General features: G+C 61.3%; 50 protein-coding genes (2 of these 50 only partly in view). 29 read left to right on the forward strand and 21 right to left on the reverse strand.

The window, feature by feature from the left end:
- On the reverse strand, positions 1-73 hold the 5' portion of the coding sequence (gene dapB, locus HB633_RS23985) for a 4-hydroxy-tetrahydrodipicolinate reductase (RefSeq protein WP_213780609.1). The gene continues 725 nt to the left of window position 1, outside the view; the window shows 73 of its 798 coding nt (coding positions 1-73); it begins with the start codon at positions 71-73; the stop codon falls past the left edge of the window.
- A gap of 169 nt (positions 74-242) precedes the next feature.
- Complete coding sequence (gene bamE, locus HB633_RS23990; protein ID WP_213780610.1) at positions 243-1070, reverse strand: outer membrane protein assembly factor BamE; 828 nt, start codon at positions 1068-1070, stop codon at positions 243-245.
- A gap of 201 nt (positions 1071-1271) precedes the next feature.
- Here bamE and fur point away from each other — a divergent pair, with 201 nt between their 5' ends.
- On the forward strand, positions 1272-1700 hold the full coding sequence (gene fur / locus HB633_RS23995) for a ferric iron uptake transcriptional regulator (RefSeq protein ID WP_213780611.1): 429 nt from the start codon (positions 1272-1274) through the stop codon (positions 1698-1700).
- Positions 1701-1774: 74 nt separating this feature from the next.
- Here fur and gap read toward each other — a convergent pair whose 3' ends face one another.
- Positions 1775-2785: a type I glyceraldehyde-3-phosphate dehydrogenase gene (gene gap, locus HB633_RS24000; protein ID WP_213780612.1), complete on the reverse strand. Its 1011-nt coding sequence runs from the start codon at positions 2783-2785 to the stop codon at positions 1775-1777.
- Between the two features lie 68 nt (positions 2786-2853).
- On the reverse strand, positions 2854-4884 hold the full coding sequence (gene tkt / locus HB633_RS24005; protein ID WP_213780613.1) for a transketolase: 2031 nt from the start codon (positions 4882-4884) through the stop codon (positions 2854-2856).
- Positions 4885-5195: 311 nt separating this feature from the next.
- Between tkt and HB633_RS24010 the strand changes: the two genes are divergently transcribed.
- Complete coding sequence (locus HB633_RS24010) at positions 5196-5609, forward strand: glyoxalase/bleomycin resistance/extradiol dioxygenase family protein (protein WP_213780614.1); 414 nt, start codon at positions 5196-5198, stop codon at positions 5607-5609.
- Positions 5610-5671: 62 nt separating this feature from the next.
- The gene (locus tag HB633_RS24015; protein ID WP_213780615.1) at positions 5672-6409 is read left to right on the forward strand and encodes a 16S rRNA (uracil(1498)-N(3))-methyltransferase; all 738 of its coding nucleotides are present in this window, start codon (positions 5672-5674) and stop codon (positions 6407-6409) included.
- 81 nt (positions 6410-6490) lie between these two features.
- Here HB633_RS24015 and HB633_RS24020 read toward each other — a convergent pair whose 3' ends face one another.
- The 3 genes from HB633_RS24020 to HB633_RS24030 form a co-directional block, all read right to left on the reverse strand.
- Positions 6491-7048: a barstar family protein gene (locus HB633_RS24020; RefSeq protein WP_056356245.1), complete on the reverse strand. Its 558-nt coding sequence runs from the start codon at positions 7046-7048 to the stop codon at positions 6491-6493.
- Between the two features lie 5 nt (positions 7049-7053).
- Positions 7054-7572, reverse strand: coding sequence for a ribonuclease (locus HB633_RS24025; RefSeq protein WP_346730355.1), 519 nt, complete (start codon positions 7570-7572; stop codon positions 7054-7056).
- 496 nt (positions 7573-8068) lie between these two features.
- On the reverse strand, positions 8069-10375 hold the full coding sequence (locus tag HB633_RS24030; protein WP_056356141.1) for an NADP-dependent malic enzyme: 2307 nt from the start codon (positions 10373-10375) through the stop codon (positions 8069-8071).
- A 245-nt stretch (positions 10376-10620) separates the two neighbouring features.
- Between HB633_RS24030 and thiL the strand changes: the two genes are divergently transcribed.
- The 4 genes from thiL (at position 10621) to HB633_RS24050 (ending at position 16094) form a co-directional block, all read left to right on the forward strand.
- Positions 10621-11643, forward strand: coding sequence for a thiamine-phosphate kinase (thiL, locus tag HB633_RS24035; RefSeq protein WP_213780616.1), 1023 nt, complete (start codon positions 10621-10623; stop codon positions 11641-11643).
- Positions 11633-12169, forward strand: coding sequence for a phosphatidylglycerophosphatase A (locus HB633_RS24040; protein ID WP_255581095.1), 537 nt, complete (start codon positions 11633-11635; stop codon positions 12167-12169). Before thiL ends, HB633_RS24040 begins: the two co-directional genes overlap by 11 nt.
- Positions 12170-12226: 57 nt before the next feature.
- Positions 12227-12727, forward strand: a complete 501-nt coding sequence (locus HB633_RS24045) for a CinA family protein (protein WP_213780617.1) — start codon at positions 12227-12229, stop codon at positions 12725-12727.
- Between the two features lie 61 nt (positions 12728-12788).
- Positions 12789-16094 (forward strand): DEAD/DEAH box helicase, encoded by a 3306-nt coding sequence (locus HB633_RS24050; RefSeq protein ID WP_213780618.1) that lies wholly within the window; start codon positions 12789-12791, stop codon positions 16092-16094.
- Between the two features lie 104 nt (positions 16095-16198).
- Here HB633_RS24050 and HB633_RS24055 read toward each other — a convergent pair whose 3' ends face one another.
- The 3 genes from HB633_RS24055 to purM all read right to left on the reverse strand — a co-directional run bounded on the left by HB633_RS24055 (position 16199) and on the right by purM (position 18642).
- Complete coding sequence (locus HB633_RS24055; protein ID WP_213780619.1) at positions 16199-16699, reverse strand: GNAT family N-acetyltransferase; 501 nt, start codon at positions 16697-16699, stop codon at positions 16199-16201.
- A complete protein-coding gene (locus HB633_RS24060; RefSeq protein ID WP_213780620.1) occupies positions 16692-16976 on the reverse strand; it encodes a DUF1778 domain-containing protein in 285 nt (94 codons plus the stop codon). The genes HB633_RS24055 and HB633_RS24060 overlap by 8 nt, the downstream gene beginning before the upstream one ends.
- A 595-nt stretch (positions 16977-17571) precedes the next feature.
- A complete protein-coding gene (gene purM / locus HB633_RS24065; protein ID WP_213780621.1) occupies positions 17572-18642 on the reverse strand; it encodes a phosphoribosylformylglycinamidine cyclo-ligase in 1071 nt (356 codons plus the stop codon).
- 231 nt (positions 18643-18873) lie between these two features.
- Here purM and hda point away from each other — a divergent pair, with 231 nt between their 5' ends.
- The 6 genes from hda to panB all read left to right on the forward strand — a co-directional run bounded on the left by hda (position 18874) and on the right by panB (position 24174).
- Positions 18874-19599, forward strand: coding sequence for a DnaA regulatory inactivator Hda (hda, locus tag HB633_RS24070; RefSeq protein WP_213780622.1), 726 nt, complete (start codon positions 18874-18876; stop codon positions 19597-19599).
- 74 nt (positions 19600-19673) lie between these two features.
- Complete coding sequence (locus HB633_RS24075) at positions 19674-20360, forward strand: HAD family hydrolase (RefSeq protein WP_213780623.1); 687 nt, start codon at positions 19674-19676, stop codon at positions 20358-20360.
- Positions 20353-21945 (forward strand): polynucleotide adenylyltransferase PcnB, encoded by a 1593-nt coding sequence (pcnB, locus tag HB633_RS24080; RefSeq protein ID WP_213780624.1) that lies wholly within the window; start codon positions 20353-20355, stop codon positions 21943-21945. The genes HB633_RS24075 and pcnB overlap by 8 nt, the downstream gene beginning before the upstream one ends.
- Before the next feature lie 83 nt (positions 21946-22028).
- Positions 22029-22556: a 2-amino-4-hydroxy-6-hydroxymethyldihydropteridine diphosphokinase gene (gene folK / locus HB633_RS24085; RefSeq protein WP_213780625.1), complete on the forward strand. Its 528-nt coding sequence runs from the start codon at positions 22029-22031 to the stop codon at positions 22554-22556.
- Between the two features lie 39 nt (positions 22557-22595).
- Positions 22596-23300, forward strand: a complete 705-nt coding sequence (locus tag HB633_RS24090; protein WP_213780626.1) for a deoxynucleoside kinase — start codon at positions 22596-22598, stop codon at positions 23298-23300.
- A gap of 58 nt (positions 23301-23358) precedes the next feature.
- Positions 23359-24174, forward strand: coding sequence for a 3-methyl-2-oxobutanoate hydroxymethyltransferase (gene panB / locus HB633_RS24095; RefSeq protein WP_213780627.1), 816 nt, complete (start codon positions 23359-23361; stop codon positions 24172-24174).
- A 6-nt stretch (positions 24175-24180) separates the two neighbouring features.
- On the opposite strand, the gene pabB is transcribed toward panB, so the two are convergent.
- The 5 genes from pabB to grpE form a co-directional block, all read right to left on the reverse strand.
- Entirely contained in the window at positions 24181-25968 is a 1788-nt protein-coding gene (pabB, locus tag HB633_RS24100) for an aminodeoxychorismate synthase component I (protein ID WP_213780628.1), read from the reverse strand.
- A gap of 10 nt (positions 25969-25978) precedes the next feature.
- Positions 25979-27121 carry a molecular chaperone DnaJ gene (dnaJ, locus tag HB633_RS24105; protein ID WP_213780629.1) on the reverse strand — a complete coding sequence of 381 codons (1143 nt, stop codon included), beginning with the start codon at positions 27119-27121 and terminating at the stop codon, positions 25979-25981.
- Positions 27122-27412: 291 nt separating this feature from the next.
- Positions 27413-29368, reverse strand: a complete 1956-nt coding sequence (gene dnaK, locus HB633_RS24110; protein ID WP_213780630.1) for a molecular chaperone DnaK — start codon at positions 29366-29368, stop codon at positions 27413-27415.
- A 197-nt stretch (positions 29369-29565) separates the two neighbouring features.
- A complete protein-coding gene (locus tag HB633_RS24115) occupies positions 29566-29961 on the reverse strand; it encodes a thioredoxin family protein (RefSeq protein WP_213780631.1) in 396 nt (131 codons plus the stop codon).
- 26 nt (positions 29962-29987) lie between these two features.
- A complete protein-coding gene (grpE, locus tag HB633_RS24120) occupies positions 29988-30560 on the reverse strand; it encodes a nucleotide exchange factor GrpE (RefSeq protein WP_213780632.1) in 573 nt (190 codons plus the stop codon).
- Between the two features lie 454 nt (positions 30561-31014).
- On the opposite strand from grpE, the gene HB633_RS24125 reads away from it, so the two are divergent.
- Positions 31015-31176 carry a hypothetical protein gene (locus tag HB633_RS24125; protein WP_200945706.1) on the forward strand — a complete coding sequence of 54 codons (162 nt, stop codon included), beginning with the start codon at positions 31015-31017 and terminating at the stop codon, positions 31174-31176.
- Here the strand turns inward: HB633_RS24125 and HB633_RS24130 are convergent.
- The 3 genes from HB633_RS24130 to hrcA form a co-directional block, all read right to left on the reverse strand.
- A complete protein-coding gene (locus HB633_RS24130) occupies positions 31148-31555 on the reverse strand; it encodes an RNA-binding S4 domain-containing protein (protein WP_213780633.1) in 408 nt (135 codons plus the stop codon). The two genes, HB633_RS24125 and HB633_RS24130, sit on opposite strands and share 29 nt — an antisense overlap.
- A gap of 10 nt (positions 31556-31565) precedes the next feature.
- A complete protein-coding gene (hemH, locus tag HB633_RS24135; protein WP_213780634.1) occupies positions 31566-32633 on the reverse strand; it encodes a ferrochelatase in 1068 nt (355 codons plus the stop codon).
- A gap of 166 nt (positions 32634-32799) precedes the next feature.
- Positions 32800-33816, reverse strand: a complete 1017-nt coding sequence (gene hrcA, locus HB633_RS24140) for a heat-inducible transcriptional repressor HrcA (RefSeq protein ID WP_056356176.1) — start codon at positions 33814-33816, stop codon at positions 32800-32802.
- A 229-nt stretch (positions 33817-34045) separates the two neighbouring features.
- Between hrcA and HB633_RS24145 the strand changes: the two genes are divergently transcribed.
- The 4 genes from HB633_RS24145 to HB633_RS24160 all read left to right on the forward strand — a co-directional run bounded on the left by HB633_RS24145 (position 34046) and on the right by HB633_RS24160 (position 37415).
- Positions 34046-34948, forward strand: coding sequence for an NAD kinase (locus HB633_RS24145; RefSeq protein WP_056356178.1), 903 nt, complete (start codon positions 34046-34048; stop codon positions 34946-34948).
- 7 nt (positions 34949-34955) lie between these two features.
- Positions 34956-36611 carry a DNA repair protein RecN gene (gene recN, locus HB633_RS24150; protein WP_213780635.1) on the forward strand — a complete coding sequence of 552 codons (1656 nt, stop codon included), beginning with the start codon at positions 34956-34958 and terminating at the stop codon, positions 36609-36611.
- Between the two features lie 139 nt (positions 36612-36750).
- Positions 36751-37008, forward strand: a complete 258-nt coding sequence (locus tag HB633_RS24155) for a type II toxin-antitoxin system prevent-host-death family antitoxin (RefSeq protein ID WP_213780636.1) — start codon at positions 36751-36753, stop codon at positions 37006-37008.
- On the forward strand, positions 37005-37415 hold the full coding sequence (locus tag HB633_RS24160; RefSeq protein WP_213780637.1) for a type II toxin-antitoxin system VapC family toxin: 411 nt from the start codon (positions 37005-37007) through the stop codon (positions 37413-37415). The genes HB633_RS24155 and HB633_RS24160 overlap by 4 nt, the downstream gene beginning before the upstream one ends.
- A gap of 5 nt (positions 37416-37420) precedes the next feature.
- Here HB633_RS24160 and glnE read toward each other — a convergent pair whose 3' ends face one another.
- Positions 37421-40240: a bifunctional [glutamate--ammonia ligase]-adenylyl-L-tyrosine phosphorylase/[glutamate--ammonia-ligase] adenylyltransferase gene (gene glnE / locus HB633_RS24165; protein WP_255581096.1), complete on the reverse strand. Its 2820-nt coding sequence runs from the start codon at positions 40238-40240 to the stop codon at positions 37421-37423.
- A 177-nt stretch (positions 40241-40417) separates the two neighbouring features.
- On the opposite strand from glnE, the gene HB633_RS24170 reads away from it, so the two are divergent.
- From HB633_RS24170 to aroG, 4 genes are all read left to right on the forward strand, one after another.
- On the forward strand, positions 40418-44650 hold the full coding sequence (locus HB633_RS24170; RefSeq protein WP_213780639.1) for an AsmA-like C-terminal region-containing protein: 4233 nt from the start codon (positions 40418-40420) through the stop codon (positions 44648-44650).
- Between the two features lie 73 nt (positions 44651-44723).
- Positions 44724-45545 carry a carbon-nitrogen hydrolase family protein gene (locus tag HB633_RS24175; RefSeq protein WP_213780640.1) on the forward strand — a complete coding sequence of 274 codons (822 nt, stop codon included), beginning with the start codon at positions 44724-44726 and terminating at the stop codon, positions 45543-45545.
- 138 nt (positions 45546-45683) lie between these two features.
- Positions 45684-47150 (forward strand): metalloprotease TldD, encoded by a 1467-nt coding sequence (gene tldD, locus HB633_RS24180; RefSeq protein WP_056356193.1) that lies wholly within the window; start codon positions 45684-45686, stop codon positions 47148-47150.
- A gap of 390 nt (positions 47151-47540) precedes the next feature.
- The gene (aroG, locus tag HB633_RS24185; protein WP_213780641.1) at positions 47541-48614 is read left to right on the forward strand and encodes a 3-deoxy-7-phosphoheptulonate synthase AroG; all 1074 of its coding nucleotides are present in this window, start codon (positions 47541-47543) and stop codon (positions 48612-48614) included.
- A gap of 41 nt (positions 48615-48655) precedes the next feature.
- Here the strand turns inward: aroG and HB633_RS24190 are convergent, their stop codons facing one another.
- Complete coding sequence (locus tag HB633_RS24190; RefSeq protein ID WP_213780642.1) at positions 48656-49207, reverse strand: cob(I)yrinic acid a,c-diamide adenosyltransferase; 552 nt, start codon at positions 49205-49207, stop codon at positions 48656-48658.
- A gap of 192 nt (positions 49208-49399) precedes the next feature.
- Here HB633_RS24190 and HB633_RS24195 point away from each other — a divergent pair, with 192 nt between their 5' ends.
- The 6 genes from HB633_RS24195 to proC all read left to right on the forward strand — a co-directional run bounded on the left by HB633_RS24195 (position 49400) and on the right by proC (position 56538).
- Entirely contained in the window at positions 49400-50815 is a 1416-nt protein-coding gene (locus HB633_RS24195) for an FAD-linked oxidase C-terminal domain-containing protein (protein ID WP_213780643.1), read from the forward strand.
- A gap of 131 nt (positions 50816-50946) precedes the next feature.
- Positions 50947-52440 (forward strand): FAD-linked oxidase C-terminal domain-containing protein, encoded by a 1494-nt coding sequence (locus HB633_RS24200; RefSeq protein WP_056356200.1) that lies wholly within the window; start codon positions 50947-50949, stop codon positions 52438-52440.
- 153 nt (positions 52441-52593) lie between these two features.
- Positions 52594-53682 (forward strand): glycolate oxidase subunit GlcE, encoded by a 1089-nt coding sequence (glcE, locus tag HB633_RS24205; protein ID WP_213780678.1) that lies wholly within the window; start codon positions 52594-52596, stop codon positions 53680-53682.
- A 17-nt stretch (positions 53683-53699) separates the two neighbouring features.
- Positions 53700-54926, forward strand: a complete 1227-nt coding sequence (gene glcF, locus HB633_RS24210; RefSeq protein ID WP_213780644.1) for a glycolate oxidase subunit GlcF — start codon at positions 53700-53702, stop codon at positions 54924-54926.
- Positions 54927-55002: 76 nt separating this feature from the next.
- Positions 55003-55707, forward strand: coding sequence for a YggS family pyridoxal phosphate-dependent enzyme (locus HB633_RS24215; RefSeq protein WP_213780645.1), 705 nt, complete (start codon positions 55003-55005; stop codon positions 55705-55707).
- An 18-nt stretch (positions 55708-55725) separates the two neighbouring features.
- Positions 55726-56538 carry a pyrroline-5-carboxylate reductase gene (proC, locus tag HB633_RS24220; protein ID WP_213780646.1) on the forward strand — a complete coding sequence of 271 codons (813 nt, stop codon included), beginning with the start codon at positions 55726-55728 and terminating at the stop codon, positions 56536-56538.
- Positions 56539-56614: 76 nt separating this feature from the next.
- Here the strand turns inward: proC and HB633_RS24225 are convergent, their stop codons facing one another.
- Positions 56615-57112 carry a MarR family transcriptional regulator gene (locus tag HB633_RS24225; protein ID WP_213780647.1) on the reverse strand — a complete coding sequence of 166 codons (498 nt, stop codon included), beginning with the start codon at positions 57110-57112 and terminating at the stop codon, positions 56615-56617.
- Positions 57113-57374: 262 nt separating this feature from the next.
- On the opposite strand from HB633_RS24225, the gene guaD reads away from it, so the two are divergent.
- Positions 57375-57671, forward strand: partial view of a guanine deaminase gene (gene guaD, locus HB633_RS24230; protein WP_213780648.1) — the 5' portion only. The gene runs 1008 nt beyond the window's last position; the window shows 297 of its 1305 coding nt (coding positions 1-297); the start codon lies at positions 57375-57377; its stop codon lies off the right edge, out of view.

Consider the following 57671-nt stretch of genomic DNA (forward strand, 5'->3'; position numbering starts at 1 on the left):
CGGGGTCGTTGAGAACGGTTTCGATCAGCATGCGGCCCATGCGGCCCGATGCACCGGCGATGGCGATTTTCATGGCGTGTCTCGCGTGTTGAGGCGGATTGGCGTTGTGATGACAGTGCTGCGAAAACGGTCAGGCAAAAGATCGAAGCGGCGCGTCTGGCCGCTTGCGTAACAGCACAAGCCAGGCAGGTACGGCGGGACGCTGAAAGACAGAAAGTCGCCCGCCGTGCTGCCTGATTGGCTTAGTTGGTTTTGGTCGATGGCACGTAGAACGTTGCCTGACCGTCCGTGTTCGCCGGCGTAGGCGACGTGCCAGCCGGTCCGACTGCTGCACTGTTCGGAATGGTCACCGTCTGCGGACGACGCTGCAACTGGATCTGCGAGTTGCCGCCAGCGCTCACGTTCGGCGGGAGGCTCGGGTTCCCTGGCACGTTCGGCATGGCCGATGAACGGGTGCGTCCGGTCGGCGCTTCCACGGCTGCAGTTGCGCGGTTGGCTGCCTGAGCAGCTTGCTGGTTGGCGTCGCCAGCGAATGCATTCGAAGCATCCGGCTGCGTGCTCGGCTCGCCGCCCGGCGCCGAAACAGCCGCTGTAGCGGGCGCGGCAGGAACGCCACTCGCACCGGCAGCACTCGCCGCGGCAGGCAACGGCGCAACGGGAAGCTTGCGGCCCTTGTCGCCATCGATTTCAGCCAGCAACTCGAGATTCGACGGCAGGTTTTCCCCGCCCGTCCAGTTCGCCACACGATCGCCGGCAAAATTCACCACGAAATCGCGTTGCTGCACAACCGAAGTCGAACCGCGCTTGAAGTAGAAAATGTAGTCCCAGCGATCCGCATGGAACATGTCGGCCAGCAGCGGCGTGCCGAGCAGGGTTTTCACCTGATCACGCGACATGCCGACCTGCATTTGCGCCGCAGCTTCTGCCGAAACGAAATTCCCCTGCACGACCGTGATCCGATACGGCGTGATGTGTTGCGCGATGCTTTGCGTAACGCTGTCATAGGTGGAACAAGCGGACAACCCGGCCAGGACGGTCATGGTGGCGGCAGCGATCAAAGTTCCGCGCATACGACGGCTCTCCCGGCAATTCAATAAAGATTTTGGAAACATTTCATCCTTCATTTCACCCTTCGCCTGGCCCATTGCCCAAACGGGCGCCGGAAGTTTCGAAGTCTTTCGGAGATCGCGCCATTTCGTTCGGATGGTGACCAGAACGGTAAAAACGCATTACTATGAGAACCTTGAATTGTACTCTAGGGATGCCTAGCCATGACCAATCCCGCCGATCTCAAAAATATCGGGCTGAAGGCAACCTTGCCCCGGCTCAAGATCCTCGAGATTTTCCAGCATAGTCCGGTGCGCCACCTGACTGCAGAAGACGTGTATCGCAACCTGTTGCACGAAGAACTCGATATCGGTCTTGCAACCGTGTATCGCGTGCTCACGCAGTTCGAGCAAGCAGGTTTGCTATCACGCAGTAATTTCGAATCCGGCAAGGCCGTGTTCGAACTCAACGAAGGCTCACACCACGACCACCTGGTGTGTCTTGACTGCGGACTGGTCGAAGAGTTCTTCGACGCCGAGATCGAAAGCCGCCAACAGGATATCGCGAAAGAACGCGGTTTCAAGCTGCACGAACACGCGCTGGCACTGTATGGCACGTGCACGAAGGAACACTGTCCGCATCGGAAAAACTGATTCACCGTAATGCCAGGAAATAAAAAACCGCCGGTTCTTGCGAACCGGCGGTTTTTTTCAATCTACTGCCTTGCTTACTTCGCGTTGGCCAATGCCACGGCCGTGTCCAGCATGCGGTTCGAGAAACCCCATTCGTTGTCGTACCAGCTCGACACCTTCACCAGACGGCCCGAGACCTTCGTGAGCGTAGCGTCGAACGTCGACGATGCCGGGTTGTGGTTGAAGTCGATCGAAACCAGCGGCGCCGTGTTGTAGCCCAGAATGCCCTTCAGCGCGCCTTCCGATGCTTCCTTCATGATCGAGTTCACCTCGTCCACCGTCGTGTCGCGTGCCGCGATGAACGACAGGTCGACGATCGACACATTGATGGTCGGAACCCGAATTGCGTAACCGTCCAGCTTGCCGTTCAGTTCCGGCAGCACCAGACCGACCGCAGAAGCCGCGCCCGTCTTCGTCGGGATCTGGCTGTGCGTGGCCGAGCGCGCGCGGCGCAGGTCCTCGTGATACACGTCCGTCAGAACCTGGTCGTTCGTGTACGCATGGATGGTCGTCATCAGGCCGTTCACCAGGCCGATCTTGTCGTTCAGCGGCTTGACGAGCGGCGCGAGGCAGTTCGTGGTGCACGATGCATTCGAGATCACCGTGTCCGACGCCTTCAGCACGTGATGATTCACGCCATAAACGATGGTCGCATCAACGTCCTTGCCGCCCGGCGCCGAGATGATCACCTTCTTCGCGCCGCCCTTGATGTGCGCGCTGGCCTTTTCTTTCGTCGTGAAAAAGCCCGTGCATTCCAGCACGACGTCCACCTTCAGCTCGCCCCACGGCAATTCGGCCGGGTTGCGGTTCGCCAGCACGCGGATGCGGTCGCCGTTGACCACAAGGTAGTCGCCGTCCACCGACACTTCGCCCGGGAACTTGCCGTGCGCCGTATCGTATTGCGTCAGGTGAGCGTTCGTCTTGGCATCGCCCAGGTCGTTGATGGCAACGATCTCGATGTCATGCTTCTTGCCGTTTTCGTACAAGGCGCGCAGCGTATTGCGGCCGATCCGGCCGTAGCCGTTGATTGCAACGCGAATCGTCATGGTCTATCTCCTGATGGCTGAAAAAAAGTTCAGTTCGCCGCTGCCGGCACGCTCGTCAAAGCGTCCGTTCAGCCCGCGAGCGCGGCTTTCGCCGTCTCCACGACATGCTCGACGGTAAAGCCGAAATACTTGAAAAGCTCGCCGGCGGGCGCGGATTCGCCAAACGAATCGATGCCCACCACGCCGCCCTCGAGACCCACATACTTGCGCCAGAAATCGGTCACGCCCGCTTCGATCGCCACGCGCACCACGCCCCTCGGCAACACACGTTCGCGATATTCCGCGTCCTGCTGATCGAACACGTTGGTACACGGCATGGACACGATCCGCGCGCCGATGCCTTCCTGGGCCAGCTTCTCGGCCGCCTTCAGCGCCAGTTCGACTTCCGAACCTGTGGCGATCAGGATGATCTTGCGTGCCGGAATGTCGTCGTTCCAGTCGCGCAGCACGTAGCCGCCCTTCGCGATATTCGCGATCTGGACGTCGTTACGTGCCGAGAACAACAGGTTTTGTCGCGTGAAGATCAACGCCGACGGTCCCTTGTAGTCAATCGCCGACGTCCACGCCACGGCGGTCTCAACGGTATCCGCCGGACGCCATACGTGTAAGTGCGGAATCAGCCGCAAGCTCGACGTTTGTTCGACCGACTGGTGCGTCGGACCGTCTTCGCCCAGACCGATGGAATCATGGGTGAACACGAAGATGGACGGCGCTTTCATCAGCGCGGCCACGCGCAGCGCGTTGCGGCTGTAGTCCGAGAACGTCAGGAACGTGCCGCCAAACGGCCGATACCCGCCGTGCAGCACGATGCCGTTAATAGCCGCGCTCATGCCGAATTCGCGCACGCCGTAATTGATGTGGTTGCCCCACTGGATCTGGTTCGAGGTCTCGCCGGCACGCACCGCCTTCGATGCCTTCCAGTTCGTCAAGTTCGAACCCGTCAGATCTGCCGAACCGCCGAGCAATTCCGGCAACGCGGCGGCAAGGCCGTCCAGCGTCTGCTGCGATGCCTTGCGGGTGGCAATGGTCTCGCCCTTCTGATTCGCCGCTTCGATGATGTCCTTCGCGTCCTGCGCCCATTTCGCCGGCAACTCGCCGTTCATGCGGCGCACGAACTCGGCCGCTTCGGCCGAATGCTTTGCGCGGTAGGCATCGAATTGCTTGTTCCATTCGGCTTCGGCACGCGCGCCCGCTTCCTTCGCGTCCCACGCTGCGTAGACTTCCTGCGGAATCACGAACGGGTCCCATGTCCAGCCCATTCCTGCGCGGGCGTCGGCGATTTCCTTCGCACCGAGCGGCGCGCCGTGCGAATCGTGGCTGCCCTGCTTGGTCGGCGCGCCTTTGCCGATGGTCGTGCGGCAGCAGATCAGCGTAGGCTTGTCCGAATTCTTGGCTTGCGCGATGGCCGCGTCCACGGCGTCGACGTTATGGCCGTCGACCGCGCGGACCACGTTCCAGCCGTACGCCTCGAAGCGCTTCGGGGTGTCGTCGTGGAACCAGTGTTCGACATGGCCGTCGATGGAAATGCCGTTGTCGTCGTACAGCGCGATCAGCTTGTTCAGCTTCAGCGTGCCGGCGAACGAACAGGCTTCGTGCGAGATGCCTTCCATCATGCAGCCGTCGCCCAGGAACACGTAGGTGTGGTGATCGACGATCTTCGCGCCGTCCTTGTTGAACTCGGCGGCGAGGAGCGCTTCAGCCAGCGCCATGCCGACAGCGTTCGCCAGACCTTGTCCGAGCGGACCGGTGGTCGTTTCCACGCCCGGCGTGATGCCGTATTCCGGATGGCCCGGCGTCTTCGAATGCAGTTGACGGAAATTCTTGAGTTCGTTGATCGGCAGGTCGTAGCCGGTCAGGTGCAGCAACGAGTACAGCAACATGGACCCATGACCATTCGACAAAACGAAACGGTCGCGATCGGCCCAGTGCGGGTTACTTGGGTTGTGCTTCAGGTGACGCGACCAGAGCGCGACGCCGATCTCCGCCATGCCCATTGGCATGCCCGGATGGCCTGAATTGGCCTGCTGCACGGCGTCCATTGCCAGCGCGCGGATTGCGTCGGCCATCAGGGTAGTCTGGCTGGAAGTCGGGGATGTCATGTCGAGTCCGGTAGGTCCTGAAAAGATCCTGGGATGATTCTGGAGACGCACCGGGCGAACGACGAAACCACGTTTTCAGCAACCGGAGCGACGAGAAACGGAGAGGATCGGAAGCCGGTTATTCTAGCAGACGACTTATAGCCTCAGGCGCGACGTACGCCCGCAACCGGGCGCGAGAAAACGGGCCGGGTCGCGTTGCTCGGGCACGCTCCCTGCATCCGGCAACCGGGCGCAAGGCAATCGGGCCGGGCTTGATCCCGGAACCGCCATGGCACAATGCACGAACCAGCGCGCTCCGAGGAGATTTTGAAATGACCGACCCCCGCCCCGCCGATGTCCCTTGGCTCACGCCGTATCTGACGGTTCGCGACGCACGCGTGAGCACGGGGTTCTATGAGCAGGCGCTAGGATTTGCAGTGCGCGACAGCGTCCACGACGACGGCGCTGTGATCCATGTCGAGATGACATATCGCGGACAGTTGATCCTGATGTTCGCACCGGAAGGCGCGTACGGGTCGCACGCAAAAACCCCGAAAAGCACGGGCCTGATGGCGCCACAATCGTTCTATTTGTACGTCGATGACGTCGATGCCGTTTATTCACGCGCCATGGCCGTCGGCGCCAAGGGGCTGATCGAACCGCAAGACCAGTATTGGGGCGACCGGTTCGCGCAATTCGAAGACCCGGATGGGTATCGATGGGCCATCGCCCGGCATTTGAACTGATCGCGGCCCTTCGTCCTCCTCTTTAGCCCGGGCGTCTCACGCACGTCCGGGCGCACCATTTGATGCCACGCTTCTTCGTCTCCGGCCCGCTCGTTGCGGGCGAAATCACGCCGCTTCCCGACGATGTCGTCCGGCACGTCCATGTCCTGCGTCTGCAAACCGGCGACGCCATAACCTTGTTCGATGGCACCGGCGGCGAGTACAACGCCCGGCTGCTCGAAATCGGCAAACGCGCGGCGACCGCGCACATCGAGGCCTTCTCCGATCATGATGCCGAACCGCCGTATCGCGTCACATTGGCGCAGGGTGTCGCGGGTGGCGACAAGATGGACTGGCTGATCGAAAAGGCCGTCGAACTGGGCGTTGCGTCCGTGATTCCTCTCACGGCCGAACGCGGCGTCGTGCGGCTTTCCGGTGAACGCGCGATGCGCCGGCAAACCCATTGGCAAGCGTTGGCGCGCGCGGCGTGCGAGCAATGCGGGCGCAATCGGGTACCCGAAATTGCGCCCGCGCAGGATCTCGAAAAATGGCTGGATAGTCTGCCGCCCGCTCGGGACGGCGAGTTGCGCTTGTTGTTGTCGCCGAGGGCGGAGCTCGGTTTTGCGTCCCTTCCGGCGACGCCGCCATCCGCGCCGGTGACGTTTGCTATCGGCCCGGAAGCGGGGTTTTCTCCGGCGGAAGAAACTTCCATCGCCGATGCCGGATTTGTCACGCTCGGCCTCGGACCTCGTGTGCTGCGCACGGAAACGGCCGGCATTGCCGTTCTGGCGGCGCTTGCTGCGCGATGGGGCGGATGGTGATTCGGAATGCAAAAAGCCGGTCAGCGCCTGTATTCAACAGACGCCAACCGGCTTCCTTTTGAAGCGATAAACCCGCGTTGCTCAGGCGAACGAGTAGAACACCCTGAACGCCACGCGCCGTTCCGCCCAGAATTCCGCAGCTTCACGAAACACGTCCAGAAGGGTTTCGCGCCCTTCCTTATCGAATTTCTGTGCCACCGGCAGCGCTTCCAGAACGATCACGAATCCCGGCTGCGAACCGGCCTTGTGCACCAGGTCGGTCAGGCTGTCGTACAGCGCGTCGTAATTCTTGCCAAAGTGCTTGGGAAACAAAAACGACGTCGCGATGGTTTCGAGCACTTCCTGCTTGCTCTGCGCCTGACCACAGTATGCGTACAGGAAATGCTGGCCAAGTTTGCTCGCTTCGTCGGCGAGATCCTGAACGCGAAAAGCGCGAATCGACTGCACGATATTCGATCGTACCGTCTTGAAAAGACTCATAGACCCCTCGTTCAATGATGACAGCGCCGTGCTCGGTTCGTCGTCGGGTCTGGTTTCGTCTGTCGTGCGGAGTCGCAAAACGCGCTGGAACATGTTGCCATCGCCGGCGAAAAGATCACCCGCGACACCGTTGTCGTGCGCGTAGATGTTGTCGCTCATGCCGTTCATCCCGAAGTTAATCCCGCAATGCGTTTAAAACTCACGTAATGGTCGTCGGTGTAAAAGCAGTTGTCGATCTGCCGACGGGGCCCGCCACATACGATCCGGCGTGCGCCGCGATCACGGGCGCGCGGCGTAGGAACGGTGTACTCATGGTAATAGCCGCGCGGATGCGGCGGCAACATACGCTCGCGATTGCCAAACACAACGCCGTCTTTCTCGAACGGGAACGGTCCGCCGGCTTCGATCCGCCGTAACGTCACAACGGCCTGTTTCGGCAATTGCGACGCGTCGACGGTCGCTTGCGACGTTTCCAGACCCGCTGATGCGGCATCGCGCCTGGTATCTGCGCGCGGATCGCTTTGCGGCCTGTTCTTGTCTTGCAGCGCGAGCGGCGACTGGGCCTGCGACGCTGCTGCGGTATTGTTGCCGCCCGGGCTCTGCGAGTCCGGCGCGCTCTTGCCGCAGCCGCTCAGCGCAACCAAAAGCGCCGTCAGGAAACCACAAACCCATGCGCGCTTCACCAAACCCATCCCGCTTGAAACCCCAAAAATTGACGACCATGAAAGACGTAAGGGTATCGCTAATGACAGCCGGAATCAATGTTGGTTCGGGCGATGCCCGTTTTTTAATCAACTTGCATGACCGGATAAACCGCTTTCCTTCAGTGGTGCAGCGGTCTGCGGCATATGCACAAAATTTAGGGCGCGATCAAAATTAGGATTTGACTGAGGTATTTTTATCGCGCATGGGATAATAATTGGCTCAAGCGTGGCTTGGGGAGTGGAGCTAGCGTCGCCTCTCTGGTGAAGCTCTCACGGTCGGAGGATCGGAACCACCGCTGTTTGGAGGAGAAAGCAAATCCCCTTGCATGCCTCAAGCGTGCCGGATCGTCCGGCACGCTTTTTTTGTTTGCGGAGGCCATCTCTTTTCCGGCTTCATGCTCGCCAATAAAAAAAGGGATCGCGATATTTCCGCAATCCCTTTTTCACCAACGCAGCCCGCGGGCTCCCGCTACTCTTACCGCGCAACCGCTGTCGTATCCGCCACCAACAACGCCGTCATGTTGACGATGCGCCGAACCGTTGCGGACGCCGTCAGCACGTGAACCGGCTGAGCCGCACCCAAAAGGATCGGGCCGATGGCAATGTTGTTGCCGGCCGCCGTCTTCAGCAGGTTGTACGAGATGTTGGCGGCATCGATGTTCGGCAGCACGAGCAGGTTCGCGTCGCCTTCCAGGGTCGATTCCGGCAGCACTTCGGCGCGCAAACGCGAATCCAGCGCCACGTCGCCGTGCATTTCACCGTCCACGTCGAGCTCCGGCGCGCGTTCTTTCAGCAATGCCAACGTTTCGCGCATCTTGATGGCGGACGGCGCGTTGCTCGTACCGAAATTGGAATGCGAAAGCAGCGCGATCTTCGGCACGATTCCGAAGCGGCGCACTTCCTCCGCCGCCATGATCGTGATTTCGCAAAGCTGTTCGGGCGTCGGGTCGACGTTCACGTGGGTATCGACAATGAAAATCTGGCGGCCCGGCAACACGAGCGCATTCATCGCGGCGTAGACGCTGCAGCCCGCCTTCTTGCCGATCACCTGATCAACAAAGTGCAAATGGCGATGCGTCGTGCTGATCGTGCCGCAGATCATGCCGTCGGCCTCGCCCTTCTTCACCAGCATGGAGCCGATCAGCGTGGTGCGGCGGCGCATTTCCAGCTTCGCCATCTGCGCGCTGATGCCCTTCCTCGCCATCATGGTGTGATACGTCTGCCAGAAATCGCGATAACGCGAGTCGTGGTCGGTATCGACGACAGTGAAATCCACGCCCGGCGTCAGACGCAAACCGTATTTCGCGATGCGCTGCGTGATCACCGCCGGACGCCCGATCAGGATGGGCTTGGCAATCTTCTCGTCCACCGCGATCTGCACCGCGCGCAACACGCGCTCTTCCTCGCCCTCGGCAAACACGATGCGCTTCTTGTCCGGCTCGACGCTGCGCGCGAGCTGGAACACGGGCTTCATGGTCGTGCCGCTGTGATACACGAACTGCTGCAGATGCTGCTCATAAGCATCCATGTCTTCGATAGGACGCGTCGCCACGCCCGAATCCATGGCCGCCTTGGCAACCGCCGGCGCGATCTTCACGATCAGGCGCGGATCGAAAGGCTTCGGAATCAGGTACTCGGGACCGAACGACAAATCCTGAATGCCATAAGCGGTCGCGACAATATCGCTTTGTTCCTGACGCGCCAATTCCGCGATTGCGTTCACGGCGGCGATTTCCATCTCGCGCGTGATCGTGCTCGCACCCGCATCCAGCGCACCGCGGAAGATGAACGGGAAACACAGCACGTTGTTGACCTGGTTCGGATAGTCCGTGCGGCCGGTTGCCAGGACCGCGTCCGGGCGCACTTCCAGCGCGAGTTCCGGCAGGATTTCCGGCGTGGGATTGGCGAGCGCCAGAATCAGCGGCTTCGGCGCCATGTTCTTGACCATTTCCTGCTTGAGCACGCCACCGGCCGAAAGGCCGAGGAACACGTCGGCGCCTTCGATCACATCGGCGAGCGTACGTGCCGACGTTTCGCGCGCAAAACGATCCTTGTCCGGGTCCATCAGTTCGACGCGGCCCTTGTAAACCACGCCGGCCAGATCCGTCACGAAGATGTTCTCGAGTTTCATGCCGAGTTCCACCAGCAAGTCGAGACACGCAAGCGACGCCGCGCCCGCGCCCGAGGCCACGAGCTTCACTTCATCGATCTTCTTGCCGACCACGACCAGGCCGTTGGTGATAGCCGCAGCAACCACGATGGCCGTACCGTGCTGGTCGTCGTGGAACACCGGGATCTTCATGCGCTTGCGGGCTTCGCGCTCCACGATGAAACAATCCGGCGCCTTGATGTCTTCGAGGTTGATGCCGCCGAACGTGGGTTCGAGCGCGCAGATCACATCGACGAGCTTCATGGGGTCCATCTCGTTCAACTCGATGTCGAACACGTCGATGCCCGCAAACTTCTTGAACAGCACCGCCTTGCCTTCCATAACGGGCTTCGAAGCCAGCGGCCCGATGTTGCCGAGCCCAAGCACCGCCGTGCCGTTCGTCACCACGCCAACCAGGTTGCTGCGCGCGGTGAAGCGCGCGGCGTTCAGCGGGTTCGCAACGATCTCTTCGCACGCGAACGCGACGCCCGGCGAATACGCCAGCGCAAGATCGCGCTGGTTGATCATCTGCTTGGTCGGGGCGATCGCGATTTTGCCGGGGGTCGGGAACTCGTGATAATCGAGCGCGGCTTCGCGGAGTTTGGCTTTGGCGTTATCTGCTGGCGTGGTCATGAGGCGGCGGGCTTTAGGCAAGATTAGAATAGAAGTTCGAACGCATTGTAGCGCCAATCAAAGCCCGTCCCAGAAGGTGATACCCGCAATTCCGGGCGCATGGCCCATTCGGACAAGGCTTCGAAAGGCGGCAGAAAGCACATGCCTCTCAGCGGTTCACGCCGCTAAATCCTTTTATTGAGATGAAACGCGCGCCAACGCGAGCGCATCGTCCCCAACTCTCTTTCGACATTGCCGGACCGCCGATGCTCTCAGAGTTTTCCCTGATCGAACGATATTTCTCCCAGCCCGCGACTACGCGCCGCACACCGGCAGCTCAAAACTCGGGTAGGGAAGCGGGCGCGACGCTCGGTATCGGCGACGATTGCGCGCTGCTCGCGCCCAAGCGCGGTCAGCAACTGGCGATTTCCACCGACATGCTCGTGTCCGGCCGCCATTTTTTCCCCGATGTTTCCCCGTTCGCGCTCGGCCACAAGGCGCTCGCCGTGAACCTCTCGGACCTGGCCGCGATGGGCGCGGCGCCGCGCGCGTTCACGCTTGCGCTGTCCATGCCGAAAGCCGAGGAAAGCTGGCTCCAGGCGTTCAGCGACGGCCTCTTCCAGATGGCCAACGCGCACGGATGCGAGCTGATCGGCGGCGATACCACCGGCGGTCCACACGTGACCATCAGCATCACGGTTTTCGGCGACGTCCCTGCAGCGCGCGCATTGCGCCGCGACGCCGCGCGCCCCGGCGACGACATCTGGGTTTCGGGACAACTCGGCAATGCGCGCGCCGGTCTCGGTGTCAGGCGGCAAGAATGGTCGATACGAGACGCCTCCAGCGAAGCCGTCGCGATCAAGGCGTTGGAACAGCCCGAACCGCGCGTGGCGCTGGGCATTGCGTTGCGCGGCGTGGCGCACGCGGCGCTCGATCTGTCCGATGGCCTTGCAGGCGATCTGCTGCATATATTGAAGCGTTCGGGCATGCGCGCGACCGTCAATGTGGATCTCGTGCCGCGCTCGAGCGTGATCGATGCGTTGCCCGCCTCCGCCCAGTTGCCCTGCGTCCTCGCCGGCGGCGATGACTACGAACTCTGCTTCACCGCGCCCGTCGAGTCCCGCGCGAAAATCGAACGCATGGGCACACGCCTGGGCGTTCTCGTGACGCGCATCGGTACAATCGAGGGTCTTGCGCTTCCCACTGACACGCCCGCGATCGACTGGTGCAATCACGCCGGTCCCGTTTCTTTTACGGCCTCGGGCTACGACCACTTTCATGCAGACTGACCCGATTACCGAGACTATCGACGACAAACCGCGCCCCAAGCCGTCGCGCCGGACGAGCGCGCGCTTCATGCTGTCGCATCCGCTGCATATCCTGTCACTGGGCTTTGGCAGCGGCCTGTCGCCGGTTGCGCCGGGCACCGTCGGCACCTTGTTCGCGTGGGTGTCGTTCGTTGCGTTCAATCCGTATCTGACGGTCGCCGAATGGGCCGTGCTGATTGCGGTTGGGTTCGTGGCCGGCTGCTGGTTCTGCGGCTTCACGGCGAAGAAGATGGGCATTGAAGATCCGTCACCGGTGGTGTGGGACGAGATCATCGCGTTCTGGCTCGTGTTGCTGCTTGTCACGCCGGCCACGTTCACAGGACAGTTGTGGGCGTTCCTCGTGTTCCGTTTCTTCGATATGGTGAAACCGCCGCCCATCCGCTATTTCGACCGTCATTTGAAGGGCGGCTTCGGCATCATGTTCGACGACATCGCGGCGGCGTTCTTCTCGCTGCTCGTGATCGCGCTGTGGCGCATGACCATTTGATCCTGCGCGTTACCGACTCTTCCTTATCCACACGATCAGCCCCTAGCGAGTCCCGTCATGGCCACCGATAAAGTCGTCCACCAGCTCGCCATTCGTGCCGGCAACAAACTGCGTGACGAGCGGCTGATGCTCGCGACGGCGGAATCGTGCACAGGCGGCATGGTCGCCGCCGCCATGACCGATATTTCGGGCAGCAGCGCGTGGTTCGAGCGCGGTTTCGTCACGTATTCCAATGCAGCGAAGACCGAGATGATCGGCGTGCCGGCCGACCTGATCGAGCGTCACGGCGCGGTGAGCGAACCCGTCGCCAAGGCCATGGCCGAAGGTGCTTTGAGGAACAGCCGCGCGCAAGTTTCATTGTCCATTACGGGCGTGGCAGGCCCGGGCGGCGGTACGGAAACCAAGCCGGTGGGCATGGTCTCGTTTGCGTGGAGCAACCGGCTGCATACATCGGTGGAAACGCAGATGTTCAAGGGCGATCGCGAACAGATTCGCACCCAGGCGGCCGCGCATGCGTTGCGCGGCCTGCTCGAACTATTAGAACGAAGGGAACGGTGAGCAAGCGGATGGCTGCAAGACAGACTGCGAGCGGCATAGCTATAAACGGGCGGACGCGCTGATGCCGGCGTTTTCCTATGACACGGGTCAGATCATCAAATGGCTCGGCGCACAGACCGTGGCCAAGGCGCGCGCGTACGTCGACGAAGTCAGGCATCTGCACTGGGACGACGAAGTGCTGCGCGCCGACGTAAAAGGCACTCAGCGCCAGCCGTATCGCGTCGAGATCAAGTTTCGCGATGACCGGGGCTCGATCTCCGCGCAAGGCCGATGCTCGTGCCCGGTCGGATACGGCTGCAAGCATGCCGCAGCCGTCTTGCTCGCGACCGCCAGCGATAAACCCGAAGAGCCCGAAGCCGTACGCGCCGAAGTCGCGGGCTGGCTTGAAGGGTTTCGCTCGCGGTTTGCATCGACACGCAGCACGGCGGCCAAGAAAACCAGCGAACCGAATGGCGCACTTGCGCTTGCTTATGTGCTCAGCGCGTCGCGCGTCATGCGTATGCCCGAAGTCGCGCTGCACAAGGTGCGCCTGAGTCCGGACGGTTCGCTCCAGACGCTCGACCGGCCCTGGACCAATCTCGACGCAGCGCTTGTCAAACAGCCGAAGTTCGTCAGCGACGACGACCTCACCATTCTGCGGGCGCTGATCATCGGACGCACGCGCAACGACTTCGGCGGTTTCGTGCTGCACGGCGAAGAAGGCGCGGATTTGCTGCAGCGAATGCTCGCAACCGGGCGTCTCTTCACAGCGACGCCTTCGTCGCAGGATGTGGGCGAACCGCGCCGGCCGTTGAGTCAGGGCGAGGCACGGCCGGGACGCATCGAATGGACGCCGGACCCGGATGATCGCGTGCGGCCCGTGCTGCAAACCGAGCCTGCATCGACCTTGGTCATCGCAACAGAACCCCTCTGGTTCGCCGATGCCGAAACGCGCGAAGCGGGCGTTGTCGACATGCCGCAGCCCGCGCGGCAACTCGTCGATTACCTCGCCATGCCGCCCATCTCGCTCGCCGAGGCGCCGCTTGTCGGCGCCATGCTGCGAGAGGTCGCGTCCGACCTGCCGCCGCCACCGGGACACGAAGCGCTGAACGTACAGATCATCGATACAGATCCGGTGCCCGTTCTCGTGCTCGACACGCAGCCCATCAGCGGCACGTGGCGGCCGCGCGAGGAACGCACGGGCGCGAGCGTGCTGGATTTCGCGCTTCTGAGTTTCGATTACGAAGGTTTCAGCATCGACCCCACGCGCGCGACCACGATCATGCGCTCGGAGTCCGGCGACATGGTTCAGGTGAAGCGTCGTCACGACGTGGAAACGCGTTATTCGAACCAGTTGTACGAGCTTGGCTTTCGCAAGATTCCCGCGCACCAGCGTTTTGGGCCTAAGGCCATACCGACTGGCGTGCTGGGCTTGCCGGCGTCGGCCGCCTGGGCGTTGTTCGCAAGCGATACCGTGCCCACGCTGCGCGAAGACGGCTGGCGCATTTCCATGTCGCCGGAATTCCGCTTCGATTTCATCGAGATCGACGATATCCAGGGCACCGCGCGCCATGGCACCGATGGCTGGTTCGATCTCGAACTCGGCATTGCGGTGGGTGAGCGGAGCGTGCGGCTGGAGCCGCTGCTCGCCGATCTGTTTCAGCGGGACCGGCGGTGGCTCGCGGGCGCTATCGATTCGATCCCGGATGACGAAGGTATCGAACTCAATACCGATAAAGGCGAGCGGCTGCGGCTGCGTGCGTCGCGGATCAAGCCGGTGGTGCGCGTGCTGATCGATCTCTTCGATACCCTCGGCACGCAACCCCTGCGTGTATCCGAAAAAGACGCCGGGCGGCTGGAAGCGCTGAGTGACACGGGCCGTTGGCAGTTTCACGGCGATACCTCCATTCGCGAACTCGCGCAGCGTTTGCAGGAAGGTCCCGGGCTGCGTGAAGTCGCTATCCCTCGCGGCCTGAACGCGGAGCTTCGGGTGTATCAGCGCGAAGGCCTCAACTGGATGCAGTTTTTGCGCGAGCGCAATTTGTCGGGCGTTCTCGCCGATGACATGGGCCTCGGCAAGACTGTGCAGACGCTGGCGCATATTCTCGTTGAAAAGGAATCGGGGCGGCTGGACCGTCCGGCACTCGTCGTGCTGCCGACAACGCTCGTTCACAACTGGCGAGAAGAAGCGAAGAAGTTTGCGCCCGATCTTCGCGTGCTCGACCTGCATGGTCCGCAACGCAAGGATCGCTTCGATCAGATCAGCGAACATGATCTCGTGCTGACCACGTATCCGCTCTTGTGGCGCGACCAGGCGATGTTATCGATGCACGAGTATCACTTGCTGATTCTCGACGAAGCGCAAACCGTGAAAAACGTCGCGACCAAGGCCGCGAAAGGGATTCGTGATTTGAGTTCGCGGCATCGGCTTTGCCTGACGGGAACGCCGCTGGAAAATCACTTGGGCGAGTTGTGGGCGCAGTTCGATTTTCTGCTGCCGGGTTTTCTTGGCACGCAGAAAGATTTTACGAAACGCTGGCGCACGCCGATCGAAAAGTACGAGGACCCCGTGCGTCGCGATCTGCTTGTGCGGCGGATTCGACCGTTCATGTTGCGCCGGCGGAAAGACGAAGTCGCGAAGGAATTGCCGCAGAAGACGACGATAGTGCGGACTGTATCGCTTGAGGGCTCGCAGCGTGATTTATACGAGACCGTGCGGATTGCGATGCAGGAAAAAGTGCGCATGGCAGTCGCCGATCAGGGCTTGGCGCGCAGTCATATTGTCGTGCTCGAGGCGTTGCTGAAACTGCGCCAGGTTTGCTGCGATCCGTCGCTGGTGAAGCTCACGCGGGCGAAGCGCGTGGAGGAATCGGCGAAGCTCGATTTGCTGCTCGATATGCTGCCCGAGTTGCTTGAAGAAGGACGTCGCGTGCTGCTGTTTTCGCAGTTCACGGGGATGCTCGCGATCATCGCCGCCGCGCTCGATAAAGCCGGTTTGCCGTATGTGACGCTGACGGGTGATACGCGTGATCGCGTGACGCCGGTGACGCGTTTTCAGGCGGGTGAAGTGCCGCTGTTCCTGATCAGTTTGAAGGCGGGTGGTGTTGGACTGAACCTGACCGCCGCCGATACCGTGATCCACTACGATCCGTGGTGGAACCCTGCGGCAGAGAATCAGGCGACGGACCGTGCGCATCGGCTGGGGCAATTGAAGCCGGTGTTCGTGTACAAGCTGATCGTGGCGGGGAGTATTGAAGAGCGCATCGTGGCGATGCAGGATCGTAAAGCCGCTCTTGCCGATAGTATTTTGCGTGAGGACGCGGCGGCCGGGGCTAAATTCTCGGCGGAAGATATTGAGGCGTTGCTGGCGCCTATGCCGCAGGGGTGATGTCTGGCGTATGCATCAAAACTCGAAGCGGCTGAACGCTCCGCCAGGGTTCGGCATTCAACCTATCGAGGCCTTCAGTCCTGAACAGGATTGGGCGCCTTGCATTAGATTGATCCACGCACCGTCGCCAACGGCAGGAACAGTGTCAACGGCGTATCAGGCAAAGCAATAAAACCGTGATGCGCGTAAAACGCCGCGGCCGTCTTGTCCTTCGCATCGACTACAAACGCAAACGCCGCAATCTCCGAACGCGCAGCACGCTCGAGCGCATCGGCCAACAGTGCGCCACCAAGCCCTTGCCCCTTGAACGCTTGATCGACCGCCAAACGCCCCATGCGTATCGCCGGAACAGTTGGGTAGCGCGGCAATTTCTTCGCCGTCGCACCGGGAAGCTCGGCCAGTAGCACGCTGGCAGCCGCCAGCGTGTAATAACCAGCCACGCGTTGCTCACCGTCCATTGCCACGAAACACGCGGCAACCCGGCGCCGCACGTCCTGCGAAACCTGCAACTGGAAGTACCGATTCAGCGCCTCGGAATCGCTTACAAACGTTGTGCGCTCATGCACGCCCTCAAGCGGTATAACTCGAAAGGGCGCGTTACTCATCAGGACCTAGCAGCTTGCGCCGGCGCGCGAACGCACGCTTGAGTGCGGGCGCGGGCTTCGGCGGTGCCAGCAACGCCTGCGCGAAGCACGCCTGATCAGCCAACGACAGACGCATCACGTCGGCCTGCTCGATCGCGCGCTGTGCCGCCTCCTGCACAGCTGCAACCACGAAGTCGGTCATCGTGCGCCCTTGAAGCTCGGCCGCACGCTTGAGCATCGTGTGCAAATCGGTGCTGATTCGCGCTTCGAGTCGGGCTGTGGATAGGACGGTGGGCATAATAAATTCCTCCTGTGTTCTCGTAGAATACGGCAATTTGCCGTACACTTCAAGGCTCGCGCGTCGTCCGCTTCGGCCTTAATAGGGCCAAAAGATAAATGGCATCAGGATCCGATGAAAAAACCGCGAAACAAACAAAGACGAGCACAAAGGGAGGGACAGGATATGAACAGAAGTGGCCGCCCGTGACAGGGACCGTGGAAAACAAAGGTGATAAAGCGATTATCGACGTGAAGAGTGGAGCGCCTGGGAGAGGACTTGAGTACACCGGCGATACGTATCGGGACGCACCGTTGGCGCAAAGCCATATCCGGAGAAACTTGCTGATCTGCTGCGCGACCCACGCTATCCAGTGATACGGCGGTGTTTGCGCAGGCTCTATCCGGACCCGATCACGGGGGCAGCGTTTGTCCCAATCTCAGCGCCGGACGGCGGCAGGATTTCGAACAGAACAAACGAGTTTTGCAGCGGCGCAAAGCTACCAGCAGTGGGAGTTCACTTATGCGCCGTGACCTGGTTGAAATTGCTCGACGAGGGACGTTCAAAAATCAGGCCGCGGCGCTCCGCTATCGCAGCCGCCGCCAGCAAAACAAACTCAAACCACCACAGTCTGCGCCTCACCAGCCTTCGATTCCCGAACCCGCCCGATCGACCACACCTGCTCACCGGCCGCCGACAACAACCCTGTCGCGGCTTCGGCATCGGCGGCATCGACCACAACGACCATCCCGATCCCGCAGTTAAACACCCGATGCATCTCCGCATCCGCCACGCCGCCATGCTTCTGCAGCCACGAGAATAACGGCGGCAGCGGCCACGCCCGATGATCCAGCTCAACGGTCAAACCATCGCGTAGAACACGCGGAATATTCTCAACCAGTCCACCGCCGGTGATATGCGCCATGCCCTTGACCGCCATCTGCGACATCAACGACAACAACGGCTTCACATAAATATGGGTCGGCGCCATCAGCGCATCGGCAAGCGAACGGCCATCGAAATCGGCATTCAGATCCGGTTGCGCCCGCTCGATGATCTTGCGCACCAGCGAGTAACCATTCGAATGAATCCCCGACGATGCCAACCCCAAAACGACATCGCCCGGCTTGATGGTCGAGCCATCGATAATCTTGCTCTTTTCCACCGCCCCAACCGCAAATCCGGCCAGATCGTATTCGCCATCGGGGTACATGCCCGGCATTTCAGCCGTCTCGCCGCCAATCAACGCGCAACCGGCCAGCTCGCAACCCTGCGCAATGCCCTGGACCACGGTTGCGGCCGTATCCACATCGAGCTTGCCGCAAGCGAAGTAATCGAGGAAAAACAGCGGCTCGGCGCCTTGCACGAGAATGTCGTTCACGCTCATGGCGACCAGATCCTGGCCGACGGTATCGTGTTTGTTCAGCTGAAACGCGAGGCGCAGCTTCGTGCCCACGCCGTCCGTGCCGGACACGAGCACCGGCTCCTTATAGCGTTTGGGCACTTCGAACAGCGCGCCGAATCCGCCGATCCCCCCCAACACGCCGTCGCGCATGGTTTTTTTGGCAAATGGCTTGATCCGGTCGACGAGCGCGTCGCCGGCATCGATGTCCACGCCCGCGTCGCGATAGGACAAACCTTGGGCGGGGGCGCCCGTGCGCTCTGGGGCGGATTTCGGTTGATTCATGGGGGATCGGCGAGAAGGTCGGTAAAATGAGATTTTAACCGATGCCAGCCGTCCGACCGCATTTCTCGCAGTTCGCGGCCCAGGCTTCAAAGTACCGATCCACCCCTTTTTGAGAGTCGTGCCCTTCCAGCACGTTTCTCGACCTTGCGCTCAACGCCTTTTGCACCGGTTCACGCCGGTTATCGGCCAAACTGAGCGCGCCGTTTTCAAGACACGCCCTGACGGAACCGATTGCCCGTGCAACGCCAACTGACGCTCGATCTCGGCACGCCGCCGCTCGCCACCTTCGACAATTTTTTCGCCGCCGGCAACCACGAGCTGGTGACGCGCCTGCGCGAACTCGAAGGCGCGCTCGCGGCCGGCCCGGTGGCCGACCGGACGTTCTACGTCTGGGGCGAGGCGGGCAGCGGCCGCAGCCATTTGCTGCAGGCACTGATGCACGAAGCCAACGGCCGCGCGCGGTTCCTGAGCCCGCAGGCGCCGCTCGCCGCATTCACCTTCGATCCAACCGCGAACATCTACGCCGTCGATGACTGCGAACGCCTTTCAGGCGCGCAACAAATTGCGCTCTTCAACCTGTTCAACGAGGTGCGCGCCCATCCGGCCAGCGCGCTCGTGGCAACGGGAAATGTGGCGCCGCTGGGGTTATCGGTGAGAGAAGATTTGCGTACGCGCCTCGGCTGGGGACTGGTTTTCCAGCTCACCCCCCTTTCCGACGAAAGCAAGGCCACCGCGCTGAAACACGCGGCGCGCGAACGCGGTATCGATCTGGCGGACGACGTGCCGGCATATCTCCTGACGCACTTCCGGCGTGACATGCCAAGCCTGATGAAACTGCTCGACGAACTCGACCGTTTTTCGCTTGAACAAAAGCGTGCGGTGACCCTGCCCTTGCTGCGCACAATGCTCGCCAAGAAAGAAGACGAAACGCCGCGCCCGCAAACCGAGCTTTTTTGACCCGGCAACGTAACTCCGCGTGGTCGTAAGCGGCCGCCGAACGCTTCCATCCGCTTCAAGTAAAATGCGCTCCCATGAACCTAGCCCTATTTGATCTCGATCACACCCTCATCCCGACAGACAGCGACCACGAATGGGGTCGCTTCATGACGAAGCTCGGCATTGTCGATGCCGAAAAGTTCGCCAAGCAAAACGACGCGTTCTACGCGCAGTACAAGGACGGCACGCTCGATATCCACGCGTACCTGAACGCCCAGCTCTCCCCGCTGGCGCTGCATCCGCGTGCGCAACTGGACGACTGGCACGCGCAATTCATGCGCGAGGTCATCACGCCGGCCATCCAGCCCGCCGCGCTGGAACTGGTGCGCAAACACCAGGAAGCGGGCGATCTTTGCTGCCTCGTGACCGCCACGAACGCATTCATCACGGCGCCGATCGGCCAGGCGTTCGGTATCGACGCGCTGATCGCGTGCGAGGTCGAAACGGTCGACAATATCCCGAACGGCGAGCTGACCGGCCGTCCGACGGGCACGCCGAGCTTTCGCGAAGGCAAGATCGTGCGTACCGAAATGTGGCTGGCTTCCATGGGAAAAAGCCTGAGCGACTTCGAACACAGCTACTTCTACAGCGACTCGCACAACGACATTCCTCTGCTAGAGAAAGTCACCGACCCGATCGCGACCAATCCCGACGACACCCTGCGCGCCCATGCGCAAGCCCGCGGCTGGCGCATCCTGGAAATCTTCTCCCCACGTGATTAAAAAACTCATTCGCAAGCTGTTCGGCCAGGAAAGCGCCAAAGAGGACGCTCCGGCGACCGCCCCGCTCGTTGCTGAATCCGGCGACGATGCAAAACCTGCCCGCAAGACCACGCGCAAGAAGGCGGCGCCGGTCGCGGCGCGGCGCGATCCCAACGTGCCGGTGATCCTGTCGGCGGACGTGCATGGCATCGATCCGTCGCTGATCTCGAAGAACGCGATTCGCGTGACCGAAGGGCTGCAGCAAGCCGGGCATCGGGCGTTTATCGTGGGTGGCGCGGTTCGCGACCTGTTGCTGAACGTCGCGCCAAAAGATTTTGACGTCGCAACGGACGCCACGCCCGACCAGGTTCAGAAACTGTTTCGGCGGGCGCGCATCATCGGGCGGCGGTTCCAGATCGTGCATGTGCAGTTCGGGCAGGACATCATCGAGACATCGACGTTCCGTGCGCTTGTCGATACCCCCGCCGACGCGCCGCCGTCGCCCCCTCCGCCACGTTTGCGGCGCGGCGAGATGGACACGCGCACGCACGCCGTCGATGCCAGCGGCCGCGTGCTGCGCGACAACGTCTGGGGCGAACAGCACGAAGACGCCACGCGCCGCGACTTCACCATCAACGCCATGTACTACGATCCGGCCACGCAAACCGTGCTGGATTATCACGACGGCATGGCCGACGTCCGCGCGCGTTTGCTGCGCATGATCGGCGACCCGGCGACGCGTTACAGGGAAGACCCGGTGCGCATGCTGCGCGTCGTGCGCTTTGCCGCGAAGCTCGGCTTTGAAATCGAGCCGGCAACGCGCGCGCCGATCGCGGAACTGGCCGACCTGATCAGCAATGTCCCGGCCGCGCGTCTCTTCGATGAAATGCTCAAGCTGCTGCTCTCAGGCCACGCGCTCGCATGCCTGACGCGACTGCGCGCCGAAGGTTTGCATCACGGCGTATTGCCTTTGCTCGATGTGATTTTCGAGTCGACGCACGGCGAGAAATTCATCACGCTGGCGCTCACCAATACCGATGAACGCGTGCGCGCGGGCAAGGGTGTATCGCCGGGATTTTTGTTTGCCACGCTCCTCTGGAACGACATGCAGTCGCGCTGGCAGCAATACACGCTCGCCGGTGAATTCCCGGTGCCGGCGCTGCATCGCGCGATGGACGACGTGCTCGACATGCAGACCGAGAAACTGGCTATCCACAAGCGGTTTTCATCGGATATGCGGGAGATCTGGGGCCTGCAACATCGGCTTGAAAAACGCTCCGGCCGCAGCGCGATGAAGCTGCTGGAACACCAAAGGTTTAGGGCAGGTTATGATTTCCTCCTGCTCCGGTGTGAATCGGGCGAACTGGATGCATCGGTTGGCCAGTGGTGGACGGATTTCATCGAAGGGGACGCTGCCGCGCGAGAATCATTGCTATCGCAAGGCGGGAAGGACCGGGCACCCAAGAAACGACGGCGGCGTAGCAGCAACGCCAAAAGCCGCAGGCCGGGTGACGGAATGGAGGGCGGCGCGAGCAGCGGGGACGCACCGGCTCGTGAAGAACGCGATGTGCGCGAAGAGCGCGACGTGCGGCACGGAGACGATTGACGCGGCCCGTGATCGTGCTTTGCGCGTACTAGACAGCGCATTCGCGTCGTGTTTCGCCGAACGACAGTCGTAGGATTTATGCCATGACGGTAGCTTATCTGGGCCTGGGCGCAAACCTTGGTGATGCGCGCCAGACCCTGAAAGACACAGTCGTGTGTCTTGCTCAGCAACACACGATCACCGTGCTCGCGAAATCGAGCCTCTATCGCACCGCGCCCATCGACGCCGGTGGCGACGACTACTTCAATTGTGTCGTCAAGATCGATACCACCCTGCCCGCGCGACATTTGCTGCGGCTGTGTCATTCCATTGAAGAGCACTTCGGGCGCGAGCGGCCATACCGCAACGCGCCGCGCACGCTCGACCTCGACATCCTGCTGTTCGGCGATTCGTGCATAGAAGAAGCCGACCTCGTGATTCCGCATCCACGTCTCACCGAACGCGCGTTCGCGCTCGTGCCGCTGATCGAACTCGATGGCGAAGTCATCATTGCCCAGCGCGGCCGCGCCGACGCGTTCCTGGCATCGGTTGAAGATCAACGCATCGAAAAAGTGGCGACGCATCAGTGCCCGCTTTTCGCCTCCCGCTGCACTTCCCGTCGCGAAGCCTGAACGCTTTCTGGCGCGAAGCCTCACACCCATGAAAACCCCATGAGCACGCCGCTTACCGTCACCGCGCCGCAATTGCGCCCGCCGCACAGATACATTGCGATAGAAGGGCCGATCGGCGTCGGCAAGACCACGCTCGCGCGACTGCTCGCGGAACGCTGGTCCATGCGCACGCTCTTCGAACGCCAGCACGAGAATCCGTTTCTGGAGCGGTTTTATCGCGACAACTCGCGTCATGCGCTCGCCACACAATTGCAGTTTGCGTTGCAGCGCGCGCAACAGGCGCAGGAAATTGGCGCGGCGCTCGTGGGCGGCCCGGGGCATCTCGGGCAATCGGCGGGCGCGCCGCTCATCACGGATTTCATCACCGAAAAAACCGCGCTCTTCGCGCGCCTTACGCTGCCTGACGACGAATTCCAGCTGTTTCGCGAGGTATCCACGCGCTTCAACGCGCCGGCGCCCGCGCCCGATCTCGTGGTGTATTTGCAGGCCAGTCCCGAAGTGCTGTTCGCGCGCATCCAGAAACGCGCGGTGCCCATGGAACTGCAAATCCCCGATGCCTACCTGCGCGCCCTCTGCGACGCCTACAATGATTTCTTCTATCACTACGACGCCACGCCGTTATTGACGGTGAACGCCGAGCATTTGAACCCGCTGGATTCGGACGCCGATCTGGCGCTGCTGGTCGAACGTATCGAAACCATGCGTGGGCGCAAGGAATTCTTTGTCAAGGGCACGTCACTCTAAGTCCGTCCGGGCGGCGCGCCAGCGTGCCGTCTCTTATCTTGTCGATGTGGAAATTGCCATGGCGTATTTGCAGGAAACCAGCCGCACCGCGATCACCGTCCCGAAGCTCCGGACAATGCGCGAAGCCGGCGAAAAGATCACGATGCTCACGTGTTACGACGCGAGTTTTTCCGCGCTGCTCGATCGCGCGGGCGTTGACGTGATGCTGATCGGCGATTCGCTCGGCAACGTGCTGCAGGGGCATGGCACGACTTTGCCCGTGACCCTCGATGACATCGCGTATCACACGGCGGCTGTCGCGCGCGGGAACAAGAACGCGCTGGTCGTGGCGGACATGCCGTTCGGCACAGTTGGCTCACGCGAAGAGACTTACGCGAACGCCGTGAAGCTGATGCGTGCGGGCGCGCAGATGGTCAAGATCGAAGGCGGGGAATGGTCGGCGGAGATCGTGCGATTTCTGGTGGATCGATCGATTCCGGTGTGCGGCCACGTTGGGCTGACGCCGCAATCCGTGCATGCATTTGGCGGCTTCAAGGTGCAAGGAAAAACCGATGCCGGCGCCGAGCAAATGCGCCGCGATGCGTTGGCATTTCAGGGAGCTGGCGCGCAATTGCTGGTAATCGAGGCAGTGCCTACGCTGCTTGCGCGCGAGGTGACGGAACAGTTGGTCATCCCAACGATCGGCATTGGCGCGGGCATCGATTGCTCGGGGCAAGTGCTCGTGCTGCACGACATGCTCGGGATCTTCCCCGGCAAGCGGCCGCGTTTCGTCAAGGATTTCATGCAAGGGCAGCCGAGCATTTTCGCGGCTGTGGAAGCGTATGTTCAGGCCGTGAAGGAGAAGAGTTTCCCCGGGCCGGAACACACGTTTTAAAGGGTTTTAGCGCTTACGCTCGAGGCGCGCGGCCACCGCGCCGCGTAGCGCGTTGCAGATCATCAGCGCTTCCGCGCGGTTCAAATCGTCAAGGGTCAACACGCGTTCTTCGGCTTCGAGTTCTTCGATCAACACACCGCGCATCACGCCCGGCAACAATCCCGTGTTGAGCGGCGGCGTTTTCCAGCGGCCATCGAGCTTCAAAAACACATTCGATCGGCCGCCTTCCGTAAGTTCTCCGCGCTCGTTGAAGAACAACATGTCGAACGCGCCTTGCGCTTCGGCCTCGTGCCAGGCGCGGTCGTAATCTTCGCGCGATGTGGTCTTGTGCAAAAGCAACGGATCATCGGAAGACCGCGGCGAGAAGCCATGTTCCGATGCCAGCAACACGCTCACCACCGGCTCAGGCAACGGCATGAGCCGCGCGCTTGTCACATTGATTTCGCCGCTTTTCGCCAGCGCGATTCTCAGCCGGTGCGGCACGTTGGTTTCGAACGCGGCGCAAGTTTCATCGATACGCAGTTGCAGCAGCTTATGGTCGAGCGGAAACCCGCACCACTCGGCGCTCGACGCCAACCTGGCCAAATGCCGGTCCCAGTAGCGAATCCCTTCTTCTTTGGTCGCGAACGTGGTTTCGAAGAGCTGGAAACCGGGATCGGAGCCTGTCAGGAATCGCGCTTTCAATTGACACTCCTCGAATTCATCGGTGGCGACGCTGTCCAGCACGATCCCCGCGCCGACACCCATCTTCCCGCGGCCAAGCTCGATTTCGAGCGTGCGAATCGGCACCGATAAACAAAAATCATCGCGCTCGTCCAGCCAGCCGATAGCGCCCGTGTAAATGCCGCGCGGCGTGCTTTCGAGCGCATCGATCAACTGCATCGTCTTGTGTTTCGGCGCGCCCGTGATCGATCCGCACGGCAACAAGGCGCGCAGGATATCGGCGAACGTTATGTAGGGACGCAAGCGCGCCTCGACCGTCGATGTCATCTGCCACACCGACTTGTACGCCTCCACCGAGAAAAGATGGGGCACCCGGACGCTTCCCGTGACCGCCACGCGAGACATGTCGTTGCGCAACAAATCGACGATCATCACGTTTTCCGCGCGATTTTTCGGATCGTCGCGCAGCCATGCGGGGTCCGCGCTGCGCGGCGCGGTGCCTTTCATCGGCCGCGCGCGAAGTGCATCGCCGTCACGCTCGATAAACAACTCCGGCGAGCATGACAATACGTCACGGCCATCGGGCATTGCGATCAACGCACCGTAGCGCACCGGCTGCCGCTCCCTCAGCCTTCGGTACAACGCAAGCGCCGAGCCGAATACATCGAAGGCGAGACGGAACGTGTAATTGATTTGATACGAGTCGCCGGCTTGCAACGCTTCCTGCACGCCGGCGATGGCCTGCCCGAACGCATCGGGCGTGACGCTCGACTCGATGTTCGCCACCCCCGCCACCGATGGCCGCTCGGCCGAGCCGTTGTCGTTTTCGGCGAGCCACTGGTCGGCCTCTTCCCGCGACAACATCGTGCACTCACGAAACAACAAAAAGCGCAGCGCGGCATTGCCGGGCTGCGCCAACTGAAGGTTGCGGCCGAATTCATAATCCGCCAGCACGACCGCGTGCAAGCCGTCGCGCAGGTCTTGCCGCACGCTCAGACACACGTGGTCCAGCTGCGCAGCGTCGTGGCACGACCTTTCGCGCACGAAGCCGGCGTAAAGGCGACTCGACCGCCTTTCGGCGGTCGAGTCGCAATCGTCGAGCAGCGCAAAAACCTCGCTGCGTTGCTGCATGGTCAGTGCCTCAATCGAAGAAACTCTTCACCCGATCGAACCAGCTCTTGCTTTGCGGACTATGGCGCGAGCCGCCTTCGGTCAACGAACGTTCGAACTGCTTGAGCAGGTCGCGCTGCTGATCCGTGAGCTTGACCGGCGTTTCGACCTGCACATGCACATATAGGTCCCCGGCGATACTCGAACGCAATCCCTTGATACCCTTGCTGCGCAGCCGGAACGTCTTGCCCGACTGAGTTCCTTCCGGCACGGTAAAGCTCGCACGACCGGCCAGCGTCGGCACTTCGATCTCGCCGCCGAGCGCCGCCGTGGTGAAGGGAATCGGCATCTGGCAATGAAGGTCGTCGCCGTCGCGCTCGAACACCGAGTGCTGCTTGATATGAATCTCGACGTACAAATCGCCGCTCGGACCGCCGTTGATGCCCGGCTCGCCATTACCCGACGAACGAATCCGCATGCCGTCGTCAATACCCGCCGGAATCTTCACTTCCAGGGTCTTCGTTTCCTTCACCTTGCCCGCGCCGTGGCAATGACCGCACGGCTCAGGAATGAAGGTGCCGGTGCCGTGACACTTCGGGCACGTCTGCTGGATGCTGAAAAAGCCCTGCGACATCCGCACAGTGCCTTGTCCGTGACACGTCGGACAGGTTTCCGGCTTCGTGCCGGCTTTCGCGCCCGAGCCCTTGCAGATCTCGCAATTGACCCAGCTCGGCACGCGAATCTGCGTGTCGTAGCCGTGCGCCGCCTGCTCCAGCGAAATTTCCATGCTGTAGCGCAGATCCGCGCCGCGATAAACCTGCGGTCCCGCGCGCCCGCGTGCAGCACCTGCTCCGCCGCCGGCCGCCTGGCCAAAGATGTCGCCGAAGATATCGCCGAAAGCATCGGCAAATCCACCGAATCCCTGCTGGCCTGCACCGGCCATGTTTGGATCGACGCCTGCGTGCCCGTACTGATCGTACGCCGCGCGCTTTTGCGGATCCGAGAGCATTTCGTAGGCCTCTTTGACCTCCTTGAAACGCTCTTCCGCATCCTTGCTATCCGGATTGCGGTCGGGGTGATGCTTCATCGCAAGCTTGCGATACGCCTTCTTGATTTCGTCGTCGCTCGCGTTCTTCGCGACGCCCATAACCTCGTAGTAATCCCGTTTCGCCATATCGGTTCAGCGCCACCGTGCCCGATCTTTTCGATCAAGCCGACAGCTCCCTCTTGGATGCCTGGAGTCTTGCGACTCATGTGATTTGTCGACGCCCCGCCTTTGTATTACTCGTACAAAGCGCAGCGCCCTCTAAAAAACAACGTGCCCGGGGAGCCATTTGGCTCGCCAGGCGCGTTCTTTGTACTTGCGCTCAAGTTCTCGCAAGCCATCTTTCATCGCGATCCCGCACGAAGCCGCACGGGACCGGTTCAACCTTCGCCGATGACACGCTTGCGCGGTTCAATCGACTTAGTCCTTCTTCACTTCCTTGAAGTCGGCATCGACAACATCGTCGTGCTGCTCCGGCGCTGCCTGCGCACCCGGGCCGCCTGCGCCCGCCGCACCTGCCGCCGCGCCCGCTGCACCTTGCGCTGCAGCCATGTCGGCATACATCTTCTCACCAAGTTTCTGCGACGCAGTGGACAGCGTTTCAATTTTCGCGTCGATCGCAGCCTTGTCGCTCGCCGTGCTCTTGAGCGCTTCTTCAAGATCCTTCAACGCCGCTTCGATCTGTTCCTTCTCAGCCGCTTCGATCTTGTCGCCGTACTCAGCCACGGCTTTCTTCGTGCTGTGCACCAGCGCGTCGCCCTGATTGCGCGAGTCCGCAAGTTCACGCAAACGATGATCTTCGTCAGCATTTGCTTCAGCGTCCTTCACCATCTTGTCGATCTCAGCGTCAGACAGGCCCGAGTTCGCCTTGATGACGATCTTGTTTTCCTTGCCGGTCGCCTTGTCCTTCGCGCCGACGTGGAGAATGCCGTTCGCGTCGATGTCGAAGCTCACTTCAATCTGCGGCGTGCCGCGTGCTGCCGGCGGAATACCTTCGAGGTTGAACTCGCCCAGCAGCTTGTTGCCTGCCGCCATTTCGCGTTCGCCCTGAAACACCTTGATGGTCACGGCGCTCTGGTTGTCGTCGGCCGTCGAATAGACTTGTGCGTGCTTGGTCGGGATGGTCGTGTTCTTGTTGATCATCTTCGTCATCACGCCGCCGAGCGTTTCAATACCCAGCGACAACGGCGTCACGTCCAGCAGCAGCACGTCCTTGCGATCGCCCGACAGAACCTGGCCTTGAATCGCGGCGCCCACAGCCACGGCTTCGTCCGGGTTCACGTCGCGACGCGGATCCTTGCCGAAGAATTCCTTCACTTTTTCCTGCACCTTCGGCATACGCGTCATGCCGCCGACCAGGATGATGTCGTCGATATCGCCGACCTTCACGCCTGCGTCCTTGATAGCGACACGGCACGGTTCCATGGTGCGCTCGATCAGTTCCTCGACCAGCGACTCCAGCTTCGCACGCGTAATTTTCAGGTTCAAGTGCTTCGGACCCGACGCGTCAGCCGTGATGTACGGCAAGTTGATTTCGGTTTGAGCCGCCGACGACAACTCGATCTTCGCCTTTTCCGCCGCTTCCTTCAGGCGTTGCAGCGCGAGCACGTCCTTCGACAGGTCGACGCCCTGTTCCTTCTTGAACTCGCCAATGATGTAGTCGATGATGCGCTGGTCGAAGTCTTCACCGCCCAGGAACGTGTCGCCGTTCGTGGAGAGCACTTCGAATTGCTTTTCACCGTCAACGTCGGCGATTTCGATGATCGACACGTCGAACGTGCCACCACCCAAGTCGTACACGGCAATCTTGCGATCGCCCTTTTCGTTCTTGTCCAGGCCGAATGCCAGTGCGGCTGCGGTCGGCTCGTTGATGATCCGCTTCACTTCCAGGCCAGCAATGCGGCCGGCATCTTTCGTGGCCTGACGCTGGCTGTCGTTGAAATAAGCCGGAACCGTGATGACGGCTTCCGTCACTTCTTCGCCGAGGTAGTCTTCAGCGGTCTTCTTCATCTTGCGCAGCACTTCAGCCGAGATTTGCGGCGGTGCCAGCTTTTGATCGCGGGCTTCGACCCAGGCGTCGCCGTTGTCGGCGCGCACGATCTTGTAGGGCATCAACCCGATGTCCTTCTGCACTTCTTTTTCGTCGAAACGACGGCCGATCAGCCGCTTGACTGCGTACAGCGTGTTCCGCGGATTCGTCACCGACTGGCGCTTCGCCGGCGCACCAACGAGGATTTCGTTGTCGTCAACATAAGCAATGATCGACGGCGTGGTACGCGTACCTTCCGCGTTTTCGATCACTTTGACGGTGTTGCCTTCCATGATCGCCACGCACGAATTCGTCGTGCCCAGATCGATACCAATGATTCTGCCCATTTTTATCACTCTCCTGACTTTGATCGCAGCGCATCCAGTTTTGCGTTTTCGACGTGTTTATCGTTCAAAAACGCTCTCGGATGCCCAAAATTTAACCCTGTACGCCAAATAAGAGCGTTCGCATCGTTTTCAAGACCAAAAACCGATGCAACCTCGATTTTTTTCTGCCCGCCTGCAACTTTTCTTGAGTGACCGGCTCACGCCTTCGCGTCGAGCACCTGGATCTTTCCCCGGGCGGCTGCCACGGCGGCTTCAAACTGACCGAATCCATGCCAGCCGGTCGCGCGCCCAAGCCGCTTTCCCCGGTAAAAGAAGAACCACGTTGGGACGCCATGCAGCATGAAACGCCGCCCAAGATCCCGATGCTCGTAAACATTGCTGTGAAACCACTTCAGGCCGAGCGCCCGGATTTCGTCGGGCTTGGCGAGCATCGCTTTTTTCGCAATCTCGCAGTTGAAGCACTCGAAACCCCAGAAAAACACGACGGCCAATTCGCCGCCCGCCGACTCCAGGCCGGAATCGAACGTCTCGGCGCTCAATTCCTGCATGTCGAAAACGGAAAATGCTGTGGCGTCGACTGGGATATTGGCCATGAGATCGGCAGCTTCAGCCTGACCGGTTACTTCGGCGCGGCGACGGTTACAAGCGCCGGCCGCAGAACGCGGTCCGCGATTACATAGCCTTTTTGCAGCACCGTGACGACGGTGTTCGCTTCCTGATCGGCCGGGACCATCGAAATAGCCTGATGACGATGCGGGTCGAATTTCTCGCCTACCGGATTGACCTCGACCACGCGCCCTTTTTCCAGCGCGCCAGTCAGCTGGCGCAGCGTCAGCTCGACGCCCTCGCGCACTTTCGCAAGATCGGTCGACGAGTGCGCAAGCGCGGCTTCCAGACTGTCGAGCACCGGCAGCAGGTTTTCCGCAAAGTTTTCGATAGCGAACTTGTGCGTCTTCTGCACGTCTTCCTGCGCCCGACGACGGACATTTTCCGTTTCGGCCTTCGCGCGCAGAAACTCTTCCTGCAGCGCCGCGACCTTGGCCTGCGCTTCAGCGAGCAAGGCCTCGGTTTCGTTGACGTCGACGGGACCCGCTGCTGCGTCAAGCGCGTCTGGCTGCTGGTAGTGCTGAGCCGCCGTTTCGTCGGCGGGCGTGGGGTTCTGGCTCGCGGAGTTGTCTTGCGTGTTTTCCATGTCGCTTGAGATTTTGCTAAAGATGAAAACGGATGAAATCGAAAGCACCGTTGCGGTTTCGACCCATCGGAAAGCTGCAGATGATACCCGCCATGCCAACGTTGTTAAAACACAACTGAAGCAACTGCAGGTAATGCGATGAATCGAGGAACGCCGGTGCCTGCCCTGGGAACACACTTGAGGCTGGCATCAGCGTTTTCAAGGGGTTGCACGCGGTATTCGGCGTTGTTTCTACAGTCCGGAAACGGCCCGTTACAACCATTTTCCGCCGGTCATCAGATTCAGATTGAGCCCGACGATTGCGTCACCTACACTTCGAACATGTCTTCGGAAGCACTAGTTAACCCTAATCTTACGAAAGCCAGATTCCAAGTCTTTTTGATCGCTGAAGTCAGCTGTTGAGCCAACGTCAGCGCCCGATTTTTCGAGCAGTTGCGTTGCCATGAGGAGTGCCATGAAACTGACCTTTGCTATTGCGGTGGTCGCATTGGTACTCGTTGGCGGCACAACGACCATTTGCATGTCGGGCGCGGTGAACGAACACAACGTCGAGTATGGCGGCGTGTCCGCCACCATGGAAAGCCTGTTCAGTCAGCACCTGAAAGTTTGTCGATGATTCGCCGGTCCCGCTTGGTGGGCCTGCCTTGCAGGGCGGCCGCCGGCTCACGATACGTCTTTCTGCGCTCGTTCTCCGCCATGCGTTTTTCCCGCCCGGAATCGGTTTCCCGGTAAAGGGTCTGGGCTACCGTCGCCGGACCCCGCACCTCACAAATTCCCAGAACGTCCACTTGCCAGAGCACATGCTCGATCTCGATCTCCACCAGATCGCCGACCCGCACGTCCTTCGACGGCTTCACGTTCGCGCCGCCAATCCGCACGCGGCCCTTCTCCACGGCGTCGCTCGCCAGTGAGCGCGTCTTGAAAAAGCGCGCCGCCCACAGCCATTTATCGATACGAAGGCGTGCGCTGGGATCGGTTGAGATGGCGTAATTCATCGAATGAACCCTATGCAGCCGCGCTCAGGGTCTGCGGCGCCTGAACCGGCCAGCCCTGCAGATGCTGCGCGACAATTTCCCCGAGCGCCTTGATCCAGGCCGGCGACGCATTCAGGCACGGAATGCGGTGAAACTCCTTGCCGCCGGCTTGGAGGAATTCATCCCGCACTTCAATGCCGATTTCCTCGATGGTTTCCAGGCAATCCGACGTGAATCCCGGGCAAAACACGTCAACACGCTTCGCACCAGCGGCGCCGAGTTCGGCAAGCGTAGGCGCCGTGTACGGTTGCAACCATTCGGCAGGACCAAAACGCGACTGGAACGTCACCCGGCATTCGACCGGCGACAGCCCGAGGCCCGCCATCAGCAACGATCCCGTCTGCTGACACTGGTCGTGGTAGGGATCGCCGAGGTCCATGGTTCGCTTGGGCACGCCATGAAAACTCAGCACCAGCCGATCGCCTGACGCAAAGTCGGGCTGGCCGTGCTGGCGCCAGTATTCCCGAACCTGCTCGATCAATGCACCGATATACGCCGGATGGTCGGCGTAATGCCGGATCGTGCGCAATTCTGGCTGGTTACGCACGCGCCGCAACGCGTTGAAGGCATCGTCGAATGCGGTTGCCGTGGTCGACGACGAATACTGCGGGTACATGGGCACGAGCAACACGCGCTCAGCGCCTTCCAGCTTGAGCTGGTTCAGCATGGCAGGAATGCCCGGCGAACCGTAGCGCATGGCGTAATCGACGATCACGTTATAGTCGTTCACCGCAAACAGGCGTCGCAATCCCTCTACCTGCTTTTCCGTGTACACACGCAACGGCGAACCTTCCGGCAGCCAGACCTGGGCATACTTCTTCGCCGACGCACGGCCGCGAAACGGCAGGATTGCCAGGCGCAGGATGACTTGCCACGCGATGGCGGGAATCTCCACCACGCGGGGGTCCGACAGGAACTGTGCAAGATATTTGCGCACCGCTTTGGGCGTGGGCGCGTCCGGCGTGCCGAGGTTGATCAACAGCACGGCAACGCGGTGCGAAGCGGAAGGCTGCGAGGGCAACTCGAGGTCGTAGCGCATAGAAGAGAAGCTCGGCAAGCCAGCGTGATTGAGTAAAACCCATTATAGCGGCGCGTTCCGGAACGCAACATCGGCCAATCGGCCTAGTGGCGCGGCGGCCCCGGGCGGGGCAAGATGGGTTGTCGGACGGCGGTTTGCGGGATTTACCGGCGCCTGCCGGACCGGCTTATTGTTGACTGAGCGAGAGGGACAAAAGCCGCGCGGTGATATCGACTATTGGAATGACGCGGTTGTACGCCATTCGCGTGGGTCCGATCACACCAAGCGTGCCGACAATCTTCCCGTTCACCTCGTAGGGAGCGGTAACCACGCTCATTTCTTCGATTGGCACGAGATTCGACTCGCCGCCAATGAATATCTGCACGCCTTGCGCGTGGCTCGACACATCGAGTAATTGCAGGAGACTGGTCTTTTGGTCAAACACGTCGAACAATTTGCGCAGCCGCGCCATGTCGGAGGAAAGATCCGCCACTTCCAGCAGATTGCGTTCGCCGGAAATGAGCAGGGTTTCGCCGGGATCGGTTTCGTCCACGCTCGCGGCCACCGCTGCCTGCATCAGCGTGGTCATGTCGCCGCGCAGCGCGTCGATTTCCTCGCGAAGTCGGCGGCGTACTTCGTCGAAGGACAAACCGGCGAAATTCGCGTTGATGTAATTCGACGCCTCGGTGAGTTGCGACGGCGAATAGTCACGCTGGGTTGCCATGATGCGGTTCTGAACGTCGCCTTCCGGCGTGACGATGATCAGCAGAATGCGTTTGTCCGACAGCCGCATGAACTCGATCTGCTTGAACATGTGGCTGCGCCGCGGCGTGAGAATGACGCCCGCAAATTGCGACAGGTTCGACAGGACGCTCGCGGCGGCGGCCACGATCTTCGCCGGCTCGCCGCCTTGCAGCTTGATCTTGACGGCGGACGTCATGGCTTCGTCGTCGGTGGTTTCGACTGTGAGCATGGTGTCCACGAAGAGCCGGTAGCCGCGCGGCGTGGGAATTCGTCCCGCCGACGTGTGGGGGCTCACCACCAGCCCAAGGTCCTCCAGATCCGACATCACGTTGCGGATGGTGGCAGGACTCAGCTCGAGGCCGGAGTAACGCGACAGCGTGCGAGAACCGACCGGCTGACCTTCGGCGATGTATCGCTCGATCAGCGTTTTGAGGAGGGTCTGGGCACGTGGGTCTAGCATGGGGAAATTTTAGCTCAACGTTATTGGAGCAGCGAGCGCGATGACTGGAGAAACAGGAGCGAACCGCTCTTTTTCATGCGTCCGTCATCAATTCATGTTCCACATCATTCTAACGAGAATTCAGTAAAGCACCGGAGCTTAGCGCATCGGCGCGGCCGGGGACGGCCCAACGGCAACCCCGACGCGGCACGCGGTTCTTTTCGACACTCACCTATGGTGTAATGCCGCCATGGATATTGGCACCCAATTCAAGACCGTCGCGCTCGTGGGGCGCAACAATACGCCCGGCATCAGGGAGCCGTTGACGGCGCTCGCCGCCTGCATTGCGAAGCGGGGCTTCGAGGTCGTGTTCGAAGCGGATACCGCGCAGGAAGTCGGCGTGACCGACTATCCGGCATTGAGCGCGCCCGAGATCGGCGCCCGCGCGGACGTGGCAGTCGTGCTGGGCGGCGACGGCACCATGCTCGGCCTCGGCCGGCAACTGGCGCCCTACCGCACGCCGCTGATCGGCGTGAACCACGGGCGGCTCGGTTTCATCACGGACATCACGCTCAGCGAAATGCAGGAACTCGTTCCGCAAATGCTGGCGGGCAGCTTCGAGCGCGAAGAGCGGACCTTGCTCGAAGCGCGCATTGTCCGGGACGGCCTGCCGATCTATCACGCGCTGGCGTTCAATGACGTCGTGGTAAACAGAAGCGGCTTTTCGGGCATGGCGGAATTGCGTGTCTCCGTGGACGGCCGCTTCATGTACAACCAGCGCTCGGACGGGTTGATCGTGGCTACGCCGACCGGGTCGACCGCTTACGCGCTCTCATCGGCTGGACCGATCCTCCATCCGCAACTGGGCGGATTCGTACTCGTGCCCATTGCGCCGCATTCCCTTTCCAACCGGCCGATCGTCCTGCCCGACGATTCGCGGGTGGAGATCCAGATCATCGGCGGGCGTGACGTGAACGTGAACTTCGACATGCAGTCGTTCACCGCCGTGGAACTGAACGACACAATCGAAGTGCGGCGTTCGCGTCATACCGTGCCGGTGCTGCATCCGGTGGGTTATAGCCACTACGCCACGCTGCGCAAGAAGCTGCACTGGAACGAATATCCCTCGCACGAAGACGTTTCGAAAAACTAAGACCCTCATGCTCCGCCATTTATCGATTCGGGACTTCGTCATCGTTTCCGCGCTCGACCTTGAGTTCGAACGCGGCTTCACCGTGTTTTCAGGCGAAACCGGCGCGGGTAAATCGATTCTTATCGATGCCCTCGCGCTCACGCTCGGTGCCCGCGCCGACGCCAGCATCGTGCGCACGGGCGAAGCGCGCGCCGACATCACGGCCGAGTTTTCAACGCACGCGCAGGTCGTGCAGTGGCTCGACGAACATGCGCTCGCAACCGGCGATGGCGACACGGTCATGCTCCGGCGCGTGGTCGATTCCGGCGGCCGGTCTCGGGCGTTCATCAACGGCACGCCGGCAACGCTCGTGCAATTGCGCGAACTGAGCGAGATGCTCGTCGATATCCACGGCCAGCATGCGCATCAACTATTGATGCGCCCCGACGCGCAACGCGAACTCTTCGACACGCACGCAGGCCTTATCGAAACCGCGCAGAAAGTCGCCCGGACACATCGCGTGTGGCGCGACGCAACGCATGCCGTGGAGCAGGCGCAAAACCGCGACCGCGAGTTGCAACTGGAACGCGAGCGCCTTGCATGGCAATTGAGCGAACTCGACAAGCTCGCGCCGCAGTCCGGCGAATGGGAAGAAGTGAGCGCGGAGCATCATCGGTTGTCGCATTCGGCTAGTTTGATCGATGGCGTGCAGGGTGCGCTGAACGCGCTGTCGGAATCCGACGAAGCCATGATCACGCAGCTTTCCGCGATCGTGTCGAAGCTGCGCAGCCTGGCCGATATCGATCCGGCGCTCTCCGATGTACTTGCTTCGCTCGAACCCGCCGAGATCCAGTTGCAGGAGGCGTCGTACTCGCTTTCGCATTACGCCCAACGCCTTGAACTTGATCCGAACCGTCTCGCGCAGGTCGAGCATCGGATGGATCAGTTGCATTCGGCCGCGCGCAAATTCCGCATGCAGCCGGTAGCGTTGCCCGAGGAGCATGCGGAGCGCCGCCGCCAGCTGGCCGCGCTCGATGCCGCCGCCGATCTCGATGCGTTGCGCGCCGCCGTGGCGAAAGCAAAAGAGGCGTATCTGGCTGAAGCGACGGTGTTGTCGAAGGCGCGCGCGAAGGCCGCGAAATCGCTCGGCAAGGCCGTCACTCAAGGGATGCAGGAATTATCGATGGTCGGTGGGAGCTTCGAAGTCGCGCTCGTTCCGCTCGCCGAAGGTGGCGCGTACGGGCTTGAACAGATCGAATTCCGCGTGGCCGGTCACGCCGGCGTGACGTTGCGGCCGCTTGCGAAAGTCGCTTCGGGCGGCGAACTCGCGCGGATCAGCCTGGCGCTGGCCGTGATTGCAAGTACGGCCAGTCCTACGCCTACCTTGATCTTCGACGAAGTGGATACGGGAATTGGCGGCGGTGTGGCGGAAGTGGTCGGACGCTTGCTGCATCAGCTCGGCCGCGACCGTCAGGTGCTGTGCGTGACACATCTGCCGCAAGTTGCGGCGCGCGGCGATCACCACTTCCAGGTGGCGAAAGCCGGCGATTCGGCCGGCGGTACGGTCAGCACGGTTACGCCATTGGATAAGTCGAAACGCGTGGAAGAAGTCGCGCGCATGCTGGGCGGCCTGGAAATCACCGCAACCACACGCAAGCACGCGAAGGAAATGCTGGCGGCGTAGGACGAGACTTCAGTCGTCTCAAGCGCTGCGGGCCACATCTACTATTACCCTTGCCTTCCTTTTGCCTCGTAGGCGCATGTCTCTTTCTATAAGTCTCGTGATAGACTAAGTCACCCTAGCTAAGCCACCCAAAACCACCATGCCTACCATCACTGTCAACATGCACGAGGCGAAAACCAACCTCTCGCGGCTGGTCGAGAAGGCGGTGCAAGGCGAATCCGTTGTAATCGCCAAAGCCGGCAAGCCGATGGTGCGAATCGTTGCCATAGACGCTCAGCCCCCGGCGAGGAAGAAACGGATCGGATTCCTGGCCGGTCAAGTCACTGTGCCTGATGCCCAGACGTTCAACGACCTGGCCAGCGACGAAATCGCCGCGATGTTTGGCGGTGACGAATGAAGTTGTTGCTCGACACGCATTTGTTGTTGTGGACTGCCGTTGCAAGCGCAGAAGTTCGCTCGATTGGCTCGCTATCAGACGAAGCGCGCGGGCTTATCGAGGATGAGGAAAACGAACTAATGTTCAGTGCGGCCAGCGTCTGGGAAGTAGCGATCAAGAACGGCCTCGGCAGACCTGACCTCAAAGTCGATCCTCACCTGTTTCGTCGAGCGCTGCTGGACAACGGCTATATCGAACTGGTTATCAGCAGCGCTCACACCGCGGCCGTAGGCAACCTGCCCGACCATCACAAAGACCCTTTCGACCGGTTGCTGATTGCACAAGCCACGGTCGAAGGGATCACATTGCTGACCAATGACGAAACCGTCGCCAGGTACGCAGCGAGCCCGATTCGCCTGGTCAAGTAAAGCCGCTATTTCCCGAACACCCGCCCCCAAAGTCCGCTAACAGCCACCCTCTCAGCCGCCACCACATTCGGCTCGACCCGCGCCTTTTCCATTCCATCGAGCCGTAGCGTGTGCTGCAACTTCCGGTATCGCCGATAAGCCGCAGCCACGGTTTCGGCCTCATCGGCGCTCATCAAACCAAACCGGGCGGCATGCCCAAGCAGCGAAATATTGCCGAGGTTGCGCACAAACTCGCCGTCCTCGCGCGAGTGCAGCAACACCCAGAACTGCACGATGAACTCGATATCCACCATCCCACCACGATCGTGCTTCAGGTCGAAGAGCTTGCTTTTGTTCGGATGGCCGGCGTACACGCGCTCGCGCATCGCGACGATCTCGTGAGCAAGCGCCTCAGCGTCGCGTTGCATGGTCAGGACTTTGGATCGGATTTCCTCGAAGTGCGCGCCGATCTCGGCATCGCCGGCGCAAAATCGCGCGCGCGATAACGCCTGATGCTCCCAGACCCAGGCCGTATTCGCGGCATCGCCTTCACGTATCTGGTAACGCCGGAACGACTCCAGGCTCGTCACCAGCAAGCCAGATTCGCCGTTCGGACGCAGACGCAAGTCGACATCGAATAACGTGCCCGCGCCAGTCGCCGTCGTGAGCCATGTAACGAGGCGGCGCGCGAACATGGCGTAAATGTCGCTGGCGGAATCATCGGGGTCGTCGTGGAGGAAGATCAGGTCGAGGTCCGACGCGTAACCCAGCTCCTTGCCGCCGAGCTTGCCGTAAGCGATCACCGAAAAACGCGGCACGTCGCGATGACGCTTCGGGAACTGCGCCCAAACGGTTTCGATGGTGACATCGAGCACGGCATCGGCCAGCGCCGAAAGCAGGTCGCTCACGTGCTCGACCGTGATCTTGCCGCTCAGATCGATCAGCAAGATGCGAAACACCTCGGCCTGGTGCGCGTGCCGCAGCAGGTCCATTTGCTGTTCGGCGCCATCGGCGGCGGCCATTTGCGCGCGCAAGGTCGTGCGGAATTCCTGCCAGTCGAACGGGCTGGAAATGACTTCGTCGTCGAGCAGTTCGTCAAGAAGCTGCGGGTGACGGATCAAGTAGCCCGCAGCCCAGCGCGATGCACCCAACACCGCCAGCACGCGTTCCAGCGCGGCCGGATATTCGGTCAGGAGCGCAAGGTAGGCGCCGCGCCGGCTGACCGCTTCGAGCAGGTCGAACAGCCGCGCAATGGTGTCGCCGCGCCGCTCGGGCGGTTGCGCTTTCTGCGCGGCCTCGAGCGCGCGCTGGGCAATGATGTCGAAGCGTTCGCGGCTGCGCGCCGGCAAACCTTCGTATCGCGTCGATGTCCACACGGAGCGCAAGCGCGCGAGTACGGCGGGGGCATCGGTGAAACCGAGTTCAGTGACGTGCTCGATCAGTTGCTTTTCAGCGCTCTCGTCGGCCAGCGCGCTGCTCCAGACCCACGACGCCGCCGAATCCTCCGCCACGCCGCAGCCGCCGTCGCCGTTCACCTTGTCGGCGAAAATCTGGTCGAATTGATGCTCGACACGCGCCCGATGCGCTTCCAGCGCGTCCTTGAGAGCGGCGTAATCGGCGAAGCCCATGGCGCAGGCGACCACCGCGCGGTCCTCCGGCGAGACCGGCATGGCGTGCGTTTGCGCGTCGTTTCTATATTGCAGGCGGTGTTCGAGCTTGCGCAGAAACAAGTACGCGTCGCTGAGTTCGGCGCGCACCGTCTGCGATATCAATCCATAAGATGCCGCCTTCTGCAGCACGGACAGGGTCGGACGGACCCGCAGATCGGCAATCTGGCCTCCCCGCATCAACTGGAATACTTGCGCGCTGAACTCGATCTCGCGGATGCCGCCGCGGCCGAGCTTGATGTCATCGGCTTTATCGGGACGCATGGATGCACGCCGTTGCGCTTCCTGACGGATCTGCACATGAAGCCCGCGGATGGCGTCGATCACGCCGTAGTCCAGGTATCGCCGGTAGATGAACGGCATGGCAAGCGCATCGAGTTGCGCCGCGAGCCGCTGCGCGGATTCGCTCGCGGCCTCGGACACCAACCGCCCTTTGATCCACGCATAGCGTTCCCACTCGCGGCCTTGCACGTAGAAATACTCTTCGAGCATGCCGAGTCCGCATGCCAGCGGACCGGCGTCACCATTCGGCCGCAGGCGCATATCGACGCGAAAAACGTAACCGTCTTCCGTCACCTCGGCCAGCGCGCCAATCAGCTTGCGCCCGAGCCGCGTGAAGTATTCCTGCGTCGATAAACCCGCCCGTTCCCCGCCCGCCGTCTCGCCATCGTCCTCATAAACGAAGATCAGGTCGATATCCGACGACACATTCAACTCGCGCCCGCCGAGTTTCCCCATGCCCACCACGCCGAGCGTCAGGCGCTGCCCGTCCTGTCCGCGCGGCTCGCCGAAGGTGGTCTCCAGATCCGCCGACAACACCGCCAACGCCCGCTGAATGGTCAGCTCGGCAAGGTCGGTCATGGCGCCGGTGACTTCGGCGACATCGGCAAGACCGGCCAGATCGCGCTCCATCACCGTGCAGAAAACCTCGCCGCGCAACTTGCGCAATGCGGTCTTGAGCTTCGCTTCATCAAAGCGGGCGCCGCTTGCACACACATCGCACAACGCATCCAGCCGCTCTTCGATCCACGCGCGACGCACCGGCGCCTTCGACCATTGCGCCACTTGCACCGGCAGTTCGGGACGCGCGGCGTACAGGCGCGCCGCGTAGTTGGAGGCGCTGGAACTCAGCAAGGAAGCTTCGGTCATGGAAAGTCGGGCTCGGTCATTGCTCTTCAAACTTGTCCGGCAGTCGCCGGGGCTTTTGTAACAAAGTGCGCGCAATACGGGAAAGGTCCATCTGGCGCGGCTTGGCGGCCGCATCGTAGCGTCTCCCCGCAGTTTTTTGAACTGCGCGCTGTGTTACATTTCAACGTCAAATCTCGAAAACCTACCATATCGCCGACCCGCCGCCGCATGTCCGACCAAAAGGAATTTGCCGACCTGCCAGAAGCTGTACCAATGAAGCTTGGCGGTCGAGTCGAGCGCGTTTTGACGCGGGCGCTCAAAGTCCTTCTGGTGCTGGTCGCCGTGGTGTATTTCGCGGTCGCCGGCATTTACCTGGTTCTGCGTTATGCCGTGCTGCCTCAGATCGATGCGTTCAGGCCGCGCATCGAGCAGATGGTATCGACGAAGATTCATGCGCAACTGCATCTCGGGCGGATCACCGCGAGATGGTCCGGGCTGCAACCTTCCTTCGATATAGACAACCTGCGCATCGACGCATCCGATGGTTCGCCCGGCCTGGCCGTCCCGCACGCCAGCGCCACAGTCGCATGGCGCTCGCTGCTCGGGCCCATTCCGGTGCTCTCGAACCTGACCGTCGATGGACCCGACGTCATCATCGCGCGCAACAAGGACGGCACGATCAGCGTGGCCGGCGTGCCGATTCCCGCGAAACGCACCGGCAACAACACGTTCATGACCTGGCTCCTGAGCCAGCAAGCCATCGTGCTGCGCGACGGGACCTTGCGATGGCGCGACGCGGAGCGCGGCGCGCCGGAACTCGCGTTGAAACGCATCAAGCTCGCAATTCTCACCGAAGGCAACCATCACCGCCTCGCGCTTCAGGCGCCGCCGGATGGCGACGTGCTGCATGGCCCGCTCGATTTCCGCGCCGATTTCAGCCATACGCGTTTCAGCACTGCAGGCCGTCCGGAGAACTGGACGGGCGACGCCTATTTATCGACGGGACCGGTCGATCTGCCCACGCTCGCGCGCTACGTGAAGCTGCCGTTCGCAACCTACAGCGGCCGCTTCGACAACCGCATCTGGCTCGACTTCGCCGACGGCAAACTGAAGACAGCGGGCGGCGAGTTGACCGGCTCCGAGATCGCGTTGCGGGTTCGCCCGACGCAGCCGCGCCTCGACATGCCGATCGCTAAATTCAACTGGGATCTCGGGTTTCAGGACAACGAATACACGCTGCACATGGGCAATCTGCAGGCAGAACTTGGTCAGAAACCCATGTCCGACGGCACGCCGGTCTCGCGCCTGCTCGCCATGCACACGCTTACCGGCAAGTACCGCGCGGCGACCGTGAATGCCGGGCAGAAATTCGGCGTGTCAGGCGATTTCGTGGATCTCGGCATTCTCGGCGAATTCATGCGCGCGCTGCCTTTGCCGGCGAAAGTGCAGAACGATTTGATTCGCTTCGATCCGCGCGGCCAGATTGCCAACTACACGCTGGAAACCGAACGTCCGCCGCCGACCACGGCCGCAGAGGCGCAGGTGCAACGCGAAAAAGGCACGGAGCCACCCACGCGATACACCGTCAAGGGCGACCTGCGCGGCGTGAGCGTCCTGGCGCAGGAACCGCCGCCCGGACTCACGGCGAACAACCATCCGCGCGCCGGGATTCCGGGCGTGGAAAATCTGTGGGGGACGATCGACGCGGATCAGGATCACGGCAGCGCGGTCATCGATACGAAAAATACCGCGATCACGCTCCCCGGCGTCTTCGACAACCCGCGCCTCGTACTCGATCAGATCGATGGCCGCGTGAGCTGGACCGTCGCGAATGCGCCCGGCAAGCCGCACAAGGCGATCACGGCGCACGTCGACAACCTGCACGTGAAGAACGCCGATGCCGAAGCGCACGCCACGGCCGATTACAAGAACGAGGGCGAAGGACGCGGATCGCTCGACCTGAAGGCGACGGCCGACTATCTGAAGGTGACGAGCCTCACCAACTACTTGCCGACCAGCATCAGCGAGAAGTTGCGGGTTTATCTCAACCACGCGTTGCAGGCGGGCGTCTCGCGCAACGGGACCATCGAGATTCATGGCGACCTGACGAAATTCCCCTACTCCCGTTTCCCCGATGCCGGCCAGTTCCGCATCGTCGCGCCGTTCAGCGGCGGCAAGTTCGAGCCAACGCCCTATCCGCCCAAGACCATGGCCAACGGTACGCCGAACCAATGGCCGGCTTTTGATGGTATCGACGGGACGTTTCATCTGGCCGAAAACAAACTCGGCTTCGATATCACGCGCGGCCATTACCTGGGCGTGGGCGTGAGCAAGACCACGGGACGCATCGATGATCTGGGCAATCGCGAATCCAAACTGATCATCGACGCCGACGCGCACGGTCCGATCACGGACATGCTGCGCTATGTGGAAGACAGTTCGCTCGGCTCGCTCTCGCAGCACGTTGCGACGAAAATCCACGCGACCGGCAACGCCACACTCGCCCTGCAATTGCTGATTCCGCGGGTCGCGCCGCCGCCCGGTCAGCGGCAACGCGTGGGTTACAAGGGATCGCTGACCTTCGCCGGGAACGATCTCGAATACGAGGCGTTGCCGCCGTTGTCGAATCTGAAGGGGCGGGCGAGTTTCGGTGAAAAAACGGCATCGCTCGATGGCATCACGGGCAAGTTCCTCGGCGGCGATGTGCGCGGCACGGGCGGCGTGAAACCGGATGGAAGCTATGCATTCAATGTCACCGGTCGTATCGGCGCGGACGCGGCGCAAAGCCTGAACTTGCGCAATCAGGCGCAGACCGTTGCGCTGCTCAAGCATCTCAGCGGTACCGCGCCCTACGACCTGCGCGTGCGCGGCGTGAAAAACGCGTTGCCGCGCGTGGAAGCGAATTCCGACTTGACCGGGCTCGGCCTCGACTTCCCGGCGCCGTTCAACAAGGCCCAGGGCACACCGATGCCTTTCACGTTCACCTTTGCGCCCGTCGCCGGATCGCAGGTCGAGCACGACGCGAAGCTCACGCTCGGGCCCGTCAACGCGCATTACCTGCTCAAGCGCGAGGGCAAGGCAACCCCGGTCGTGGAGCGTGGTGCGATCGGCGTGAACAAGCCTGCCGACCTTCCCGCCGATGGCGTGACGGCAGCAGTCGACCTGGATGAACTCGATGCCGATGCCTGGCGCAAGACCATCTCGGACCTGGGTCCCATGCCTGCGCCGCAACCCGTTCAACTCCCCGACGGTAAAACTCCATCCGCCGTCGCGAAACAGTTCATCCCCAATCGCGTCGCGTTGCACTTCACCACGCTCAAGCTGCTGGCGCGGCGCTGGGAAAATGTGGCCATAGGCGCCACGCGCGGTAGTGGCGCCGATGACCGGCAGTGGCAGGCGAACATCGCGTCGAATCAGGTTTCGGGATATGTGGAATGGATGCCGGGCGCGACCAAGGAAAGCCCGGGCGCATTGCAGGCGCGCTTCGCCAAGGTCGTGATTCCGAACAAGACGGAAAACGACATGGTCGGGCAAATGATCCGCAAGCCGCCGCCGAGCAACATGCCGTCCATCGATTTGATCGTGAACGAACTCGTGGTGCGCGAACGCACGCTCGGGCGGCTGGAAGTCAACGCGCGCAATGGCGTGGAAGACGGCGTGCCGGTCTGGCATCTGGACAAGCTGGACCTTTCGAACCCGGACGCAAAGCTCTCCGCCACGGCCAACTGGCGCACGATTCCCGGTGCGGGTGGATCGCACCCGGAAACCGATTCCGACGATGACGCCCCACGCCGCACCGCCGTTGATTTCAAGCTCGATATCCTCGATGCCGGCGCGCTCGTCGAACGCATGGGTTTGCCGCAGACTGTGAAGAACGGCAAGGGCACGGTCACAGGCCAGCTCGGTTGGGACGGCAGCCCCGCCGCGATCGACATGCCCACGCTCAACGGCCGGGTCGCCGTCGATTTCGAGCATGGCCAGATCCTGAAAGTCAAAAACGCAGCGGCCGCCAAATGGCTCGGCGTGTTCAGCCTGCAAAGCCTTGCGCACTTTCTGACGCTGAATTTCCAGGATGTCGTCGGCAAAGGGTTGCCGTTCGAGAAGATCACCGGCACCGCCACGGTTCAGGACGGCATCGGACGAACGAACGATTTCAAGATGATCACCGCGCCGGCGCGCGTCGAACTGACGGGTCTCGTCGATTTGCCGAAGCAAACGCAGGACATGCACGCGAAGGTCATCCCGACCATCAGCGCGGGCGCCGTCGCTATCGGCGCTGCCGTGATCAATCCGCTGCTTGGACTCGCCACGCTGGCCGGCGATCTGGTGCTGTCGAAGTCGATCGGCAAGGCTTTCACCATCGACTATTCCATTACCGGCCCGTGGTCGAAACCCGTCATTCAGCGGGTCAAAGGCGATCAGGGTAAGATCGAAACTCCCGCTGCGGCCGTGGCGAATTGAGCGGTTTTACAGCGCTCTTTGCTGCTGTTGACGGCGAATCGATCGTTTATCGTGCCCTTTTTAAAAGGCTGACATGAGCGAAAGCACTTCCGAGAATTTCCGCGTCGCCGCGCTGCAAATGGTCAGCGCGCCGGATCGCGACCGTAATATCGCGGAAGCCGGGCGGCTGATTGCCGAGGCGGCGCGCGACGGCGCACAACTCGTGCTGCTGCCGGAATATTTCTGCTTCATGGGATTCAAGGACACGGACAAGCTCGCGATCCGCGAAACGCCCGGGCATGGGCCGATCCAGCAGTTTTTATCGGATGCGGCGCGCGAGCACCGGGTCTGGATCATTGGCGGGACCTTGCCTCTGGAGTCGCCGGAAGCATCGCGCGTGCTCAACACCACGCTCGTCTTCGATCCCACCGGCAAGCAGGTCGCCCGCTACGACAAGATTCACTTGTTCAACTTTGAAAAAGGCACGGAATCCTTCGATGAAGCCCGCACCATCTGCCCGGGCAGCGAAGTGCGTACGTTTGAAGCGCCATTCGGACGAGTGGGTTTGTCGGTCTGCTATGACCTGCGTTTCCCCGAGCTATACAGAAAGATGGGCGATTGCGCATTGATGGTCGTGCCGTCTGCGTTCACCTACACGACCGGCGAGGCCCACTGGGAAACCCTTCTCAAGGCGCGCGCGGTCGAAAACCAGTGCTACGTACTCGCCGCCGCGCAAGGCGGGAAACACGAGAACGGCCGCCGGACCTGGGGCCACAGCATGTTGATCGACCCGTGGGGCGAGATCGTGGCCGTGGTGGAAGAAGGTCCGGGCGTGGCGGCGGGAAATATCGACAAGGCACGCATCGCGTCTGTCCGGCAAAGCCTGCCGGCCTTTCGTCATCGCGTGCTTGGTTAGCTTCGGGGTTAGCTCCAAGGCTAGCTTGTTTGGTTGGCTTGTTTTTTTCGGAGTACCCCTCCATTTGGTCAGGGTGTGGCATAAATGCTCCGACGTTAGAATGCTTTTAATCCCTACAGACTTCGCCACAGGCACCGAATGAACATCATCGAACCCGGCATCCGAAATCTCGCCACCGCGAAAGAGATTCTTCTGACGCCTTACGGCCTCGACGAATCCACGATTACGCGCACGCTGGCGGAGATTTTCACGCACCGCGTTGACTACGCGGATCTCTATTTCCAGTCCACGCGCAGCGAGGCATGGAGCCTGGAGGAAGGCATCGTCAAATCGGGCAGCTTCAGCATTGATCAGGGCGTGGGCGTGCGCGCCGTGTCGGGTGACCGGACCGCGTTCGCGTATTCAGACGATTTGTCGCCCGATTCGATTCGCCAGGCGGCCATTGCCACGCGGGCGATCGCGAAGGCCGGTGGCGGCAAGCACAAGATCAAATCGGCGAGTTCGCTGACCGGCGTGTTCGGGCGCGACCTTTATTTGCCGTCCGATCCGCTTTCATCGCTCGATGCCACCGCCAAGGTGAAATTGCTTGAACGCGTGGAGCAAATGGCGCGCGGGCGCGATCCGCGGATCGTCCAGGTGATGGCCGGTCTGGCCGGCGAATACGACGTCGTGCTCGTCGCACGCAGTGACGGTGCTCTGGCCGCCGACATCCGGCCGCTAGTGCGTGTTTCCGTGACCGTGATCGCCGAGAAAGATGGACGCCGCGAGATTGGCAGCGGCGGCGGCGGCGGACGCTACGACTACGCCTATTTCACCGACGAAATCCTCTCCACCTATGTCGACCAGGCCGTGCACGCGGCGCTGGTCAACCTGGACGCACGCCCTGCCCCTGCCGGCGCCATGACCGTTGTGCTCGGACCGGGCTGGCCTGGCGTGCTGCTGCATGAAGCCATCGGCCACGGACTGGAAGGCGACTTCAACCGCAAGGGATCGTCGGCGTTTGCGGGCCGTATCGGCGAACGCGTGGCGGCGAAAGGCGTCACGGTCGTCGATGACGGCACGCTGCCAAACCGGCGCGGTTCGCTCAACATTGACGATGAAGGCAATCCCACGCAGTGCACCACGCTGATCGAGGACGGCATTCTGAAGGGTTACATCCAGGATTCGCTGAACGCGCGCCTGATGAAAATGCCGGTGACGGGCAACGCGCGGCGCGAATCGTACGCGGCGCTGCCCATGCCGCGCATGACCAACACGTACATGCTCAACGGTGACAAAGATCCGGGCGAAATCCTGGCATCGGTGAAAAACGGCTTGTATGCGGTGAATTTCGGCGGTGGCCAGGTTGACATCACCAACGGCAAGTTCGTGTTTTCGGCGTCGGAAGCCTACATGATCGAAAACGGCAAGATCACGTACCCGGTGAAGGGCGCAACGCTGATTGGCAGTGGTCCGGAATCGCTCAAGTACGTGACCATGATCGGCAACGACATGGCGCTCGACGGCGGTGTGGGCGTGTGCGGCAAGGAAGGTCAGAGCGTGCCGGTGGGCGTTGGTCAGCCGACGTTACGCATTGAAAAGATGACGGTGGGCGGCACGGTTTAACCGGGTTTTCGCACCTTCCGCACGCGCGCCACTTCCTGGAAGTGAGCGTGGCATGCGGGAAAACCGCATCAAAGCCGCGTGTTCCTCGCGAAAATAGCATCGGCGACGCGGATTATCCGCATTTTGTTACCTTGCAACTTGCCAGCCGCGCAGGTTTGAGGTTATAAAGCAAGACGTTCAATTTTTACCAAACGACCAAAACCTCATGTCCGCCAAGTTTTATTTTTATTTCTTTTGGCATCTCAAGCCGCTGGCGGATCGAGAGGGGTGAGTCGTTTGTGTTGAACCCAAGTTTCCCGAAAAACCGCCAGCCGAGCCTGGCGGTTTTTTTATGCCTTTTTGTTTCATCACTTCGAATACAGCACCAAAACGAGTTCCTGGAGAACCAGCATGCCCCCGCACAACACCGACGATGTCCGAATCCGCGAATTGAAAGAACTGACGCCCCCCGCTCACCTGATCCGGGAGTTTGCGTGCGCCGAGCCGGTTTCAAGCCTGATCTACAACTCGCGCCAGTCGATGCATCGCATTTTGCATGGCATGGAAGACCGGCTGATCGTGATCATCGGGCCGTGCTCGATCCACGACACCAAGGCGGCGATGGAATATGCCCGCCGTCTGGTCGAGCAGCGCAAGCGCTTCGCGGGCGAACTTGAAATCGTGATGCGAGTGTATTTCGAGAAGCCGCGTACCACGGTCGGCTGGAAGGGCCTGATCAACGACCCGTACATGGACAACAGCTTCAAGATCAACGACGGCCTGCGCACCGCCCGCGAATTGCTGCTGCACATTAACGAGCTTGGCCTGCCGGCCGGCACCGAATACCTCGACATGATCAGCCCGCAGTACATCGCGGACTTGATTTCGTGGGGCGCGATCGGCGCACGGACGACGGAGTCGCAAGTGCATCGCGAACTGGCTTCTGGGTTGTCGTGCCCGGTCGGCTTCAAGAACGGCACGGACGGAAACGTGAAGATCGCCGTGGACGCGATCAAGGCCGCGTCCCAGCCGCACCATTTCCTGTCGGTGACGAAGGGTGGGCATTCAGCGATCGTATCGACAGCCGGCAACGAGGATTGCCACATCATCCTGCGCGGCGGCAAGGCGCCGAACTACGATGCGCAAAGCGTGGACGCGGCGTGCAGCGACATCGGCAAGGCAGGTTTGGCAGCACGTTTGATGATCGATGCAAGCCACGCAAACAGCTCGAAGAAACAAGAGAACCAGATCCCGGTTTGCGCCGATATCGGCAAGCAGATTGCCGGCGGCGACGAGCGGATCGTCGGCGTGATGGTGGAATCGAATCTGGTCGCGGGTCGTCAGGACCTGAAGGAAGGCTGCGAGCTGGTCTACGGTCAAAGCGTGACCGATGCATGCATCAGCTGGGAAGACAGTCTGGGCGTGCTGGAAGGGCTGGCCGCCGCCGTCAAGCAGCGCCGTGTGGCGCGAGGCAACGGCAACTAAAAAGCCAAAGGCTGCGGAGATTGCTTCGCAGCCTTCTTAATTTACAGCTTGCGCTCGTGATTCCACAACACGTCCGACCCGCCATCCGCGCGATTCAGCACGCGCGCCAGAACGAATAACAGATCCGATAGCCGGTTCACATACTTACGCGGCTCGGCGTTGATCTTGTCCACCCGGCCAAGCGCGACAATCGATCGTTCCGCGCGCCTGCAAACCGTTCGCCCAACGTGCGCGAGCGATGCCGCCCGTGATCCGCCCGGCAGGATGAATTCCTTCAGCGGCGGCAGGTTGGCGTTGTACTCGCCAATCCATTCATCGATACGCGCAAGATGCGCTTCTTCGATCATCGAATGGCCGGGAATGCAAAGCTCACCGCCAAGATCGAAGAGATCGTGCTGGATCGCGACCAGCGCGGCGCGGACATCGTCCGGGAGCTTTTCGCACAGCAGCACGCCGATCTGCGAATTCAGCTCGTCCACGTCCCCAATGGCCGCAATCCGCGCGTCGCCTTTCTGCACGCGGCTGCCGTCGCCTAGTCCGGTCGAGCCGTCGTCGCCGGTGCGCGTCGCTATCTTGCTCAGGCGATTGCCCATGTTGTCTCCCAAGTTGCACGCCAACGCCGGTCAGCGTTCGCGTTCATTATAGGCATCGCGGGGGAACAGACCGGGCGCGGGCTGGACTTGGGGTATCGGCGTAAAATGAACGCATAAAACGCACGAATCCCGCATGCCATTGCCGGATTTCGTGCATCCCAACGTCCATCACATCGATGTCCGGAGACAGCCGTGAACCACCCCGTTCCTCCAATTGCCGTTCGTCGCACCTTTCCGGCCGCCCTCCTCGAATCGCTGAAAACCGCTTTCGGTGATCGCGTCTCGACCACGGCCGCCGTGCGCGAGCACCACGGGCGCGACGAATCGCCGTTCGATCCGCAATTGCCCGACGCCGTCGTGTTCGTGACGAGCACGGAAGAAGTCCAGACCGTGGTGAAACTTTGCGCCGAACACAACGTGCCGGTGATTCCATACGGCAATGGTTCGTCGCTGGAAGGTCACTTGCTGGCGGTGCAAGGCGGCGTGTCCATCGACATGTCGGGTTTGAACCGCGTTTTATCGATAGACGCCGAAGACCTGACGGTCACCGTCCAGCCGGGCATTTCGCGCAAACAGTTGAACGAAGCACTGAAGGACACGGGCTTGTTCTTCCCGATCGATCCGGGCGCCGACGCCAGCATTGGCGGGATGTCAGCCACGCGCGCGTCGGGCACGAACGCCGTGCGCTACGGAACCATGCGCGAGAACGTGCTTGGCCTGACCGTCGTGCTGGCCGACGGCCGCGTCATCAAGACCGGCACGCGCGCACGGAAATCCTCGGCGGGATACGACTTGACGCGATTGTTCGTCGGCTCGGAAGGCACGCTGGGCGTGATCGTCGAGATCACCGTGCGGCTTTATCCGCAGCCGGAAGCGGTATCGGCCGCGGTATGCGCGTTTCCTTCAATGGGCGATGCCGTGCGCGCGACCATCGAAACAATCCAGATGGGCGTGCCGGTCGCGCGGGTCGAATTCCTGGATTCGCTGGCCGTGCGTTCGATCAACCGCCACTCGAACATGACTTTCCGCGAATCACCGATGCTCTTCTTCGAATTCCACGGCACGGAAAGCAGCGTGAAGGAACAGGCTGAAACGGTGCAGGCCATCATCGCGGAAAACCACGGCACGGATTTCGAATGGGCCACGCGGCCGGAAGATCGCAGCCGCCTGTGGAATGCGCGTCACAACGCCTATTTCGCGATGCTGCAACTGAAACCCGGTTGCCGCGCGGTGACCACGGACGTGTGCGTGCCGATCTCGCGCCTGGCCGAATGCGTGATCGAAACGGAGCAAGACCTGAAGGCAAGCACGCTGCCCTGCCCGATCGTCGGCCACGTTGGCGATGGTAATTTCCACGTCGCCATGCTGCTCGATCCCGCCAAACCCGAAGAACTCGAAGAAGCCGAGCGCATCAATCACCGGATCGTGCAGCGCGCGTTGCGCATGGGCGGAACGTGCACGGGCGAGCATGGCGTGGGGCTGCACAAGATGCAGTTCATGATCGAAGAACACGGCGAAGACGCCATCAGCGTGATGCGCTCGATCAAACACGCGCTCGATCCGAACAACCTGATGAATCCGGGCAAGATCTTCGCGTACGACGCTTGATCAGGAACAAACCTTAGGGAAACCACGCTCCGTCCCCGTAATTAGCCCAATCGACGGCGGGGACGCCCAGGTGCAAGATCAGGCGATCTGCTGTTGGACATGCTCCAGCGCACAAACCGCCGGGAGGAGACATGAACGCACCCGCCGAGCTTTCGCCGGAAATTCTCGCGCAACGTCAGCGTGAAGTGGTCCAGGCGTTGATGGCCGTATTGCCGACGCATTGCCTGTTGTATCGCGAGGAAGACACGGCCGCATATGAATGCGATGGATTAGCCGCTTATAGACGTTTGCCGCTCGCCGTTGCATTGCCGGAAACCGAAGCGCAGGTTCAGCGCGTCGTGCAGATTTGCGCGCGGCTGGACGTGCCCATCGTTCCGCGCGGCGCAGGCACGGGCTTGTCCGGCGGCGCAATGCCGATACGCCATGGCATCGTGGTGTCGCTTGCGCGTTTTCGCAAGATCATGGAAGTCGACCCGTATGCGCGCACCGCGACCGTTCAGCCGGGCGTGCGCAATCTCGCCATTTCCGAAGCCGCTGCGCCCTACGGGCTGTATTACGCACCCGATCCTTCGTCGCAGATTGCATGCACGATCGGCGGCAATGTCAGCGAAAACTCCGGCGGCGTGCATTGCCTCAAATACGGCCTGACGTGTCACAACGTGATGCGGGTGCGGGCTGTATCGATGGACGGCGATATTCTCGAATTCGGTTCACTCGGGCTCGACGCGCCCGGGCTCGACCTGCTTGCGGTGCTGATTGGCAGCGAAGGCATGTTCGCGATCGTCACCGAAATCACCGTCAAGCTGATCCCGAAGCCGCAAACGGCGCAAGTCATCATGGCGAGTTTCGACGACGTGGTGAAAGGCGGCAATGCGGTCGCGGCGATCATCGCGGCAGGGATCATTCCGGCCGGTCTCGAAATGATGGACAAACCCGCAACCCGCGCGGTTGAAGAGTTCGTCAAGGCAGGCTACGACCTCGAAGCCAAGGCCATCCTGCTGTGCGAATCCGATGGCACGCAAGACGAAGTGTCCGAGGAAATCGTGCGCATGACGGCAGTGCTGCGCGAGTTTGGCGCGAACCGCATCCAGATTTCGCGGTCGGAGGCCGAACGGCTGAAATTCTGGTCGGGACGCAAGAACGCGTTTCCGGCGGCCGGGCGGATCTCGCCGGATTATTACTGCATGGACGGCACCGTGCCGCGCCGCCAGATCGGGCCGTTGCTCGCGCGTATCGAAGAAATGGAAGTCAAATACGCGCTGCGATGCATGAACGTGTTCCACGCCGGCGACGGCAACATGCATCCGCTTATTCTCTTCAACGGCAACGATCTCGACGAATGGCATCGCGCCGAAGCGTTCGGTTCGGACATTCTCGAAGCGTGCGTGGAACTCGGTGGAACGGTGACGGGCGAGCATGGCGTGGGTATCGAAAAGATCAATTCCATGTGCGTGCAGTTCTCGCCTGAAGAGCGCGACACGTTCCATGCAATCAAGCGCGCCTTCGATCCCCCCGGCCTGCTCAACCCGGACAAAGGCATTCCCTCGCGCGCGCGCTGCGCCGAGTACGGAAAAATGCACATTCGCGGCGGTTTGTTGCCGCATCCGGAAATCCCGCGCTTTTAGGCCACGTGTTTATGCGCCGCATCTAAAACGCGCGATTGACCCCGGCTGCGGTTCAATGCGGGAAACATATCCACGTTTATACGAGTGGCCTTACCAACACGCGCCGATACACTGATCTTGAGCACCAAAACAAGCAATGAAACGCAGGACACCATGAACGAGGAAGACATTGTCGCGAGCTGGTCCGAGCGCGTGCGCGCCGCGACGGCGAGCAACACGCCTTTGCGCATTCGCGGCGGCGGCACGAAGGACTGGTACGGGCAGACGCTGCAAGGTGAAGTCATCGAAACGCGCGCGCACAGCGGCATTATCGAGCATGACCCGGCCGAACTCGTGATCACCGCGAAGGCGGGCACGCCGCTGCGCGAAATCGAAGCGCGACTGGACGAGTGCAACCAGATGCTGCCGTTCGAGCCGCCGCATTTCGGCCACGATGCAACCATCGGCGGCTGTATTGCTGCGGGACTCGCCGGCCCGCGGCGCGCCGCGGCCGGCGCGCCGCGTGATTTCGTGCTCGGCGCGGTGGTGATGAACGGCCAGGGCCACGTGCTGCATTTCGGCGGCCAGGTGGTGAAAAACGTTGCGGGCTACGATGTCTCGCGCCTGCTTGCAGGATCGCTTGGAACGCTGGGAATGATCCTCGAGGTATCGGTGAAAGTGCTGCCGAAACCTGTCGCCGAGATCACGCTCAAGTTCGAAATGAACGATACCGACGCCGTGCGCAAGCTCAACGAATGGGGTGGCCATCCATTGCCGATCACCGGCAGCGCGTGGCGCGATCATACGCTGGCGTTGCGCCTCGGCGGCGCGGAGGCGGCGGTGAAATCGGCCCGTACGGCGCTGGGCGGCGAAGTGGTCGATGCCGTGGAAGCCGATCGGTTCTGGTGCGGCCTGCGCGAACAGTCCGATCCTTTTTTCGCGGTGCTGCCGCCGACATCGGCTTTATGGCGCTTGTCGTTGCCCTCGATTGCCGAACCCATGCATCTTCCCGGGCCGCATCTGATGGAATGGGGCGGCGCGCAACGCTGGTGGATCACGGACGCCGACGCGCAGACCGTGCGCATCAGCGCAAAGCAGGCGGGCGGCCACGCGACCATTTTCCGTTCGGGTTCGTCGTACGACCGCAATGCGGGCGTCTTCACGCCCCTGCCCGCGCCCATGATGAAAATCCACCGTGGCCTGAAGGCCGCATTCGATCCCGCGCGCATCTTCAATCGCGGCCGTCTCTACCCCGACTTTTAAGCTGACCGACCTACGCAATGCAAACCAACCTCGCCGATTTCATGCGCAATACGGCCGACGGCGACGAAGCCGAGGCCATCCTGCGCAAGTGCGTGCATTGCGGATTCTGCACGGCGACGTGCCCGACCTACCAGATTCTCGGCGATGAACTCGATGGCCCGCGCGGCCGCATCTATCTGATGAAGCAGATGATGGAAGGCGCGCCGGTCACACGCAGCACGCAGCTTCACCTGGACCGTTGTCTCACTTGCCGCAATTGCGAAACGACGTGCCCGTCGGGTGTTCAGTATGGACGGCTGGTGGAGATCGGCAGGAAGATCGTGGAGGAGAAAGTCCAGCGGCCGTTCGGCCAGCGGGTGCAGCGCAAGTTGCTCGCAAATTTCCTGCCGAACAGCAAGCTTTTCACGCCTGCAATGAGGCTCGGCCAGCAATTCCGGCCGCTCTTGCCGAAGACCTTGCGCACGAAGATTCCTGTCGCGCAGCGCCCGCTCGCCATGCCGACCAACATCCACGAACGCAAAATGCTGATGCTTGCCGGTTGCGTACAGCCGGCCATGATGCCGAACGTGAACACCGCCACGGCGCGCGTTTTCGATGCCCTCGGCATTCAGATCCTGATTGCGCCCGACGCAGGATGTTGCGGCGCGATTCGCCTGCATCTGGGCTACAACGACGACGCCCTCGACGATGTCCGCAAGAACATCGACGCATGGTGGCCGTACGTTGAAAGCGGCGTCGAGGCGATCGTGATGAACGCTTCCGGTTGCGGCGCGACGGTCAAGGAGTATGCGCATTTGCTGCGCAACGATCCGGCGTACGCCGAGAAGGCTGCGCGCATCGTGGACATGACGCGCGATCTCGCAGAAGTGCTGCCGCAATACGAGGAAGAACTGAGCGCCATGGTCAGGCGGCGCGCCGTCCATACTGTCGCGTTTCACCCGCCGTGCACCTTGCAGCATGGACAGCAGATCCGCGGCCGCGTGGAGAATCTGCTCACGGCGCTCGGTATGGAAGTCCACCTTCCCGCCGATAACCACTTGTGCTGCGGCTCGGCCGGAACGTATTCGGTGCTGCAGCCGAAACTTTCCTACGCGTTGCGCGACCAGAAAATCGACAAGCTCGAGAAACTCGAACCGCAGATGATCCTGTCCGCGAACGTGGGGTGTATCGCGCATTTGCAAAGCGGCACGTCGACGCCCGTTGTCCACTGGATTCAGCTCGTGGAGCATCTGCTGTATGGCTAACGCTGACCGGCGCGGGCTGCATAGCCGCGCCGCGTCCGTATAATCGGGTCTCTGCTTCCTTGCGGCATCCGAGTCCATGGCCTCCTCTCATATAGCTCGTCATCTCGACGAAGTCCGTCAGCACATCGCGAAAGCGGCGGCCGAGGCGTCCCGCGATCCGTCTTCGGTCGCGTTGCTGGCGGTATCGAAGACATTTCCTGCCAGTGATGTCCGCGCCGCGTTCGACGCCGGGCAACGTGCTTTCGGCGAAAACTACGTTCAGGAATCGGTCGCGAAAATCACCGATCTCGCCAGTCTGCGCAGCGAGATCCAGTGGCATTTCATCGGACCGTTGCAGTCGAACAAGACGAAGCTTGTCGCCGAGAATTTCGACTGGGTGCATTCGGTGGATCGGTTGAAGATCGCCGAACGTTTGTCGGCACAGCGCCCGGAAGGCATGCCAGCGCTAAACGTCTGCCTGCAAGTGAATGTCAGCGGTGAAGAATCCAAAAGCGGCGTGGCGCCTGAAGAAGCGCTGACGGTTGCGCATGCCATTGCGGCGCTGCCGAACCTGACGTTGCGCGGCCTGATGTCGATTCCCGAACCGGCAGCTTCGCTCGATCAACAACGCGCGCCGCACAAGCGTTTGCGCGAACTCATGGACACCCTGCGCGCGGACGGCCTGCAACTCGATACGCTTTCCATGGGTATGTCGGCGGATATCGAGGCCGCGATTCTGGAAGGTGCGACGATGGTTCGCATCGGCACCGCGATCTTCGGCGCACGTGATTACTCCAACTAATCCTGATCTGAACTCACTATGAAAATTGCGTTTATTGGTGGCGGCAACATGGCGTCGGCGCTTATTGGCGGTTTGATCAAGCGCGGCGTTGCGGCAGCGGATCTCTACGTGGTCGACCCGGGCGAAGAAGCGCGTGCTCGCGTGCAGAAGGAGTTTGGCGCTGCGACGGGTGCGTCGATCGATTCAAAACTGGGCGACTACGACGCCATCCTGCTCGCCGTCAAACCGCAAGTCTTGAAGGACGTAGCGGGCGCGCTGCAGCCGGTGTTGTCGAAGCAACTGGTGATCAGCATTGCCGCCGGCATTCGCGCCGCCGATCTGTCGCGCTGGTTGGGCGGCTACACGCAAATCGTGCGTACGATGCCGAACACGCCGGCGCTGATCGGCATGGGCGTGACGGGTCTGGCCGCGCTGCCGGGCGTGGACGACGCAGCGAGGGCGCTGGCATCGAAGGTATTGGAAGCGGTCGGTGAGACAGTATGGTTCGACGACGAAGCGAAGATCGACGCCGTCACCGCCATCTCGGGCAGCGGCCCGGCGTACGTGTTTTATTTCATTGAAGCCATGCAGGAAGCCGCACGCCAGCTCGGCATGGACGAAGAACAAGGCCGCGCGCTTGCGGTCGCTACATTCACCGGCGCGGCGCAACTGGCGGCGCAGTCGGGCGAACCGGCGAGCGTGTTGCGTGAACGCGTGACATCGAAGGGCGGAACGACCGCTGCAGCGCTGGCTTCCTTCGATGCCCAGGGCGTAAAGGACGCCATCGTCCGTGGCGCTTTGGCCGCCGACGCGCGGGCGAAGGAAATGGGCGCGGAATTGGGCAAGGCTTGACATGTTGGCGGGCGGGCGCGGGAATCGCACCTCGACGTTCCATACATAAACCCGCGACGGCAAGCTGCCAGGAAACTTAACTCTCGTGCCGGCTCAATAGCTTGCGCAAGAGGGCAGCCAGCTGCTGACGTTCCTCGGTATCCAAAGGATTCAGCAGTTCTGCCTCTGCGCCCAGATGATGCTCGGTGGCGTCGTCCGCCACCTCCACTCCCTTGTTGGTAAGCCGCACTATCACACCGCGCCGGTCTGCAGGATCCGGATGGCGTGTCACCAAACCGGCCTTTTCCAGCCGGTCTATCCGGTTGGTCAACCCACCCGACGAAATCAGCACCATGCTCTGCAATTGATAAGGCGGCAGTTCAAAAGGCGCGCCCATCCGGCGCAAGGCGGCGATCACATCGAACTCTCCGACGCTTAGCTGATAACGCGCGAGATCAAGCAACACACGCCGGGTGATGAAATATTCCAGCCGCACGATGCGGCCAATGACTTCAGTGCTGGACGGATCCAGATCGGGGCGGACTTGCCGCCAGCGGGCGACGATCTGATCGACGCCATCGGTTCGGTCTGGCATGAAAGAGTCTCTATTCCAATGAGCTAGGGGCGCTATTTAACCAGATTGGCAGGACTGCATAACGTTTGGCCGCAAGTTTCTTCGCGAAATATATCTTGATACAAAGATACTTGATGAAAAGCAAAGAGAAGGAAAAGTGTGCGGCGCACAATATCTGCACCAAAGGCGATCAGCGCGCAGTCCTAAACGAACATCGCGCGGCCAGAGGCGGCGGTCGTTCACACATGGCTGCCGAGTGAAGGTGTAGATACGGAGTGTCAAGATGCAAACAGCAATTCGCGGCGCAATGCTTACATTTAAAGACGACCCGTTCCGGCGGGACATGCAGGATTGCATGGTCTACGATTCCGATGCGATTGTCGTCATGGAAAATGGTTTGATCAGCGCGGTTGGGCCGGCCAAGGATTTGATCGGCACACTCGCCGCTGATACTCGCATTCGCAGGTATGAAAAGAGCCTGATTGTTCCCGGGTTTATTGACAGTCATGTGCATTATCCGCAAACGCAGATAATTGGCGCTTATGGCGAGCAACTGCTGGACTGGCTGAACAACTATACG

The organism is Caballeronia sp. dw_276, assembly GCF_018449635.1.
GTDB lineage: Bacteria > Pseudomonadota > Gammaproteobacteria > Burkholderiales > Burkholderiaceae > Caballeronia.

Coding starts and splice junctions, on each gene's coding strand:
- aroG (WP_213780641.1), top strand. CDS start 47,541: ATGCCCCCGCACAACACCGACGATGTCCGAATCCGCGAATTGAAAGAA.
- HB633_RS24175 (WP_213780640.1), top strand. CDS start 44,724: ATGAGCGAAAGCACTTCCGAGAATTTCCGCGTCGCCGCGCTGCAAATG.
- gap (WP_213780612.1), bottom strand. CDS start 2,785: ATGACGATTCGCGTTGCAATCAACGGCTACGGCCGGATCGGCCGCAAT.
- bamE (WP_213780610.1), bottom strand. CDS start 1,070: ATGCGCGGAACTTTGATCGCTGCCGCCACCATGACCGTCCTGGCCGGG.
- hrcA (WP_056356176.1), bottom strand. CDS start 33,816: ATGCTAGACCCACGTGCCCAGACCCTCCTCAAAACGCTGATCGAGCGA.
- glcF (WP_213780644.1), top strand. CDS start 53,700: ATGCAAACCAACCTCGCCGATTTCATGCGCAATACGGCCGACGGCGAC.
- HB633_RS24060 (WP_213780620.1), bottom strand. CDS start 16,976: ATGCCCACCGTCCTATCCACAGCCCGACTCGAAGCGCGAATCAGCACC.
- proC (WP_213780646.1), top strand. CDS start 55,726: ATGAAAATTGCGTTTATTGGTGGCGGCAACATGGCGTCGGCGCTTATT.
- HB633_RS24010 (WP_213780614.1), top strand. CDS start 5,196: ATGACCGACCCCCGCCCCGCCGATGTCCCTTGGCTCACGCCGTATCTG.
- dnaJ (WP_213780629.1), bottom strand. CDS start 27,121: ATGGCGAAACGGGATTACTACGAGGTTATGGGCGTCGCGAAGAACGCG.
- HB633_RS24190 (WP_213780642.1), bottom strand. CDS start 49,207: ATGGGCAATCGCCTGAGCAAGATAGCGACGCGCACCGGCGACGACGGC.
- recN (WP_213780635.1), top strand. CDS start 34,956: ATGCTCCGCCATTTATCGATTCGGGACTTCGTCATCGTTTCCGCGCTC.
- HB633_RS24155 (WP_213780636.1), top strand. CDS start 36,751: ATGCCTACCATCACTGTCAACATGCACGAGGCGAAAACCAACCTCTCG.
- glcE (WP_213780678.1), top strand. CDS start 52,594: ATGAACGAGGAAGACATTGTCGCGAGCTGGTCCGAGCGCGTGCGCGCC.
- thiL (WP_213780616.1), top strand. CDS start 10,621: ATGCTCTCAGAGTTTTCCCTGATCGAACGATATTTCTCCCAGCCCGCG.
- HB633_RS24225 (WP_213780647.1), bottom strand. CDS start 57,112: ATGCCAGACCGAACCGATGGCGTCGATCAGATCGTCGCCCGCTGGCGG.
- HB633_RS24050 (WP_213780618.1), top strand. CDS start 12,789: ATGCCGGCGTTTTCCTATGACACGGGTCAGATCATCAAATGGCTCGGC.
- HB633_RS24145 (WP_056356178.1), top strand. CDS start 34,046: ATGGATATTGGCACCCAATTCAAGACCGTCGCGCTCGTGGGGCGCAAC.
- HB633_RS24130 (WP_213780633.1), bottom strand. CDS start 31,555: ATGAATTACGCCATCTCAACCGATCCCAGCGCACGCCTTCGTATCGAT.
- dnaK (WP_213780630.1), bottom strand. CDS start 29,368: ATGGGCAGAATCATTGGTATCGATCTGGGCACGACGAATTCGTGCGTG.
- tldD (WP_056356193.1), top strand. CDS start 45,684: ATGAACATCATCGAACCCGGCATCCGAAATCTCGCCACCGCGAAAGAG.
- HB633_RS24055 (WP_213780619.1), bottom strand. CDS start 16,699: ATGAGTAACGCGCCCTTTCGAGTTATACCGCTTGAGGGCGTGCATGAG.
- panB (WP_213780627.1), top strand. CDS start 23,359: ATGGCGTATTTGCAGGAAACCAGCCGCACCGCGATCACCGTCCCGAAG.
- HB633_RS24075 (WP_213780623.1), top strand. CDS start 19,674: ATGAACCTAGCCCTATTTGATCTCGATCACACCCTCATCCCGACAGAC.
- HB633_RS24030 (WP_056356141.1), bottom strand. CDS start 10,375: ATGACCACGCCAGCAGATAACGCCAAAGCCAAACTCCGCGAAGCCGCG.
- HB633_RS24215 (WP_213780645.1), top strand. CDS start 55,003: ATGGCCTCCTCTCATATAGCTCGTCATCTCGACGAAGTCCGTCAGCAC.
- fur (WP_213780611.1), top strand. CDS start 1,272: ATGACCAATCCCGCCGATCTCAAAAATATCGGGCTGAAGGCAACCTTG.
- hemH (WP_213780634.1), bottom strand. CDS start 32,633: ATGCGCTACGACCTCGAGTTGCCCTCGCAGCCTTCCGCTTCGCACCGC.
- HB633_RS24020 (WP_056356245.1), bottom strand. CDS start 7,048: ATGAGCGACAACATCTACGCGCACGACAACGGTGTCGCGGGTGATCTT.
- purM (WP_213780621.1), bottom strand. CDS start 18,642: ATGAATCAACCGAAATCCGCCCCAGAGCGCACGGGCGCCCCCGCCCAA.
- folK (WP_213780625.1), top strand. CDS start 22,029: ATGACGGTAGCTTATCTGGGCCTGGGCGCAAACCTTGGTGATGCGCGC.
- HB633_RS24015 (WP_213780615.1), top strand. CDS start 5,672: ATGCCACGCTTCTTCGTCTCCGGCCCGCTCGTTGCGGGCGAAATCACG.
- HB633_RS24160 (WP_213780637.1), top strand. CDS start 37,005: ATGAAGTTGTTGCTCGACACGCATTTGTTGTTGTGGACTGCCGTTGCA.
- pabB (WP_213780628.1), bottom strand. CDS start 25,968: ATGCAGCAACGCAGCGAGGTTTTTGCGCTGCTCGACGATTGCGACTCG.
- HB633_RS24115 (WP_213780631.1), bottom strand. CDS start 29,961: ATGGCCAATATCCCAGTCGACGCCACAGCATTTTCCGTTTTCGACATG.
- HB633_RS24090 (WP_213780626.1), top strand. CDS start 22,596: ATGAGCACGCCGCTTACCGTCACCGCGCCGCAATTGCGCCCGCCGCAC.
- grpE (WP_213780632.1), bottom strand. CDS start 30,560: ATGGAAAACACGCAAGACAACTCCGCGAGCCAGAACCCCACGCCCGCC.
- HB633_RS24045 (WP_213780617.1), top strand. CDS start 12,227: ATGGCCACCGATAAAGTCGTCCACCAGCTCGCCATTCGTGCCGGCAAC.
- tkt (WP_213780613.1), bottom strand. CDS start 4,884: ATGACATCCCCGACTTCCAGCCAGACTACCCTGATGGCCGACGCAATC.
- HB633_RS24125 (WP_200945706.1), top strand. CDS start 31,015: ATGAAACTGACCTTTGCTATTGCGGTGGTCGCATTGGTACTCGTTGGC.
- HB633_RS24040 (WP_255581095.1), top strand. CDS start 11,633: ATGCAGACTGACCCGATTACCGAGACTATCGACGACAAACCGCGCCCC.
- HB633_RS24200 (WP_056356200.1), top strand. CDS start 50,947: ATGAACGCACCCGCCGAGCTTTCGCCGGAAATTCTCGCGCAACGTCAG.
- HB633_RS24170 (WP_213780639.1), top strand. CDS start 40,418: ATGTCCGACCAAAAGGAATTTGCCGACCTGCCAGAAGCTGTACCAATG.